General features: G+C 53.2%; 54 protein-coding genes and 2 pseudogenes (1 of these 56 running past the window's edge). 33 read left to right on the top strand and 23 right to left on the bottom strand.

The genetic code is table 11. The features are described from left to right. From rpoB to L5220_RS06045, 12 genes are all read left to right on the top strand, one after another. Window positions 1–2553: the 3' portion of a DNA-directed RNA polymerase subunit beta gene (gene rpoB / locus L5220_RS06100; protein WP_099798848.1), read on the top strand. 780 nt of this gene lie to the left of the window's left edge; the window shows 2553 of its 3333 coding nt (coding positions 781–3333); the start codon falls outside the window, past its left edge; the stop codon is at window positions 2551–2553. Window positions 2554–2624: 71 nt separating this feature from the next. After that, entirely contained in the window at window positions 2625–4493 is a 1869-nt protein-coding gene (locus L5220_RS06095) for a DNA-directed RNA polymerase subunit gamma (protein WP_099798849.1), read from the top strand. A 13-nt stretch (window positions 4494–4506) separates the two neighbouring features. Further along, complete coding sequence (locus tag L5220_RS06090) at window positions 4507–8505, top strand: DNA-directed RNA polymerase subunit beta'' (RefSeq protein WP_499572504.1); 3999 nt, start codon at window positions 4507–4509, stop codon at window positions 8503–8505. 399 nt (window positions 8506–8904) lie between these two features. Continuing rightward, a complete protein-coding gene (locus L5220_RS06085) occupies window positions 8905–9486 on the top strand; it encodes a thioredoxin family protein (protein ID WP_448514104.1) in 582 nt (193 codons plus the stop codon). A 149-nt stretch (window positions 9487–9635) separates the two neighbouring features. After that, window positions 9636–11672: a BamA/TamA family outer membrane protein gene (locus tag L5220_RS06080; RefSeq protein WP_499572353.1), complete on the top strand. Its 2037-nt coding sequence runs from the start codon at window positions 9636–9638 to the stop codon at window positions 11670–11672. An 11-nt stretch (window positions 11673–11683) separates the two neighbouring features. Continuing rightward, entirely contained in the window at window positions 11684–12565 is an 882-nt protein-coding gene (gene lpxC, locus L5220_RS06075) for a UDP-3-O-acyl-N-acetylglucosamine deacetylase (protein WP_448527719.1), read from the top strand. Window positions 12566–12598: 33 nt separating this feature from the next. After that, a complete protein-coding gene (gene fabZ, locus L5220_RS06070) occupies window positions 12599–13063 on the top strand; it encodes a 3-hydroxyacyl-ACP dehydratase FabZ (protein WP_099798853.1) in 465 nt (154 codons plus the stop codon). 12 nt (window positions 13064–13075) lie between these two features. After that, a complete protein-coding gene (gene lpxA, locus L5220_RS06065; RefSeq protein WP_198406237.1) occupies window positions 13076–13882 on the top strand; it encodes an acyl-ACP--UDP-N-acetylglucosamine O-acyltransferase in 807 nt (268 codons plus the stop codon). A gap of 22 nt (window positions 13883–13904) precedes the next feature. Next, entirely contained in the window at window positions 13905–14399 is a 495-nt protein-coding gene (locus L5220_RS06060; protein WP_448514127.1) for a tRNA (cytidine(34)-2'-O)-methyltransferase, read from the top strand. Between the two features lie 33 nt (window positions 14400–14432). Then, window positions 14433–14588 (top strand): DUF3285 domain-containing protein, encoded by a 156-nt coding sequence (locus L5220_RS06055; protein ID WP_099798855.1) that lies wholly within the window; start codon window positions 14433–14435, stop codon window positions 14586–14588. 2 nt (window positions 14589–14590) lie between these two features. After that, entirely contained in the window at window positions 14591–15112 is a 522-nt protein-coding gene (ybeY, locus tag L5220_RS06050) for an rRNA maturation RNase YbeY (RefSeq protein ID WP_499572351.1), read from the top strand. Between the two features lie 200 nt (window positions 15113–15312). Continuing rightward, the gene (locus tag L5220_RS06045) at window positions 15313–15765 is read left to right on the top strand and encodes a diacylglycerol kinase family protein (protein ID WP_448527720.1); all 453 of its coding nucleotides are present in this window, start codon (window positions 15313–15315) and stop codon (window positions 15763–15765) included. A gap of 54 nt (window positions 15766–15819) precedes the next feature. Here L5220_RS06045 and L5220_RS06040 read toward each other — a convergent pair whose 3' ends face one another. From L5220_RS06040 to L5220_RS06030, 3 genes are read right to left on the bottom strand one after another with little or no spacing between them, the layout of a single operon-like run. Then, complete coding sequence (locus L5220_RS06040; RefSeq protein WP_499572349.1) at window positions 15820–16005, bottom strand: zinc ribbon domain-containing protein; 186 nt, start codon at window positions 16003–16005, stop codon at window positions 15820–15822. Beyond that, window positions 15965–16291 (bottom strand): RNA-guided endonuclease InsQ/TnpB family protein, encoded by a 327-nt coding sequence (locus L5220_RS06035; RefSeq protein WP_499572347.1) that lies wholly within the window; start codon window positions 16289–16291, stop codon window positions 15965–15967. Before L5220_RS06035 ends, L5220_RS06040 begins: the two co-directional genes overlap by 41 nt. After that, the gene (locus L5220_RS06030) at window positions 16275–16355 is read right to left on the bottom strand and encodes a hypothetical protein (RefSeq protein WP_499572502.1); all 81 of its coding nucleotides are present in this window, start codon (window positions 16353–16355) and stop codon (window positions 16275–16277) included. The genes L5220_RS06035 and L5220_RS06030 overlap by 17 nt, the downstream gene beginning before the upstream one ends. A gap of 224 nt (window positions 16356–16579) precedes the next feature. Here L5220_RS06030 and L5220_RS06025 point away from each other — a divergent pair, with 224 nt between their 5' ends. The 9 genes from L5220_RS06025 to L5220_RS05985 all read left to right on the top strand — a co-directional run bounded on the left by L5220_RS06025 (window position 16580) and on the right by L5220_RS05985 (window position 24268). Beyond that, on the top strand, window positions 16580–16732 hold the full coding sequence (locus L5220_RS06025; protein ID WP_499572345.1) for a CAB/ELIP/HLIP family chlorophyll-binding protein: 153 nt from the start codon (window positions 16580–16582) through the stop codon (window positions 16730–16732). A gap of 52 nt (window positions 16733–16784) precedes the next feature. Then, window positions 16785–17876: an ABC transporter ATP-binding protein gene (locus L5220_RS06020; RefSeq protein WP_448514336.1), complete on the top strand. Its 1092-nt coding sequence runs from the start codon at window positions 16785–16787 to the stop codon at window positions 17874–17876. 94 nt (window positions 17877–17970) lie between these two features. Continuing rightward, on the top strand, window positions 17971–18942 hold the full coding sequence (sds, locus tag L5220_RS06015; RefSeq protein ID WP_499572343.1) for a solanesyl diphosphate synthase: 972 nt from the start codon (window positions 17971–17973) through the stop codon (window positions 18940–18942). 94 nt (window positions 18943–19036) lie between these two features. Next, complete coding sequence (gene lepB, locus L5220_RS06010; protein ID WP_499572341.1) at window positions 19037–19600, top strand: signal peptidase I; 564 nt, start codon at window positions 19037–19039, stop codon at window positions 19598–19600. Window positions 19601–19680: 80 nt separating this feature from the next. Next, window positions 19681–20403: a DUF4079 domain-containing protein gene (locus tag L5220_RS06005; protein WP_499572339.1), complete on the top strand. Its 723-nt coding sequence runs from the start codon at window positions 19681–19683 to the stop codon at window positions 20401–20403. A gap of 64 nt (window positions 20404–20467) precedes the next feature. Further along, complete coding sequence (locus L5220_RS06000) at window positions 20468–21298, top strand: undecaprenyl-diphosphate phosphatase (protein WP_099798102.1); 831 nt, start codon at window positions 20468–20470, stop codon at window positions 21296–21298. A gap of 189 nt (window positions 21299–21487) precedes the next feature. Next, window positions 21488–22279: an RNA polymerase sigma factor SigF gene (locus L5220_RS05995; RefSeq protein ID WP_499572337.1), complete on the top strand. Its 792-nt coding sequence runs from the start codon at window positions 21488–21490 to the stop codon at window positions 22277–22279. 187 nt (window positions 22280–22466) lie between these two features. After that, window positions 22467–23630 carry an RNA-guided endonuclease InsQ/TnpB family protein gene (locus L5220_RS05990; protein ID WP_499572335.1) on the top strand — a complete coding sequence of 388 codons (1164 nt, stop codon included), beginning with the start codon at window positions 22467–22469 and terminating at the stop codon, window positions 23628–23630. A 515-nt stretch (window positions 23631–24145) separates the two neighbouring features. Then, window positions 24146–24268 (top strand): hypothetical protein, encoded by a 123-nt coding sequence (locus L5220_RS05985; RefSeq protein WP_448527268.1) that lies wholly within the window; start codon window positions 24146–24148, stop codon window positions 24266–24268. 1 nt (window position 24269) lies between these two features. On the opposite strand, the gene L5220_RS05980 is transcribed toward L5220_RS05985, so the two are convergent. From L5220_RS05980 to L5220_RS05970, 3 genes are all read right to left on the bottom strand, one after another. Next, window positions 24270–24614: a hypothetical protein gene (locus tag L5220_RS05980; protein WP_157768334.1), complete on the bottom strand. Its 345-nt coding sequence runs from the start codon at window positions 24612–24614 to the stop codon at window positions 24270–24272. A 434-nt stretch (window positions 24615–25048) separates the two neighbouring features. Further along, window positions 25049–26284 (bottom strand): acetate/propionate family kinase, encoded by a 1236-nt coding sequence (locus tag L5220_RS05975; protein WP_499572332.1) that lies wholly within the window; start codon window positions 26282–26284, stop codon window positions 25049–25051. Between the two features lie 14 nt (window positions 26285–26298). After that, the gene (locus L5220_RS05970) at window positions 26299–26472 is read right to left on the bottom strand and encodes a hypothetical protein (protein WP_099798877.1); all 174 of its coding nucleotides are present in this window, start codon (window positions 26470–26472) and stop codon (window positions 26299–26301) included. Between the two features lie 284 nt (window positions 26473–26756). Here L5220_RS05970 and L5220_RS05965 point away from each other — a divergent pair, with 284 nt between their 5' ends. From L5220_RS05965 to L5220_RS05925, 9 genes and pseudogenes are all read left to right on the top strand, one after another. Further along, window positions 26757–27062, top strand: a complete 306-nt coding sequence (locus tag L5220_RS05965) for a DUF3155 domain-containing protein (RefSeq protein WP_499572330.1) — start codon at window positions 26757–26759, stop codon at window positions 27060–27062. Window positions 27063–27416: 354 nt separating this feature from the next. After that, the gene (gene rbp / locus L5220_RS05960) at window positions 27417–27662 is read left to right on the top strand and encodes an RNA-binding regulator (RefSeq protein ID WP_099798879.1); all 246 of its coding nucleotides are present in this window, start codon (window positions 27417–27419) and stop codon (window positions 27660–27662) included. 71 nt (window positions 27663–27733) lie between these two features. Next, window positions 27734–28285 (top strand): DUF3172 domain-containing protein, encoded by a 552-nt coding sequence (locus tag L5220_RS05955; protein WP_099798880.1) that lies wholly within the window; start codon window positions 27734–27736, stop codon window positions 28283–28285. Window positions 28286–28294: 9 nt separating this feature from the next. After that, window positions 28295–29086 (top strand): MlaE family lipid ABC transporter permease subunit, encoded by a 792-nt coding sequence (locus tag L5220_RS05950; RefSeq protein WP_448513819.1) that lies wholly within the window; start codon window positions 28295–28297, stop codon window positions 29084–29086. A gap of 1 nt (window position 29087) precedes the next feature. After that, window positions 29088–29477, top strand: coding sequence for a DUF1818 family protein (locus tag L5220_RS05945; protein WP_448513820.1), 390 nt, complete (start codon window positions 29088–29090; stop codon window positions 29475–29477). 34 nt (window positions 29478–29511) lie between these two features. Next, on the top strand, window positions 29512–32403 hold the full coding sequence (locus L5220_RS05940; RefSeq protein WP_499572327.1) for a GAF domain-containing protein: 2892 nt from the start codon (window positions 29512–29514) through the stop codon (window positions 32401–32403). Then, window positions 32400–34190 (top strand): ferrous iron transport protein B, encoded by a 1791-nt coding sequence (feoB, locus tag L5220_RS05935; RefSeq protein WP_448515461.1) that lies wholly within the window; start codon window positions 32400–32402, stop codon window positions 34188–34190. Before L5220_RS05940 ends, feoB begins: the two co-directional genes overlap by 4 nt. After that, window positions 34190–34936, top strand: a complete 747-nt coding sequence (locus L5220_RS05930; protein ID WP_448515460.1) for a precorrin-2 C(20)-methyltransferase — start codon at window positions 34190–34192, stop codon at window positions 34934–34936. Before feoB ends, L5220_RS05930 begins: the two co-directional genes overlap by 1 nt. 48 nt (window positions 34937–34984) lie before the next feature. Next, window positions 34985–35405, top strand: a pseudogene (locus L5220_RS05925) (IS1 family transposase); the annotation flags it as partial. A 192-nt stretch (window positions 35406–35597) separates the two neighbouring features. On the opposite strand, the gene ribH reads toward L5220_RS05925, so the two are convergent. From ribH to tnpA, 4 genes are all read right to left on the bottom strand, one after another. Beyond that, the gene (gene ribH, locus L5220_RS05920; protein WP_499572324.1) at window positions 35598–36161 is read right to left on the bottom strand and encodes a 6,7-dimethyl-8-ribityllumazine synthase; all 564 of its coding nucleotides are present in this window, start codon (window positions 36159–36161) and stop codon (window positions 35598–35600) included. Between the two features lie 102 nt (window positions 36162–36263). Beyond that, window positions 36264–37502: an endo-1,4-beta-xylanase gene (locus L5220_RS05915; protein WP_499572322.1), complete on the bottom strand. Its 1239-nt coding sequence runs from the start codon at window positions 37500–37502 to the stop codon at window positions 36264–36266. A 227-nt stretch (window positions 37503–37729) separates the two neighbouring features. Then, on the bottom strand, window positions 37730–40354 hold the full coding sequence (clpB, locus tag L5220_RS05910; RefSeq protein ID WP_499572320.1) for an ATP-dependent chaperone ClpB: 2625 nt from the start codon (window positions 40352–40354) through the stop codon (window positions 37730–37732). Between the two features lie 228 nt (window positions 40355–40582). Further along, window positions 40583–40990 carry an IS200/IS605 family transposase gene (gene tnpA, locus L5220_RS05905; RefSeq protein ID WP_499572318.1) on the bottom strand — a complete coding sequence of 136 codons (408 nt, stop codon included), beginning with the start codon at window positions 40988–40990 and terminating at the stop codon, window positions 40583–40585. A 79-nt stretch (window positions 40991–41069) separates the two neighbouring features. Here tnpA and L5220_RS05900 point away from each other — a divergent pair, with 79 nt between their 5' ends. Further along, window positions 41070–42212: an RNA-guided endonuclease InsQ/TnpB family protein gene (locus tag L5220_RS05900; RefSeq protein ID WP_499572314.1), complete on the top strand. Its 1143-nt coding sequence runs from the start codon at window positions 41070–41072 to the stop codon at window positions 42210–42212. A gap of 192 nt (window positions 42213–42404) precedes the next feature. Continuing rightward, window positions 42405–45872: an EAL domain-containing protein gene (locus L5220_RS05895; RefSeq protein WP_499572312.1), complete on the top strand. Its 3468-nt coding sequence runs from the start codon at window positions 42405–42407 to the stop codon at window positions 45870–45872. Here L5220_RS05895 and L5220_RS05890 read toward each other — a convergent pair. From L5220_RS05890 to L5220_RS05860, 7 genes are all read right to left on the bottom strand, one after another. Beyond that, on the bottom strand, window positions 45760–46290 hold the full coding sequence (locus L5220_RS05890) for a hypothetical protein (protein ID WP_499572310.1): 531 nt from the start codon (window positions 46288–46290) through the stop codon (window positions 45760–45762). The genes L5220_RS05895 and L5220_RS05890 overlap by 113 nt on opposite strands. 170 nt (window positions 46291–46460) lie before the next feature. Then, complete coding sequence (locus L5220_RS05885) at window positions 46461–47483, bottom strand: LysR family transcriptional regulator (protein WP_499572308.1); 1023 nt, start codon at window positions 47481–47483, stop codon at window positions 46461–46463. A gap of 225 nt (window positions 47484–47708) precedes the next feature. Further along, window positions 47709–48770, bottom strand: coding sequence for an S-methyl-5-thioribose-1-phosphate isomerase (gene mtnA, locus L5220_RS05880; protein WP_099798889.1), 1062 nt, complete (start codon window positions 48768–48770; stop codon window positions 47709–47711). Between the two features lie 237 nt (window positions 48771–49007). Then, a complete protein-coding gene (locus L5220_RS05875) occupies window positions 49008–49406 on the bottom strand; it encodes an SH3 domain-containing protein (RefSeq protein WP_448526651.1) in 399 nt (132 codons plus the stop codon). A 3-nt stretch (window positions 49407–49409) separates the two neighbouring features. Then, on the bottom strand, window positions 49410–50909 hold the full coding sequence (locus tag L5220_RS05870) for a Ycf46 family AAA ATPase (protein WP_499572306.1): 1500 nt from the start codon (window positions 50907–50909) through the stop codon (window positions 49410–49412). Continuing rightward, the gene (locus L5220_RS05865) at window positions 50906–51412 is read right to left on the bottom strand and encodes a YceD family protein (RefSeq protein WP_448526093.1); all 507 of its coding nucleotides are present in this window, start codon (window positions 51410–51412) and stop codon (window positions 50906–50908) included. Before L5220_RS05865 ends, L5220_RS05870 begins: the two co-directional genes overlap by 4 nt. A gap of 1 nt (window position 51413) precedes the next feature. Next, the gene (locus L5220_RS05860) at window positions 51414–51845 is read right to left on the bottom strand and encodes a BLUF domain-containing protein (RefSeq protein ID WP_448526648.1); all 432 of its coding nucleotides are present in this window, start codon (window positions 51843–51845) and stop codon (window positions 51414–51416) included. Between the two features lie 455 nt (window positions 51846–52300). Here L5220_RS05860 and L5220_RS05855 point away from each other — a divergent pair, with 455 nt between their 5' ends. Beyond that, the gene (locus L5220_RS05855) at window positions 52301–53341 is read left to right on the top strand and encodes a SpoIID/LytB domain-containing protein (RefSeq protein WP_499572304.1); all 1041 of its coding nucleotides are present in this window, start codon (window positions 52301–52303) and stop codon (window positions 53339–53341) included. Here L5220_RS05855 and L5220_RS05850 read toward each other — a convergent pair. From L5220_RS05850 to L5220_RS05825, 6 genes and pseudogenes are all read right to left on the bottom strand, one after another. After that, window positions 53318–54109: a uroporphyrinogen-III synthase gene (locus L5220_RS05850; protein ID WP_499572500.1), complete on the bottom strand. Its 792-nt coding sequence runs from the start codon at window positions 54107–54109 to the stop codon at window positions 53318–53320. The two genes, L5220_RS05855 and L5220_RS05850, sit on opposite strands and share 24 nt — an antisense overlap. A 60-nt stretch (window positions 54110–54169) precedes the next feature. After that, window positions 54170–54835: pseudogene (gene cobA, locus L5220_RS05845) on the bottom strand (uroporphyrinogen-III C-methyltransferase); the annotation flags it as partial. Between the two features lie 392 nt (window positions 54836–55227). Beyond that, entirely contained in the window at window positions 55228–55623 is a 396-nt protein-coding gene (locus L5220_RS05840; RefSeq protein ID WP_499572302.1) for a hypothetical protein, read from the bottom strand. Between the two features lie 29 nt (window positions 55624–55652). Then, window positions 55653–56621: a hypothetical protein gene (locus L5220_RS05835; RefSeq protein WP_499572300.1), complete on the bottom strand. Its 969-nt coding sequence runs from the start codon at window positions 56619–56621 to the stop codon at window positions 55653–55655. Between the two features lie 117 nt (window positions 56622–56738). After that, window positions 56739–56876, bottom strand: a complete 138-nt coding sequence (locus L5220_RS05830; RefSeq protein WP_499572298.1) for a hypothetical protein — start codon at window positions 56874–56876, stop codon at window positions 56739–56741. Continuing rightward, window positions 56869–57432: an ISL3 family transposase gene (locus L5220_RS05825; RefSeq protein ID WP_499572498.1), complete on the bottom strand. Its 564-nt coding sequence runs from the start codon at window positions 57430–57432 to the stop codon at window positions 56869–56871. The genes L5220_RS05830 and L5220_RS05825 overlap by 8 nt, the downstream gene beginning before the upstream one ends. Window positions 57433–57671 lie beyond the last annotated feature (239 nt).

Below are 57671 nucleotides of genomic sequence, written 5' to 3'. Positions count from 1 at the left end.
CGCTATAAGCTCAACCGCAAGCTGCAACTGAATATCCCTGACTCGGTGCGGATTCTCACCCCAGAGGATATTTTGGCGGCCATTGACTATCTCATTAACTTGGAATTTGACCTTGGTAGTATTGACGACATTGACCACTTAGGGAACCGTCGGGTTCGCTCGGTGGGAGAACTGCTCCAGAACCAAGTGCGAGTGGGCTTGAACCGCCTTGAGCGGATTATTCGCGAACGGATGACGGTTTCCGATACCGATTCCTTGACCCCTGCTTCGTTGGTGAATCCCAAGCCCCTAGTGGCGGCAATTAAGGAGTTCTTTGGCTCCAGTCAACTGTCGCAGTTCATGGATCAAACCAATCCCCTAGCAGAGCTAACCCACAAACGGCGCTTGAGTGCCCTAGGTCCAGGTGGGCTGACACGGGAGCGCGCTGGTTTTGCGGTACGGGATATTCACCCCAGCCACTATGGTCGCATCTGCCCGATCGAAACCCCGGAAGGCCCTAACGCCGGTCTAATTGGCTCCTTGGCCACCCATGCCCGGGTCAATGAGTACGGGTTTATTGAAACGCCCTTCTATCCGGTGAAAGAGGGACGAGTCCTCAAAGATCAGCCCCCCATTTACATGACGGCAGACGAAGAGGATGATAAGCGGGTGGCACCCGGAGATGTCTCCACCGACGAAAACGGCTACATCCTTGGGGATGTGGTACCTGTGCGCTATCGCCAAGACTTTACCACCACCACTCCCGATCAGGTGGACTATGTGGCAGTCTCGCCAGTGCAAATTATTTCGGTGGCCACTTCCCTGATTCCCTTCCTTGAGCACGATGACGCCAACCGCGCTCTGATGGGGTCTAACATGCAGCGGCAAGCGGTTCCCCTGCTGCGATCGCACCGTCCCTTGGTGGGTACCGGCTTGGAAGCGCAAGCTGCCCGTGACTCGGGGATGGTCATCCTCAGTCAAACGGATGGGGTCGTGACCTATGTGGATGCCAACCAAATCCGCATCAAAACCGACAACGGCGGCGAGCTAACCTACACCTTGCAAAAATACCAACGCTCCAACCAAGACACCTGCTTGAATCAACGCCCCATTGTCTTCATGGGCGATCGCGTCCGTGCAGGTCAAGTCATTGCCGATGGATCAGCCACCGAGGGAGGCGAGCTGGCCTTGGGGCAAAACATTCTTGTGGCCTACATGCCATGGGAAGGCTACAACTACGAAGATGCCATCCTCATCAGCGAGCGGTTGGTGCAGGAGGATGTCTATACCTCCATTCACATTGAAAAATACGAAATCGAGGCGCGGCAAACCAAACTTGGCCCCGAAGAAATTACCCGCGAAGTTCCCAATGTCTCAGAAGATGCCCTGCGGCAACTGGACGAAAACGGCATTATCCGCGTCGGCGCGTTTGTTGAAGCGGGGGATATTCTGGTGGGCAAAGTTACCCCCAAAGGCGAGTCGGATCAACCACCGGAGGAAAAACTGCTGCGAGCCATTTTTGGTGAAAAAGCACGGGATGTCCGGGATAACTCCCTACGGGTACCCAACGGTGAAAAAGGCCGTGTCGTTGATGTGCGCGTCTTTACCCGCGAGCAGGGAGATGAACTGCCCCCGGGCGCCAATATGGTGGTGCGGGTCTATGTGGCTCAAAAACGCAAAATCCAAGTCGGCGATAAGATGGCGGGTCGCCACGGTAACAAAGGGATTATTTCTCGAATTCTACCGGTGCAAGATATGCCCTTTTTACCAGATGGTCGCCCGGTAGATATTGTCCTCAATCCCTTGGGGGTGCCCTCGCGGATGAACGTCGGCCAAGTTTATGAGTGCTTGCTGGGCTGGGCGGGTGAATGTTTAGGGCGGCGCTTTAAGATCACCCCCTTTGACGAAATGCACGGCAAGGAAAAATCTCGCGAAACCGTGCATGCCAAACTGCAAGAAGCCAAAGAAAAAGTAGGTCAAGATTGGGTCTTTAATCCTGCGGATCCGGGCAAAATGGTGGTCTATGATGGCCGCACCGGTGAACCCTTCGATCGCCCCGTCACGGTGGGGATGGCCTACATGCTCAAGCTAGTGCACTTAGTCGATGACAAGATTCATGCCCGCTCAACTGGCCCCTACTCCCTCGTGACCCAGCAACCCCTTGGTGGCAAAGCACAGCAGGGAGGGCAACGCTTTGGCGAAATGGAAGTATGGGCACTGGAAGCCTACGGCGCCGCCTATATTCTGCAAGAACTGCTCACCGTTAAATCTGACGATATGCAGGGGCGCAATGAAGCCCTCAACGCCATTGTCAAAGGTCAATCCATTCCGCGACCGGGCACCCCAGAGTCCTTTAAGGTGCTGATGCGGGAGTTGCAATCCCTGTGTCTGGATATTTCTGTGCGTAAGTCCAGTATTCCCAGCTTTGATGACGATGGCGAGACCAAGCCAGACCCCGAAGTGGATCTGATGGTGGATGTCAGTCCACGGCGTACCCCTGTGCGTCCCACAATCGAATTTGAGTCCTTGCAAGGGGATGACTTTGAAGAAAAAGACAGTGTCACCACTCCCTAGATCAACAGCTACGTGGGGGGAGTTTTTGCCTCTCCCTTTAACCTATTTATTGCCAGAGGATTCGTGAGTTTATGCCCAGAATCGAGCAACGCTTTGACTATGTAAAAGTGTCTCTCGCCTCACCGGAACGCATTATCCAGTGGGGAGAGCGCACCTTGCCCAACGGTCAAGTCGTGGGTGAAGTCACAAAGCCAGAAACCATTAACTACCGCACCCTCAAGCCAGAAATGGACGGTCTCTTTTGTGAGCGCATTTTTGGCCCAGCAAAAGATTGGGAGTGTCACTGCGGTAAATACAAGCGCGTGCGGCATCGCGGCATTGTCTGCGAACGCTGTGGTGTGGAAGTCACGGAATCTCGGGTACGGCGGCACCGCATGGGCTACATTAAGCTGGCCGCCCCTGTGACCCATGTTTGGTATCTCAAGGGAATTCCCAGTTACATGGCCATTCTCCTTGACATTCCGCTGCGGGATGTAGAGCAAATTGTTTATTTCAACTCCTATGTGGTGCTTAACCCCGGCAATCATCCCAACTTGACCTATAAGCAACTGCTCAGCGAAGACCAGTGGCAAGAGATCGAAGAGCAGATCTACAGCGAAGATTCCGAACTTGAAGATATTGAGGTCGGTATTGGTGCTGAGGCCATTCAACGTCTTTTACAGGATTTGGATCTGCCCGCAGAAGCAGAGCAATTGCGGGAAGAAATTCTTAACTGTAAAGGCCAGAAACGCGCCAAGCTCATTAAGCGCCTGCGGGTGATTGACAACTTTATTGCCACAGGAGCTAAGCCGGAGTGGATGGTGCTCACGGTCATTCCAGTGATTCCGCCGGATTTGCGCCCCATGGTGCAGTTAGATGGTGGACGCTTTGCCACCTCTGACCTCAATGATCTCTATCGGCGCGTGATTAACCGTAATAATCGCCTTGCCCGCTTGCAAGAAATTCTGGCACCGGAAATTATTGTCCGGAACGAAAAGCGGATGCTGCAAGAAGCCGTGGATGCGCTGATTGACAATGGCCGCCGGGGTCGCACGGTGGTGGGTGCCAATAATCGCCCCCTCAAGTCCCTCTCCGATATTATTGAGGGCAAACAGGGACGCTTCCGTCAAAACCTGCTTGGAAAACGGGTGGACTACTCCGGTCGCTCGGTGATTGTGGTGGGGCCAAATCTGCAAATGCACCAGTGTGGCTTGCCCCGGGAAATGGCCATTGAATTATTCCAGCCCTTCGTGATTCATCGGCTGATTCGCCAGCAGATTGTCAATAACATTAAGGCCGCCAAGCGCATGATCCAGCGCAATGATCCGGTGATTTGGGATGTGCTCGAAGAAGTCATTGATGGGCATCCGGTGCTGCTGAACCGCGCCCCAACACTTCACCGCTTAGGGATTCAAGCCTTTGAGCCGATTCTGGTGGAGGGTCGGGCGATTCAACTGCATCCACTGGTGTGTCCGGCCTTTAACGCTGACTTTGACGGCGACCAGATGGCGGTTCACGTTCCCCTCTCTATTGAAGCCCAAGCGGAAGCACGGATGCTGATGTTGGCGTCTAACAATATCCTCTCGCCAGCAACGGGTAAGCCCATTATTACGCCTAGCCAAGATATGGTGCTCGGCTGCTATTACCTGACGGCGGAAAATCCAAAGCTACCGGACTATGGCGATCGCTACTATGCCAACTTTCAAGACGTTGTCATGGCCTACGAACAAGGCAAGTTACCGCTACACGCCTTTGTCTGGGTTCGCTACGACGGCGCTGTGGATGATGGCGATACCAGTGAGCCAACGGTGACCACCCACAGTGACGGCTCACGATTACTGGAGTATGCCCTGCGGCGGGTCAAGGAAGATGCCAATGGTCAACTCATTTCTCAGTACATCCGCACCACCCCCGGTCGTATTATCTACAACCAAACCATTCAAGAAGCCCTAGCCAGTTAATTTGGGAGACCCCATCACCATGACTGAGACGACCCCTGTTTTCTTTAACCGCATCATTGACAAAAAAGGATTGCGGAATTTAATTTCGTGGTCTTTCAGCCACTTTGGCACTGCCCGCACAGCGGAAATGGCCGACAAGGTCAAGGATTTGGGTTTTCGCTATGCCACCCGCGCAGGTGTCTCCATCAGCGTTGATGACCTCTTGGTGCCGCCGAAAAAACAAGAGTTGCTCCAAGCTGCCGAAAAAGAAATCAAAACCGCTCAGGATCGCTACTCTCGCGGGGAAATTACCGAAGTAGAGCGCTTCCAAAAGGTCATTGACACTTGGAATACCACCAATGAAGAACTCAAAAACGAGGTGGTGCGTCACTTCCGGAATACAGATGTGCTCAATTCCGTCTATATGATGGCCTTTTCGGGAGCACGGGGAAATCTTTCCCAAGTCCGGCAGTTGGTGGGGATGCGTGGTCTAATGGCTAACCCCCAAGGGGAAATCATTGACTTGCCGATTAAAACGAACTTTCGAGAAGGGTTGACGGTTACGGAGTACATTATCTCCTCCTACGGTGCCCGTAAGGGGCTGGTGGATACGGCTCTGCGCACGGCAGACTCAGGTTACCTGACGCGGCGACTGGTGGATGTTTCTCAGGATGTCATTATCCGTGAAGAGGACTGCGAGACTGAGCGCGGTATTACCCTGCGCAGTATGACTGTAGGCGACAAGGTGCTGGCTCTTGAAGATCGCTTGCTGGGGCGAGTGGCTCTTAAGGATGTGTGCCATCCAGAAACCGGTGAGGTTCTTGTAGCTAAAAATCAACCCATTTCTGCTGAATTAGCCAAAATTATTGTCAAAGCAGGCATTGAAGAGGTTGCGGTGCGATCGCCCCTGACCTGTGAAGCCACCGGCTCCGTCTGCCGTCTGTGCTACGGTTGGAGCCTCGCCCACGCGCAACTGGTGGATATGGGGGAAGCCGTCGGGATTATTGCCGCTCAGTCGATTGGGGAGCCTGGCACGCAGTTAACGATGCGCACGTTCCACACCGGCGGTGTATTTACTGGCGAAGTGGCGCGGCAAGAGCGATCTCCCTTTGCCGGAACGGTAGAGTATGGCAAAAAACTCCGCGTGCGTCCCTTCCGCACCCGCCATGGAGAGGATGCCTTCTTAGTGGAAACCTCCGGCAAGTTGAGTGTCAAAGCTGGACAGCGCAGCCAAGAGTTTGACCTTTCCCAAGGGTCAGTTCTCTTAGTCAAAGATGGCGAACAGGTGACAGCGGGGCAATTGCTAGCGGAAGTTGCCCAGACCTCCCGCAGTGTGCGCAAGTCCACCGAAAAAGTCACCAAGGACGTGGCCTCTGACCTCGCAGGTCAAGTGAAGTTTGTCAATCTTGAGGCAGAAGAGAAGCGCGATCGCCAAGGCACCACCACCCGGGTTGCCCCCAAAGGAGGATTAATCTGGGTATTGTCCGGCGAAGTGTATAACCTGCCTCCCGGAGCCGAGCCTGTGGTAAAAAATGGCGACTCTATTCAGGCGGGGGCGGTGCTTGCGGAAACTACTGTTAAAACTGAACACGGTGGGGTTGTCCGCCTACCGGAACAGCAGGAAAGTAAAAGTGGCCGTGAAGTTGAAATTATTACCGCCTCGGTGATGCTGGACAAAGCCAAAGTGCTTAAAGAAACGCATCAAGGCCGCGAGCACTACATCATTGAAACGGCTGCGGGTCAACGCTTTTCCTTAAAGGCAGCTCCGGGCACAAAGGTGGCCAATGGCCAAGTTGTCGCGGAACTCATTGACGATCGCTACCATACGCCGACTGGCGGTATTCTCAAGTACGCCGACATTGAAGTGGCGAAAAAAGGGAAAGCCAAACAAGGCTACGAAGTGCTCAAGGGCGGCACACTCCTGTGGGTGCCCGAGGAAACCCATGAAGTGAACAAGGATATTTCCCTGCTGTTGGTGGAGGACAGCCAGTACGTGGAAGCGGGCACCGAAGTCGTCAAGGACATCTTCTGCCAAAACAGCGGCGTTGTAGAAGTCATCCAAAAAAATGACATTTTACGGGAAATTGTCATTAAGCCTGGAGACCTCCACTTAGTGGATGATCCTGAAGCAGCACGACTGAAGCACGGCACCCTCGCCTATCCGGGAACTGAAATTTTGCCGGGGTTGGTCGCCGAGTCCCTCTGTCAAGTGGACTACCTTGAAGATAGCCCTGAAGGACCGGCAGTGCTCCTGCGCCCTGTGCAAGAGTTTAGCGTGCCTGATGAGCCATCGGTGCCCAGCCAAGATTCCAGTGATGCCTCTGGTCAATCTATTCGCCTGCGGGCAGTCCAACGCCTTCCCTATAAGCATGATGAGCGGGTCAAATCCGTGGATGGGGTCGATCTGCTGCGGACACAACTCGTCCTTGAAATTGGCAGCGAAGCACCACAGTTGGCGGCAGACATTGAAATTGTTGCTGACGAGTCCGACACCGAGGCGCAACGGCTACAACTGGTTATTTTGGAATCCTTGGTGATTCGGCGGGATGTCTCTGCTGACCAAACCCAAGGGAGCACCCTCACCTCCCTGCTAGTAAAAGACGGCGATCATATCGAGCCGGGGGCTGTCATTGCCCGTACGGCCATCAACGCCAAGCAGGCGGGGCAGGTACAGGGAATTCTCCGCAGTGGTGAATCAGTCCGCCGTATTTTAGTCATTACCGAGGACGATCTCCTCCGCATCGATACCAACGGGAACCCAGCCAGCGTGCAGGTTGGCGATCTCTTACGTCCGGGGGACGAAATTGCCAAAGGGGTTGAGTGTCCTGAAACCGCTGCCGTCATGGAGGTTGCCAGCGATCACGTTGTGCTGCGGTTAGCACGCCCTTACCTTGTTTCACCGGGGGCAGTCTTGCAGATCGAAGACGGTGACTTGGTCCAGCGGGGAGATAACCTTGCCCTCTTGGTCTTTGAGCGGGCGAAAACCGGCGATATTATCCAGGGTCTGCCACGGATTGAGGAACTGTTGGAGGCTCGCCATCCCAAGGAAAAATGCATTCTAGCCATCCGCCCAGGCACCTGCCAAGTGACCTACAGCAACGATGACACCGTTGATCTCAAGGTTATCGAAGAAGATGGTGCTATCCAAGAGTACCCGATGCTGCCGGGGCAAAACCCAATTGTCGTGGATGGGCAAAAAGTCAATGTTGGCGATCCGCTCACCGATGGCCCAATTGATCCCCATGACATCCTCTCTATTTACTTCGAATACTACAAACCCGAAGGCCTATTGAAAGCAGCCCAAATTAGCTTGGAAAAAGTTCAAGCCTTCTTAGTCAACGAGGTGCAGTCGGTGTACCTTACCCAAGGGATTGAAATTTCCGACAAACACATCGAAGTGGTGGTGCGGCAAATGACCGCCAAGGTGCGCATCGATGATGCCGGAGATACCATCCTCATTGCTGGGGAAATGATGAGCCTGCGTCAAGCCGAGCAGGCCAATGAACCCATGGCGCTAACCGGCGGTGCCCCTGCCCAATACACCCCTGTTCTATTGGGCATTACCAAAGCCTCGCTGAATACCGATAGCTTCATTTCCGCCGCCAGTTTCCAAGAAACAACGCGGGTACTGACTGAAGCTGCCATTGAGGGTAAATCGGATTGGCTACGGGGTCTCAAGGAAAATGTGATTATTGGTCGTCTTATTCCGGCTGGCACGGGCTTCAATAGCTATGAAGACACTGCCAATGGCGAGGAAGAAGGTTTTGAGGAGAGTGAAGATCGCTCTGGTCGCACCCACATCGTAACCTTTGAGCCTGAGCCTGAACCAGTGCCGCCCCCTACTGCAGACTTGAGCGAAGATGTGTTAATCGACGATGAAACGGCATCTCACGTTGTCCAGCAATTTACTGGCTCCCGTTCCAGTCGTGCCGCATCTAGCTACGACCTCGATGATGAGGATGAGTTGATAGGGGATGACCTCGATGACGATGACTTTGAGGATGATTATGAGGATGACGAAGACGACGATTGATGCTCATTGAGCCAAGCGCCGACACGTCCTATCGGATTGGGAAGCAATTCACGTGCGATCATTGGGGCTGGCAGGGTGGCGCTGATTCTAACGGTGCAAAAAACGCCCAAGCAGTGGCAGCGCTTGTAAACTGCCCTAGTGGTTCTTGCTTGTTCAAGTCATGGAGACTCCTTGCGGTGCAGGGAGTCTCAACATATTAGTAACTTCCCTAGCCGAGAGTTATAAACGAGAGTTCGGGACAAGGACGCGCAGGTAGGCTAGCCCTGCGTTGCTCAAACTGGCAATCAACACCCCCTGATTGCAACCACAAAAGAGTACACTAGGGACGATATTACTAATTTGTAAAATTTTATAATTTGTCACGCTTTCGCCATTGACAGGCGATCTTCAGGAGGTTCTATGGCACGAACAGAATCCACAATGCTGGCCTTGGGTACCCCAGCACCCGACTTTCAACTCCCCGATGTGGTGACCGGACAAACCATTTCCCTGAGTACCTTTGCCGAGAAAAAGGCGCTCTTGGTGATGTTTATCTGCCGCCATTGCCCCTACGTCAAACATGTCGAAAAGGAACTGGCTCAACTGGGACAGGACTATAAAGACAGTGACTTGGGTATTGTGGCCATCAGCGCCAATGATGCAGCCGCTTACCCAGATGATGCCCCCGATTCCCTGAAAGCGATGGCAACGGAATTGGGGTTTACCTTTCCTCTGTGCTACGACGAGAGTCAAGAAACTGCTAAGGCCTATACCGCGGCGTGCACCCCAGACTTCTTCCTCTTCGATGGCGATCGCAAACTGGTTTACCGTGGGCAATTAGACGATAGCCGCCCCCGCAACGATGTACCAGTGACCGGCAAAGACCTACGGCAGGCGATTGATACTGTTTTAAGCGGTGGCACCCCCAGCGAAGATCAAAAACCAAGCCTGGGCTGTAATATCAAGTGGAAACCGGGGAACGAACCGGCCTACTACGGTTAACACTGGCGCTAGTCGATAAATGCTGGTTTGGGCATGATGAAATAGACAACAGTGGCACTTTTACACCAGCTTGTCAGTCATTGCCCTACTGGTATTATCAATGCCAAGGGTTCCGCTGTGTTGACGCGACTAATTTTTGGGTGTGTGTAGTGAAAAAGCAACCTTCTCCCCTTTTGCCAATGCTGCCTGTGGCGGCTGCTCTCAAAACCGTGACCATGGCCATCACGGCGGGGGCAATTGCCCTTGGCACCGTTGGTCTAGCGGCTGTACACGCCCAAGATACGCCTGCAGTGGATAGCGCGCCACCAGCAGTCACCACACCACCTGAGCCAACCCCTGCTCCAGAATCAGAGCCTCCCGCCACTACGTCCACACCGGCAGTGCCACCGCCCTCTGTGAGCCAACCTGCCGCTGACGAACCCCAAGTTCTGATTGCTGAAGTGGTGGTGGAAGGGGCAACCCCAGACCTCGAACAACTGGTCTATCAGGTGATCACCACCCGTCCGGGAGGCACTGCCACTCGCAGTCAACTCCAGCAGGACACCAACGCCATTTTTGCAACCGGTTTCTTTGCGGATGTCAATGCTCAGCCCAGCGACACACCTCTTGGGGTACGCATTACATTTGTGGTGCGCCCCTATCCTATTTTGCGTGCTGTTCAGGTGGCCGGGAACCAAGTCCTCAGCCAAGAGCGCGTCAGTGAAATTTTTGCCCCCCAAGTGGGTCGCAATATTAACCTGAAGCAATTGCAAGAAGGCATTGAGCAAATTAATGCCTTTTACAAAGACAATGGCTACATTTTGGGTCAGGTCGTGGGTACCCCCCAAGTGGATCCCGATGGCGTCGTCACGCTACAGGTGGCCGAAGGGGTGATCGAAGCAGTAACCTACCGCTTTCTGAATAAAGATGGCGAACCCACACGCCAGCACACCCGAGATTTTGTCATCAGCCGCGAAATGGACACCCAGCCCGGTGTGGTTTTGAACCAAAATGTTGTCCAAGGGGATTTGCGCCGTTTATTTGAACTCGGCTTATTTGAAGATGTACAGGTTGCTCTCGAGCCTGGTCAAGACCCGCGCAAAGTTAATCTGATCCTCAACTTCAAAGAACGCAACACCGGTAGCATTTCTGCTGGGGCAGGCTATAGTTCAGCAGCAGGGCTGTTTGGTACCGTAGCGTTCCAGCAAAATAACCTCTTTGGCCGCAACTGGAAGTTTGGTGTTGAGGCACAGGGGGGTACCGAAGGGGAATTCCTGTTTGATGTGAATTTTACCGATCCTTGGATTAAAGGGGATCCCTATCGCACCTCCTATACCGTGAGTGCCTTCAACCGCTTAAACGTTCCCTATACCTTTAGTAATGGCCCAATTAATGTCCCTCTGCCCAACGGTGACCTTCCCCGAATTAACCGTTTGGGGTCAGCGATCTTCTTTACACGCCCCTTTACTAAAGATCGGGATTTAGTGCGCACCGCTTGGACTGGCTCGGTGGGGCTACAGTACCAGCGGGTCACCTCGATGGATGGGGGCTTCGTTCGCTTTGACACAGATAAGTTGGGAAATTGCTTAACCTTTCCGGATAATGGGGTTTGCCGCGGCTTTAACGACCTCTTTACAGTGCAAGCAGCCATTTTGCGAGATTTACGCAATGACGTGCTGCGACCCACCAGTGGCCAAGTCATTCGCTTGGGGGTAGATCAGTCGCTGCCGCTGGGGGCAGGCAATATTTTGATGAGCCGTGTCCGTGGTAGCTACAGCTTTTATATTCCTGTGAATTTCTTGAGAATTGAGGGGCCGCAAACCCTCGCATTTAACATCCAAGCAGGGAATATCTTCGGTGATTTACCCCCCTACGAGTCCTTTACGATTGGTGGGGCAAACTCGGTGCGTGGTTGGGAAGAGGGAGCCATTGGATCGGGGCGTGCCTTTGTGCAGGGCACCGTGGAGTATCGCTTTCCCATTTTCAATATTGTGGGTGGTGCCCTATTTTTTGATGGTGCCAGTTTGCTAGGCACCCAGTCCAGTGTGCCCGGTCAACCCGGCATTGTGCGGGGCAAACCCGGTGAAGGCTTAGGCTATGGTGCAGGTCTGCGGGTCAACACTCCCTTAGGGAATGTGCGGGTGGACTTCGGCTGGAACAATGAAGGGGGAAATGCCTTTAGTTTTGGCATTGGTGAACGCTTCTAGGAGGAATGAAGATGCACACTGCACCATTGCCAACTGCGGTTGACTCGTCGTGCCAACACACCTTGGCGGCACCCCAGCACTGGTCAGGGGTTGGCTTGCACTCTGGGTGTGAGGTTAGCGTCACCCTGCAGCCAGCCCCAGCCAACAGCGGTCGCTGCTTTGTACGGGTAGATTTACCTCAGCACCCCAAGATTCCTGCCCGGATTGACCACGTACAATCGACACAATTGGCCACAGAGCTGGTAGGCGCTGGCGCAAGTGTTCGCACGGTGGAGCACTTACTCGCAGCACTGGCGATCGCCGGTGTGGACAACGTCGTCATTGAAGTGTCAGGGGCGGAAGTTCCTGTCCTCGATGGCTCAGCGCAACCATGGCTGGATGGCATACTCGCTGTGGGGCTGGCGGCACAGGAGGCACAGCGTCCCTGTGGTGCGCTCAGAGAACCCATTACCCTTTACGAGGGCGACGCCTTTGTCAGTGCTGTGCCTGCTCCCGCAACCCGGGTAAGCTACGGGATTGACTTTGCCTATGCAGCCATTGGTCGTCAGTGGTGTAGCTTTAGCCCTGCCGAGCTAGCAACAGAGATTGCCCCCGCGCGTACCTTTGGCTTTGCTGAGCAGGTGGAGTATTTGCGTGCCCAAGGCTTGATTCAAGGCGGGAGTTTAGACAATGCCCTTGTGTGCAGTGCAACAGGATGGCTCAATCCACCACTACGGTTTGCCGATGAACCAGTGCGTCACAAGCTACTAGACTTCTGGGGCGATTTGGCTCTTTTGGGGGTTCCCCCCACTGCCCATTACGTGGCCTACAAAGCCAGCCATCACCTGCATACTCAACTGGCAAGGGCGATCGCCCCCCGTCTGTCCCCAGCTAGCACCCATTCTCGCCTATGATTTGTTTATCCCTCATTGCCAATCCGACTGTCTATGGCCACCTTGACCGAATTGCCTCCCACCTCGCCCGTCCTGAGTGTTACCGACCTGCAACAGTTACTCCCCCACCGTTATCCCTTTCTCCTTGTGGATCGGGTGATTGACTATGTCCCCCAAAAGTATGCCGTGGGGCTGAAGAACGTAACCATCAACGAACCATTTTTTCAGGGGCATTTTCCGGGTCGCCCTATTATGCCGGGGGTGTTAATTGTCGAAGCCCTTGCCCAAGTGGGGGGGGTGGTGCTGATGCAAATGGACTGGGCGAAAGATAAGCTCTCAGTCTTCGCGGGGATTGATAAGGTGCGTTTTCGGCGACCGGTTGTGCCGGGGGATCAGTTAATTCTGCGCGCAGACTTGCTCGTGGTGAAGCAGCAGCGTATCGGCAAAATGCAAGGCCGTGCTGAAGTCAATGGCCAATTGGTATGTGAAGGCGAGATGATGTTCTCCCTTGTGGACTAGTCAGAACAAATGATGCAAACGCTGATCCATCCTACTGCCGTTATTCACCCCAACGCTGAACTGGATCCTACCGTCCAAGTGGGTCCCTATGCGGTTATTGGCGAGCAGGTGCGAGTGGGGGCGCATACGCAAATTGGCGCGCACGTGATTATTGAAGGCCCAACGGATGTAGGGGTGGGAAACCGCATCTTTCCGGGGGCAGTGATTGGCACTATCTCGCAGGATCAAAAATATACTGGCGCAAACAGTGCCCTGCGGATTGGGGATTACAACACGATTCGCGAGTATGTGACCATTAACCGTGCCAATGGCGAGGGGGATGCAACGATCATTGGCAATCATAACTTGCTGTTGGCCTACGTTCATGTCGCCCACGACTGCGTCATTGAAGATCAGGTCGTGATTACCAACGCAGCCTCTATCGCTGGTCACGTCTGCATTGAATCCAAAGCCCGCATTGGTGGCATGGTGGGGATTCATCAGTTTGTCCACATTGGCCGGTTGGCGATGGTGGGAGCAATGGCACGGGTAGATCGGGATGTCCCCCCCTATATGCTTGTGGAGGGTCACCCTGCCCGGGTGCGTGCCCTCAACCAAGTGGGACTGCGGCGGTCTGGGGTGAGTGACAGTGAGATGCGAGATCTCAAAGAGGCGTTTCGTATTCTTTACCGTCGGGATTTACCCTTGACAGAGGCGATCGCCCAGTTAGGGATGCTCCCACCCTCTGAACACTTAGATCATTTGCAGCGGTTTTTAACCTATGCCCGCGAAGAAGGGCGGCGCGGCTTAACCCCCAGTGGGCGCTCCACCCTAGACTAGCTGGATGCTGTTTGCTGATCCCATGCCCGCTGTTGTCCTTGTCCATCCGCAAATTCCACCAAATACAGGTAATATTGCCCGCACCTGCGCAGCGACTCAGACCCCCTTGCACCTGATTGAGCCGTTGGGGTTTGAACTGAGCGATCGCTACCTCAAGCGTGCCGGTCTCGACTATTGGCCCTACGTGGAACTCTATTGCCACACGGGTTGGGACACCTTTTTGCAAACACATCAATCCTCCATGGGCGGGCGACTCATCGCCTTTGAACCGGCGGCGGAAACCCTCTACTGGGATTTTCGGTTTGCCCCCACCGATTGGCTGGTGTTTGGCAGCGAACCCGATGGCATTCCTGAAGCCGTCTTGCAGACCTGCGATGCCTATCTCACGATTCCCATGTGGCAATCTGCCGTGCGGAGCTTAAACCTCTCTGCCTCGGTGGCGATCGCCTTGATGGAAGCCTACCGCCAACTCCATCAGCACCACGCAGGGAATTTCCCCCCCAAGTCGCTACACTAATCCTTGAGTCCTCATATCTATAGAAAATACCCCATGACCAACTCTCCTACCCCAGATGCCAAGCCGAGCTACGTTAAATTAGCCATGCGCAATATGGTACGCAAGGGCGGTAAATCTCTGACCCACTTTGCCCTTACGAGCTTGGGGTTACTGGCAGTGCTCGTCAGCTTATCCTATCTCACCCGCTAAGCATGAGCGTAACCGTCTATGTAGAAGTGCATCAGCCCCTGCCGGGGATTGATCTGGCGGCATTGCCTTGGCAGCAGTGGCTACAGATATGGCTACACATGGTGGAACCCGCGAGTGCCCGCAGCTATGAACTAACACTGCGCTTTACATCGGATCAAGCAATTCAACGCCTCAACCACCAGTTTCGCCATCGCGACCAACCCACCGATGTTCTGGCCTTTGCCACAAGGGATGAGGGGGTATCCCTCGCCCCTGGGGAACCTGAGTACCTCGGAGATGTCATTATTTCTGTGGAGACTGCTATGCAACAGGCTCAGGTAGGTCAGCACCCGCCACTTAGCGAAGTGGCATGGTTGGCCTCTCATGGTTTGTTACACCTCTTAGGCTGGGATCACCCAGATGCAACACAGTTAGCAGCCATGCTGGCACAACAAGCGCAGTGCTTGCAGGCAGTGGGTTTAGCGCCTCCACCCTTGATCTTCTCTGGCGATTACGTGCATGATGATCAAACGAAAGGGGGATGAGTGTGCTTAAATAGTTAGCGTTTACATAGCAGGTTTTTAACTTTTTTTTGTTAGGGTGTGTGAACTATGGCCTGTTTCCCTGTTGTCCTAGAGAGCATCCTAGAGTGAGAGGGGTATGGTGAGTACCTCTGTTAGCTTCTGTTCTTGCTGCCATAGGCTGTGGGGTTGGTTTCTTTAGCACCGGTGTGATGGATAAGGGTATGACACAAAAATTACTTGCGGCCTACGCAGAAAAAACGAGTGGAACACTACACCTGCGACAGCGCTCCTATCGGGTGGCTACGTCTTTAATGAGTAGTTTCCGCTATGCGTGGGCAGGGGTGCAGTATGCATTCCAAACTCAGCGGAATTTCCGGATTCACACCGCTATTGCCGTGACGGCGATCGCCCTTGGTAGCCTTCTAAGGTTGTCACCGGTGGAACTGGCAGTCATTACCCTCACAATTGCCGTTGTGATGGGCTTAGAACTCATCAATACCGCCCTAGAGGCAGTGGTAGATCTCACGGTTGGCAAGGAGTACCATGACCTCGCCCGTATTGCCAAAGACTGTGCTGCAGGTGCTGTCCTTGTGGGCGCTACCGCCGCACTAGCGGTTGCCGCCGCCCTAATTTTACCGCCCTTGGTCTATCCTGTTTTGGGAACGCTGTTTTAGGGTTGAACTCTCGTTCACATCCTCCCCGCCACAAGCAGCGGGGATTCCCAAGCCTCACGACTTAGGTTTCTGCTTCTTTCCATTGCTGGACTTGCGCAACTGCCCTTGGAGCGTGTGCTCATCAGGTCTTACGTTAGCTCCACAGACTGACACCGTGTGTCCCACGGCCAACATGTTTATCGCTGCATTCATATCTCGGTCATGGTGGACTCCACACTTGGGACAATACCACTCCCGCACAGGCAACGGCAATCGTTTGGTTTTCACGGATGAGCCGCGTCGTTACCCTGTGCAGATGGTCTTGTCTGGCGTTGGCAATCTGTTGGTGGATTCGAGCAAGGTTAAGTCGTGCTTTTTCTCGATTGCGAGACCCCTTTTGCTTGCGACTCAATGCCTTTTGTGCCCGTCGCAGTTGTTTGTCTCGCTGGTCAAGATGCTTGGGATTGGCAACCTTTTCGCCTGTACTCAGGGTGATGAGGCTGCTAATCCCTGCATCCAAGCCTACAGCGTTAGTGGAAGGTGGCAAGGTCAAATCGCTCTTGTCGTTCATACCAAGCTTCAGTCCTTGCCGCTAGCGCACGGTTATACACCAAGCGCACACAACCCAACGTTCGACGCAGGAGCGATTCCTATTCGGCAGTGGGATAGAAGCGGTAGCTGTAAGCTTTTTCCATGTCCTACATTATATTGTAAAATATTGTAAATTCTGTGAGACTAGTACCCCTGTACGGCAACTTCGGAGGCGTCGAGCCTCCCTCAGTTGCTGCTCCTGTCCCTCCCTGCCCTAAAACGGCAGGGTTTCTTGGAGGTAGTGATGAACGAGCCTGAGGAATTGTCCCCCCAGTTTGGTTGGTCTCGCTACGCAGAGCGAATGAACGGACGCTTTGCTATGGTAGGGTTTATGGCACTATTAGTGCTGGAACTGCTGACACGCCAAGATTTTTTTACGTGGTTAGGCCTGCGTTAGATCAGGTGAGCCGCTGCTTGCCATTGGCCATGGGAAACTGCTGGAGGAGGGCATGACGGCAACGCTGCGCTTAAGTGAGGTCTGCCGGCGATTTCACCCATCCGGAGGTATTGGGCCTATTTCCTTAACCGTTCCTGCGGGGGAACTATGGGTGATTGTGGGTCCCTCTGGCTGTGGTAAGTCCACTCTTTTGCGCCTAATTGCGGGTCTTGAGCAGCCCACCAGTGGTCAGATCTATATTGGCGATCGCTGCGTGAATGACCTCAGTGGTCGCGATCGCGATGTGGCGATGGTGTTCCAGAACTATGCGCTTTATCCCCACATGAGCGTCGCTGAAAACCTTGGCTTTGGCCTAAAGATGCGGGGCGCAGACGCAACGACGCGGCAGCAGCGGGTGCAGCAGGTGGCCACAATGCTGGGCATTGACTCACTCTTGCAGCGCAAACCCCGTCAACTTTCCGGCGGCCAACAACAGCGGGTCGCTTTAGGTCGAGCGCTGGCGCGATCGCCCCAAATTTTTTTACTGGATGAACCGCTTTCTAATCTTGATGCCCAACTGCGGGAGGACACCCGCGCTGAGTTAAAGCAGTTGCACCAGCGGCTGGGGATTACCACCCTGTACGTCACCCATGACCAAGTGGAAGCCATGACCTTGGGGGATCAGCTAGTTGTCCTAGATCGCGGACAGATACAGCAGATTGGCACTGCCGCCAGCCTGTACGAACAACCCGCCAATACGATGGTGGCGCGGTTCTTGGGCAGTCCACCCATGAATTTGTTGTCGGCGCGTTGGCATGACCAAACCCTGTGGGTTAAGGATCAACAATTGCCGTGCCCCGCCCTCTATAAACCACTGCTTCAGCCCGACCAAGCCCTTGTGGTTGGCCTACGCCCAGAGCACTTGCAGCCTCAGCCCTTTGAGCACAAAGAAGGTCTAGGGGCGATCGCCACCCTTGTTGAACCCTTAGGACGAGAAGCAATTGTTCGCTGCCAACTGCTAGAAAGCGAGTTGGAGCTACTGTGGCTTGCCCCTAGGGGGTGGATTCCCCAACTGGGCGATCGCCTGCGCTTTACGGTTGCCGACCCCCACCTATACCTCTTTGATGCCACCACTGGTAGGTCACTCAATCGGACAACTCCCTGAAAATTGAGCCTGACCCTTACCCAAGATTGGACGGTTCGCTTAGAATACAACTAGGATTCTGTAAAATTTCGTAACTTATGCGGCCACCCCGTCCATGACTTCGGTAACTTCTCTTTTTTCGCCCGTTGAAGCAGACCTCTGTGTACTGACACAGAACCTCAAAGCACTTATTGGGGCGCAACACGCTGTACTGTCCGCCGCCGCCGAACACCTCCTTGCTGCCAATGGGAAGCGAATCCGTCCTGCCATTGTCTTTTTGGTTTCGCGCGCCACCCTACCGGATCACACCATTACGGCGCGTCACTGCCGCCTTGCGGAAATTACAGAAATGATCCACACCGCCAGCCTATTTCATGACGATGTTGTCGATCAGGCACAACTGCGGCGAGGGGTACCCACGGTCAACAGTGTCTTTGGCAATCGGGTTGCCATTCAAGCCGGAGACTTCCTCTTTGCCCAAGCCTCATGGTACCTTGCTGACCTCGATAACCTAGAAGTTGTGAAACTGCTGTCACAAGTGATCAAAGACTTTGCTGAAGGGGAAATTCGCCAAGGGTTTAACCGTTTTGATACGAGCCTCACCTTTGACGACTATCTTCTAAAGACCTACTACAAAACCGCCTCCCTCATTGCCAACAGTGCCAAAGCAGCAGCCGTACTGAGTGAAGCACCCGCTGCCACCATCGAAGCCATGTACACCTACGGCAAAAACTTGGGATTAGCCTTCCAAATTGTGGATGACATTCTTGACTTTACCCGCTCCACCACAGAGCTGGGGAAACCCGCTGGCTCCGATTTGCGGGACGGTAACTTGACAGCACCCGTTTTATTTGCCCTGCCGCGGGCACCTTACCTACACACCCTCATTGAGCGCGAATTTAGTGAAGAGGGGGATCTCGATACCGCCCTTACCCTAGTGCGCCAAAGTGGTGCCATTGAAGAAGCTCGCGACCTCGCCAAACAGTATGCTAAGGCTGCCCTGCCTGCCCTTGAGGTGCTGCCCCCGTCTGAACCGCGTCACGCCCTTAGTCAGTTAACCGACTATGTGCTGGAGCGGTTGTACTAAGGTTGCAGGGATCTAGAGCTAGCCAAGGCCTGTTTTCAGGGCAGGGGCGAAAGCTAATCCGATACAATAGGGAGTGCCCTCTCACCGTTAGCCCATGGGTTCCTCCATCACTGAACCATCCCCCCCATCTCGTTGGCAGTCCCTAAAGGCCAATATTCTGATCATTGTGATGGCTGTACTGCTGACCCTACTGGTGCGTTTTTTTGTGGCGGAGTCGCGGTTTATTCCCTCGGAGTCAATGGAGCCAACCCTCTGGCCAGGCGATCGCATTGTGGTTGAAAAAATTACTTACCGCCACCGACCGCCCCAGATAGGGGATATTGTTGTCTTTTATGCGCCACCTTTATTGCAAACTATGGGCTACAGTCGCGATCAAGCCCTCATTAAGCGAGTTATTGCCACGGCGGGGGATACAGTCGCGGTAGAGAATGGTCAAGTATGGGTGAACCATCAGCCCCTGCAAGAACCCTACATCGCAGAGCCGCCCGTTTATACCATGCCCCCCCTCACTGTGCCAGCCAACACCCTCTTCGTCATGGGTGATAATCGCAATCATAGTAATGACTCGCACATCTGGGGGGTTTTACCTGTCAAGAATGTCATTGGTCGGGCGATCGCCTGCTACTGGCCGTTCAACCACGCGGGAGCCCTGTCCTAGCGCAGCGCTCCAACGCCACCATCGAGCGGCAACAGTGATGCTACCGATTTGTTTGTTGCACACTCAACGGCTTCAGGACAATGTTTCTCAACCTCAAAGATATTATTCTGCTGCTGCACCCCATCCTTGCCTGCACCTTTGTCTTTCCGGTGATTGGCATCACCACCTTCTTTGCCTTGCAAACGCGTGAGCGGCGGCTGGCCACGAAATCAACAATTCCACCGACCGTGGGGTCGCTCCACGTTCAGTTGGGCAATCTGTTGGCGGCTGGAGTTGTCGGGATCACCCTCGTGGCTCTAGCCTACTCGGTGATCTTTGGCTTTCAGGGCTTTTTGATGCAAGCAGAAACTAATACCCTGCAGCCCCTCTCAGTCATCTTAGTCGCCTTAATGTTTATCGTCACCATTGGGGCAACGGCGCTGCTGTACCGGGCGCAGTCGCCGCTATGGCGGGGTGTGTTTGCCACCCTTTCCGGCATGGGGGKGGTGGTTCTAGCCTTTCAGCCCGGGGTGTTCCGGCGGGATGATGAGTGGTGGGCATCCCACTTTTACTTTGGTTTAGTGGCCGTCATGCTAATGATTTTTTCGGTGGCGATTGTCCGTGACATTTATCAAGATAGAACCCTAACGTGGCGACGCATTCACATGGGCCTGAATACCGTTGCCTTAGCGTTGTTTCTTTTGCAAGGCATTACCGGCACTCGCGATCTGCTGGAAATTCCCTTAAGCTGGCAAGCGCCAGTGGTGTATCAGTGTAATTTTGATGTCAATTCACCGGACTTTAAGACCTGTCCGTCCCCCTAATGCCGATACAATACTACGGGTTGGCATCCTCCCGCTGTCTAAAAGGGGATGACCGGAGGTATGGATGGCAGATTGGGTAACATGGCTGCAAGCAATTGTTTTGGGACTGGTTCAGGGCATCACGGAGTTTTTGCCCATCAGCAGTACCGCTCATTTAATTCTGTTTAGTGATGTATTGGGCTGGAAGGGCGTTTGGCACAAGACAGCACTGGATGCCATGCAGTTTGGTAGTGTCATTGCTGTGTTCTGGTACTTTTGGCCTGACCTTCGCCAAATTGTCATGGGTGCGTGGCAGGCATGGCAGCAAAAGGACTGGCAGCGGGATGAGTGGAAGCTCTTGATCGGCATTACTGTTGGTACGCTCCCTGCCTTAGGGGTGGGATTTATTTTGAAGCAAGCGAAGGTGGTGCTGGATACTCCAGAGATTATTGCCACCATGGCGATCACCATGGCAGTTCTGCTGGGGTTAGCCGAAAAATTCGGATCTCGCAAGCGCGCCTATCAGGACATTGGCATTTGGGATGGCATTCTGGTGGGCTGTGGCCAAGTCATCGCCCTGTTGCCGGGGGCATCGCGATCGGGGTCAACCTTAACGACGGCGCTCTTTTTGGGGCTGAATCGGGAAACGGCGGCTCGTTTTTCTTTTTTACTGGGCATTCCCACCTTGACGATCGCGACGTTGGTACAGGCCAAAGATGTGTTTGAGGAGGGCACCTTGTTTATTCCCCTACTGGTGGCCATTGTATCAAGCATGGTGTTTTCCTATTTAGCGATTGCTTGGCTCTTAAAATTTTTGCAGCGGCACTCAACGTGGGTGTTTATCTGGTACCGCATTGGGTTGGGGGTGGCCCTCTGGGGGGCGATCGCCCTCGGATCGCTACAGGCTGCCACTTAGGAGGGGTTAATAAAAATTTAATTTAGCCTGTGGTCAAGATCACAGCAGAATCACGGATGTGTACTCATACTAAGGTATGGGATCGTGGAGTATGGACTTAATATGCTGAGAGGCAGCGATCGGGTGTGCCATTTACCTCAGCACTGCTGGGGTTGTTAACTGTAAGATTACCAAGAGATTGTGTAGCCTATGCCACTGCATACCCTCAACAGCGATAATGCCGAGTTAAAAACTTCGACCCTATCCTTACTACAGACCTATCAAGCAACACCAACACTAGAACTGCGCAATCAACTGGTGCAGCTTAACCTAGGGTTAGTCCGCAAAGAAGCCTATCGCTGGGTGCAGTTCTCTCAGGAGAGCTTTGAGGACTTAATGCAAATTGGCTGTATGGGCTTAATTCGGGCGATCGAGCGCTTTGACCCCAGTAAAGGGGTAGCTTTTAGCTCGTTTGCCATGCCCTATATCCGCGGTGAAATCCAGCACTACCTGCGGGATAAAAGCCCACAAATTCGTGTACCACGGCGATGGTACACCTTGCAGTACCAAGCCAAGCGCGTTAGCCAAGACCTGCGGCAACAACTCAACCGCTGTCCTACCGACAGTGAAATTGCCCATGCCCTTGAGGTACCCCTTGAAGAATGGGAAGCTGCCAAGTTAGCTACCTACCATGCCACCCCTATCAGCTTGGATGCTCCCACGGTTGAAGGCGAGGACGAAGGAGCGTCCCTTGGCGATATTGTCCCTGACCAACGGTACCAAAGCTTTCAGTTAGCCCAAGAAGATCGGTTGCGTTTGCAGCAGTGCCTCCAGAAACTCGAAAGCCGCACCTGTCAGATTTTAGAGTTTGTCTTTCTCCACGATTTAAGCCAGAAAGAAACTGCTGAGCTACTCGGTTTAAGTGCCGTAACCGTATCTCGGCAAATTAAAAAAGGCCTGCGTGCGCTCCAGCAAATGATGGCAGCAGATGATAAAGAGTGATGCCAGTTAACCTCGATGGATTTTATTTTTTATAAAAGATAAAAGTGCGTCACAGAAAACCTCCGAGAAGCCCCGCACCTTCAGGTCGGGGAGGGACAGGAGCGGCAATTGAGAGGGGGTCAATACCCCCGAAATTGCCAGGTTTAGTACGCTTGTTTTTCATAGTTACATGTGGAAATATAAGAGGATGAAACAAACTCTGACACTAGTTTGCAAACTTGCAACCACACCTGAACAAAATGCCAAGATTGAGGCAGTGCTTCAGGCGTTTGCTGCTGCTTGCAACTATGCCAATGAGCGAGTCAAACCCAAAACAACCAGCAAAACAACGATTCAGTCGTTGTCGTTGGTCTATAACGACCTGCGAGAACAGTTTGGGTTGAGTGCTAATCAGGCAGTCAGGGTTTGTGCCAGGGTTGGGGCGAATCGAAAAACAGCCAAAGTGAAGGGCAAACCGGTCAAAGCGTTTCGTCCAACTTCGGCAGACTATGATGCCCGAATCTTCTCTTTTCGGGAGACGGATTGGACAGTCAGCCTGACCCTGCTGGGATGTAGAGAACACATCAAACTGGACATAGGACACTACCAGCGCGGCAAGCTGAAGGGGTGTCAACCCACGTCGGCTCAACTGTGCAAGCACAGAGATGGACGATACTACATCCACATTCAACTGAGCGACGACGCTCCTGAACCCATTCGGTCGGACAAGGCGATTGGCGTTGATTTCGGTCGGCGTGAAATTGCTAAAACTAGTACCGATAACGGTTGGGATGCTCAGCAGTTGAATCAAGTCCGAGATCATTTCGCCAAAGTGAGAGCATCGCTCCAGCAAAAAGCCTCGAAGGGCACACGGTCGAGTCGGCGTCGATGCCGACAAGTCCTGCAACGGCTGTCGGGGAGGGAGAGACGTTTTCAGCGATGGCTCAATCATTCCATCAGTGCATCCATCATTCGTGAAGCAAAACACCTCCATGCCATTGTTGCTATCGAGGATTTGACCGGCATTCGCGATAGAATCAACCAGCAACCGAGAAACACGACCGAGCGGAGACGGTCGAACAGTTGGGCGTTCTATCAGTTGCGACAATTCCTGGAATACAAGGGTATCAAGGAAGGAGTTGAGGTGGTTGCTGTACCCCCTGCCTATACCAGTCAAACCTGCCATTGTTGCTTGCATATTGGGTTGAGAACTGAAAAAAAGTTCAGGTGTGGGCATTGCGGATGGATTGGTGATGCAGACCTAAATGGAGCAATCAATATTGCGCTTTTGGGGCAGTCCGTAACGCTGCCTGGAGGCTCCTGGCTGGCTTGCGAGATAGCCGGAGGGCTACAGAAAGCCTCGCCCTTCTAGGGCGGGGAAGTTTACCCTCGTACAAGAAAACACGGCGCTCCCGTAACCGCAGGACAATCTTACGCTCTAAGGCGGGTAAAAAATTAGCAGCATCCCCCAGAGGAGGTAATGCCATTGTGGGGGGAGCAATCGTCAATGGTAAATACGGCTCTGTGTCAGGGGCACGACTCAGGGTTGCCTCAGCAGGGACAGCACCAGCACTGCTGTAGCCAGTAGCGATCGCCCCGATAGCGCCTATCAACAAACCCCAAAAATGTGTTTTTCCCCACCGTGACATGACGACGACTCCTGGCTTAATCTTTTTTGTCAATATGGGGTTACTTATGAGCTTGACTACCACTGAAGCTATGCCCTTGTACCCCACATTGTGCATTTGCTAAATAGCAAAAAGCGGCGTTGCCGAATGGAAGTATGATGTTCGGGTGTGAGTCTTTTGCCGCCCTCACCCTAGCCCTTTCCCAAAGGAGAGGGAACAAGACTCTTAGCGCCCTTCTCCCCAAGGAGAAGGGTTGGGGATGAGGGCAGCCACACTCAGCAACACCCAAAAAGCTACCGTTGGTTACGCGCCTAGTACAGAATCCGAGCAGGCGGTGGCGGTGGAGCAGCAGCAGGGATGCGAGCTGGAGGTGGCGCGGTGACTTAGGGGACTTGAATCGGGGTGACGGCTACGTAGGGAGGGGCAGGCACAATAGCGGCACAAATGATTTTGGCCGTTGGGACGCTGGCCTTAGGCTTGAGAATCACGGCAATATCCATACCCTCAACAATTTCAGCCCGAAAAGGGCGCTGGCGATGTTTGCGATCAAACACCACCACAATTTCTTCTCCCCACGGCTGGCGTAGAGTGACATTATCGCCATCAATATTGGTAACAATTCCCCGCACAGCCTTGACCTCACGGGCTTCGGCGGGAGCTAACATCACAGTTGCACAAGTTGCTGTTGCAGCAAGGGCAACCACAGCGGCACGACGCATATTAAACACAGCTTTACTCCTGTTTAATCAATCCAAACCACGGTATTTAGGCGTGTTGAACAATTTCTTGACGCCCCACAAAAAAAGCAATCCCAGTCATTCAAACCAAGTGTCCTTAGAACGAACTCAGGATTCTAGAACTTGAATACTGAAAATTGCATGAACGAGAAGTGAATAATTACCCGCATTGTACGAACGAGTTCCCGATAGCGTCAAGGTTTATCGATGAATCTTGATACTTCCTTAAGGACATCAACATTGACCTATTGCTGTCCTAGGACAGTCGTCCATGCCATCAATGGGCGGTGCTACCGCTCAGCAGACTGGTTGCTGGCGTAGCTGACAACGTGCCTAGGGGTGTATAACGATAGGCTGCCCAACCTCAAGCACTCAATAGACAGGTGTTTGCTGGTTACGGCATACGTGACCCGCTAAAGGTGTCGTTAAGCGGCTAAGACTTTTAGGCAGGCACGGGCGATCGCCCAATCTTCCTGGGTCTGTAGGACAAGCACTCGAACCCTAGAGGTAGCGCTGGCAATGTCGCGATCGCCATGGTGTTGTTCATTCGCCACAGGGTTGAGGTGCACCCCTAGCCACCCCAGACCGTGGCACACATCAGCCCGCACCGATGGCGCGTTTTCACCAATTCCCGCTGTAAACACCAGTGCATCCACCCCTCCCAAAGGCGGGATTAAGCTAGCAATGCCCCGCTGTAGCGAATAGATAAAGCAATCGTAGGCAAGCTGTGCTGCTGCTACTCCCTGATCGATGGCTGCCAAAATTTGACGTAAATCATTACTAATGCCGGAAACCCCCAACAGTCCCGACTGCCGATTGACCAGTTGATCTAACTGATCCACGCTGTAGCCACGGCGCAGCAAATACAGCAAAATCCCCGGATCAATATCACCACAGCGAGTGCCCATCATCACCCCCGCAGCAGGAGTAAAGCCCATGGTCGTCTCAACACACTGGCCTCCTTTAACCGCCGCCAACGAGCAGCCATTGCCCAAGTGACAGGTAATTAACCGTAATACTGTCGGGGGCAGCTCTAGCAGTGGAGCGGCACGTTCACTGACGTACTGATGGCTAATGCCATGGAAACCATAACGCTGAATACCTGCTGCGCTCAATTCTTGGGGGATAGGATAGGTTCGCGCCACCCTTGGCAGGTGAGCATGGAACGCTGTATCGAACACGGCCACTTGCGGAATCTGTGGGCAGAGTTGCTCCATCACCTCGATGCCTGCCAGATTTGCGGGATTGTGCAAAGGAGCATACTCACTAAATTCAGCGATCGCCGCTTTAACAGCAGCATCAACCTGTACAGGGGCCTGATAGCGCGAACCGCCATGTACCACTCGATGCCCAATCATGCAAATATCATCTAGGGTCTGCACAACAGCGGTCTGTCCCTCGGTGAGAGTCGCTAGGAGAGCCTTTACCCAAGTGGGCAACCCAGCGATCGCCCCTTGAGGATGGGTGAGGATGCTCTGGTACTGTTGGTGCGAAGTCTTGACCTTGAGCTTTGCTGTTGTTGGGTCTTCTCCCCAATCCAACAGAGCGTGCCAACAGGGCGGGGGCACAGTGTCTGGCTCGGCCTCCAGTTGATACAAGCAAACCTTCAGGCTACTGGAGCCAGCATTTAGTACCAGTATCGTCGTTGGAAAACGTGTCACCGGAGGTGCCTTAATTACTGCTGCGTTTGAATTTGCTGGTTATCGAGGGCATCCAACAGCTCAGCTAAGGCAATGATATCCTCACCATCGTATTCCCGCTTCCAGAGCAGTTGGGAAATTTGGTTTTCAATAGCTGAGGTCAACACCTGTGTTTCCAGCACACGGCGGACTAACCGTTGAATCATCATAGGCTTCGAACTCTTAGGGCACGTGCTCAGTTGCCTTCTAGGTTAGCCTACCGGATTGGCAGACAACGACCTGTAGCCACTTTGTGAAGTGTCACAATTTCCTATACTTCAGGGAGTGGGATCATAAAGTCTGGTGACCCTAGCATAGGGGATCATCGTATTTAAAGTAAATCGTGTTTCGATAAATTAAGGAAAGTTGAAATTCTAAAATATACCGGATATACTGAAGGGCGACTTTTGTAAACCCGGCAACAGTCCTTATAGCAAAAAGGAGGTAGGGCAACTTGGCCAGAAGACGGAAGCGGAAGAGTCGGCGTCGTCTTGAAGGGCGCAGGATCCTTGAGTGCGTACCTCAATATAGCATTGAGAGTGGCGAAGATAAACCAGTGACCGCGGCTCGGAAATTCATTCAGGCTAAGGGGATCGCGCCACCTGCCTTACTCCTTGTCAAGCGTAATGAGCATACAACCGATCGCTATTTCTGGGCAGAAAAAGGGTTGTTTGGTGCGCAGTACGTTGAAGAGAATCATTTTTTATTTCCCAGCTTGCGGGAATTAGCTGAAGAAAAAATGGCAACCACAGCACGCTAGCGGCTGTGGTTTTTAACAAAAGATTATTTCTGAGAACAACGAGCTAGGGCACCTCTCTGGCTCGCTCTTTTTTAAGGGATTCCCAACCGCGTTCAGCAGGCAATGTTCAACGTAGTTTTTTTAAGTCGGGGGATCGGCCAACGTGTTCATAGCGTCAGCGGTGGCAGGCGATCGCAACCCCCACGCTCCCTAGGTACTGACGCCGCTAGGTATTAATTTCTTTTTAACCTTTTTGATTCCTAGGGCAACCATCGTTAACTTTCGTTGCAATTCATAGGATTCTGTAGCGTGGATCGCATGGATAAATGGAGTCTAAAGGCTATGATGAACTCAAATTGCTTCTGAGTTCGGGTTATGACACTGTACATTGGCAACCTCTCCTATGACGCGACCGAGGAAAATCTGCGCGAAGTGTTTGAAAAGTATGGCGAAATTCGCCGGATTGTGTTGCCGGTGGATCGTGAAACAGGCAAACGTCGTGGTTTTGCCTTCGTAGAGCTAGTGGATGAAAGTCAGGAAACGGCAGCAATTGATGATCTCGATGGCGCAACATGGCTAGGACGCGTGCTCAAAGTGAATAAGGCGAAGCCAAAGCAGTAAGACGCCATCCAAATCTCTCATCCTAAGGGCATACTGGTAGGGAAGTGCTGTTGAGTTTCGCTTGTTTTGCTATGCCCCGACGTTCTCCCCCGCCGCGATCGCCCTCCCGTGCTCGCCCTCAGCCCAGTCGAGTATCGGAAACGGAGTCCAAATTTAACTCCCGTACCCTCGCGGTCTTGGGAGGAGTGTTTATTATTGGTGTTGGTGTTGGTGTCACCTTTAGTAAAACCACCACCCTCAACCCCGATAATGTAGCCTCTACCCAGTTTATTGATCAGGCAGCACCTAACCCCGATATTTGCGTTCAGTTTGGCGCGAGTGCCATTGCCGTTGACACCCGTATTTTTGTTACCTTTAACCCCTTCTCTGTGTTTGTGTCCCAGCCTCTGATGCAGCCGGGCTGCGTGATCCGAGCCAACAACGTTGCACTGCTGGAGCAACGCAAACTCATTACGGGCGAGCAGTTACGCACCTGTCGGCAGCGACTCAATACCTTTGGCTATGTCGGTAACCTCGAAGGTAACCCCGACATTAGCTGTGTCTATCAAAGTAATACCGATAAGAATCTCTTCTTGAAATTATCGGGGCTCAGTAGTGGCTCAGCAGACACCAATAATTTTTAGAGGAGAGGTATGCGGAAACGGCCTCGCTGGCGGCTTAATCAGGGGACTCAACGCTTTGGCTCTGCTTTTATGTTGGCGGGGAAAGTTACCTTCCATCTGCTGAAAGGTCGCATTTCCTTTCGTAATTGCATGAATCAAATGGCGTTGGTGGGGCCAGAATCGGTGGGGGTTGCCCTCATTACCGCAGCCTTTGTGGGGATGGTGTTCACCATTCAGGTGGCGCGGGAGTTTATTACCTTTGGTGCTACCTCAGCGGTTGGCGGGGTACTGGCGATCGCCCTCACCCGCGAACTGGGCCCCGTATTAACAGCGGTTGTGTTGGCGGGTCGCGTAGGGTCTGCCTTTGCTGCGGAAATTGGCACCATGAAGGTGACGGAGCAAATCGATGCCCTCCATATGCTGGGCACGGATCCGGTGGACTACCTCGTGGTTCCGCGTTTTATTGCCTGCCTGCTGATGTTGCCGATTTTGAATATTCTTTCCTTGGTAACTGGCCTATGGGGCGGGATGATCATTGCCGATTATCTCTACGGCATTCCCCGCAGCGTTTACATCGAGTCTATTCAAAACTTTCTACAATCATGGGATATTTGGAGTTCTATTATTAAATCTGGAATTTTTGGCGCTGTTGTGGCCATCATTGGCTGTAACTGGGGGCTGACCACGACAGGGGGGGCAAAAGGGGTGGGACAATCCACCACCGCAGCAGTGGTGATGTCATTGCTCGCGATCTTTATCCTAAATTTCTTTCTCTCGTGGGCACTATTTGGCGGAGAGAGTAATTTGATTCCGGCTGTCTAGGATGGCACAAGACTTACGGACGGGTCAGGGGTGGCGTGTTGGCTGGCGCAGCGAGTCTAATGCATTCCCAGCGCTGGTGGGGAGTAACCACTGGGCGGTTGAACTTACCGCCGCCGAATTCCAAGCCTTTACTGCGCTACTGGCTCAACTGACGCAGCAGTTACAGGGGATGAGCAGTGAACTGATGCCCGATGAGGCGATCGCCCTCACCGCTAGCAATGACCAGATCTACCTAGAGCTTGACGGCTACCCCCATGCCTACGGCTTACACCTGATTGTGCTTCAGGGGCGGCGGGCTGAAGGGGAATGGCCTGCGCCGGTATCAGCGGATTTCCTGCTGGCGTGCGCTGAGTTGGCTGCAACCCTCAAGTGCCCCAACGCTCAAAGCTAGAATAAAATCAATTGTTTTAGTTGCTGTCGCCCCTATGACCTCTGCCAAGCCTCCCAAGGTGACACCTGCCCTTGCTGCGTTGGTGAACACCACAAAGCAACTGCAACAGCAGGAGCAACTGGTGGGACTATTGCCCCCCCTCATTAGCTATAGCACTGACGCTCTGGGGATGGCCTTTGTCTGGTTGGCGATCTACAACGACCGTGGCAAACAATTGATTGGACAGGGGGGCATCACCCCTGTGGGCGAGGTAGGGCTGCTCAAGCAAAAAATACCGCTAGTCCCGGGTAGCCTTTTAGACCAAGTCCTCATGCAACGTAAGCCCATTAGCTTACCCAGCCTCAAAGAGGAACCCCGCCTTGGCGAGTGGCGCGATGCGGCAGTGCGGCTGGGGATTCAAGGTGCTGTGATTTATCCGATTGTGCGGCATCGCCACCCCCTTGGGGTGCTGATGCTAGGCTCAACTACGTGGGGCGAAACGCTACGGGGAGATGACCTTGCCCACATGACTCTCTTGATGAGCGTCCTTGGGGCTGAAGTTGAACGGCTAACGGCCACCAAGCCCAGCAGTGACCCCCCTCAGGCCAGCGTACCCGTAGTGGGTCACGATGACCCCATCCACCATTTACTACAGGAGGCCAGCCGTGCCAACACCCTTGGCCAGCGTATTGAAGCACTGCTGTTGGCCTTGCATCAGTTCTGCCAACCCCAGCGCACGAGTTTGTTTTGGCGTGACTTAGAGCAGCCCCTCTACCGTCGCCGCAGTTACACCCTCGGTAAGCCTATGGGGCGCGAGAGCCAGCGTCAACCCTTGGCGATTACCCAGCAAGAATTGGGGGGATGTTATGCTGCCTTGGCGGGGGGGCAAACCGTAAGTGTCAGTGACATGCAAAGCGTGGTCAGCAGTACGGCTCCGCTGCGCCTGATGCAGATGCTGAACTGCCGTGCCTTAGTGGCTACTCCCATTCTCATGGGCACCGAGGTGATGGGGTTCCTGACCCTTGAGAAAGCGGAACCCTATCCATGGAATGACAACGAAAGGAGACTATTGCGAGTCGCAGCAGATCTATTGGCCTTGGCCGCCCCCGTAGAGCGTGCCGAGCAGATGCTGGGGCAAACGCAGCAAGCGCAAAGCCTACTGAGCGATCTCACCCAAGCAATCTGTGATGAACAGGACTGGAAACGAGTGCTACAACAGGCGGGGGAGAGGCTGGCAGCAGAATTTGCAGCCCAGTGGGTATTTTTGCTCAGCTACAATTCCCTCAGTCAAACCTTTGATGTGCTGCTTCAGCATCCGGCACCGCGAGGGCGCGATCGCCATCCACCCTTGCCACCCCTGCAAAAAATGGATTGGCAATTACTGGAAACCGCAACCACCGCGATCGCCCTCGAGGACTATACCAACGAACTGCGATTGTTCTCGTGGAAAGATGCCCTCAGCAAACTGAATATCAAATCCTTGATGGTGGCCACCACCACACCGGGGCATTCCCTAGAAGCCGTGCTCTTGGTGGGTCGCAGCGAGCCAACCCTATGGGGGCGATCGCAACAAACCCTTTTGCAAGACGTTGCCCGTGCCCTTGGCCTCCTCAGTCATCAATGGCAACTGCAAACAACCAACAGCCAGCAAGAGCAGGTGCGCTCGGCAATGTTGGCAGGACTAGCGGCACTACAGCGCACCCAAAATCTGGAGCGTGCAGAATTAGCGGGTCTGCAACACATCATGAACTTAATGCAGGTGCCCCTAGTGGCCTTGGTTACGTGGCCTCCGGGTCAGACAACTGGCTGGATTGTTGCGCCACCTCCGGGTCACCCGAAGTTTGCCATCCGGAATGAGGCGGAAGTTGCCATCTACGAAGACCCCCTCATCCACAGCGCCCTCATGGCCTCCCAAGCCGATCTGAGTACCAATCCCCACGCGTGGTTAATTCAAACCACCGCAGCAGCACTTGACCCCCGTACCCGCGAATGGCTTTGTGGGCCAGATATTGGCCAAGTGTTGGCGATCGCCCTGCGAACAGATCCTGAGTACGAGCCTTCAGGAGTATTAATCATTGCCGATCGCCCCCAGCGTCTCTGGTCAACCCTACACCTAGAGTCATTGATTACCCTAGTAAACCACATGGCTTGGGCACACCGCAGCATTTGCTTAGTGCAGGTGCTCACCCAGGGTTGGCAAACCCTAGAAAACCTAAACTGGTACAAACATCGGCGAGTCGAGCACGCCTACGGCCAACTGGCCAGTACCTGCAACCAATTTAACCAGTGGTTGCAACAACACCCCGAGCAGGCAGATCCGCAGCTGCGCCGCCTCGGGAGTTTACTCCAGAGTCAACTGGAATCCCTGCATCCCCTACTGACGAAGGAAATATGGCAACTTGAAAAGTCCGTTGACAGTGCTGGTTTGGCAGTTATTCTCAAGCGCACCCTCGACCGCATTGAACACTGGAAACAAAAGAAAGACCTCTGGATTCAGGTGCACAACCAACCTGTGCTCACCCTCAGCGGCGATATTAGCAAGCTAGAGCTAATCCTTTACGAGTTACTTTTATTTGCCTGCCAGCGATCGCCCTCCCAAGGACGGGTGGATCTCTGGTGTCAGCAACTCGAAGGAATAGGGCAGGGAGGCAAAGCCCTTGCATGGCTCGAGCTGTCGATTACCGATAATGGCGACATCGACCCACGCTTGCTCATTGATCTGCACCACCTCGATCATTTAGATTGGCTGGCACCGTCCAGCTTAGATCACCCCCCCGGTCGCCACCTCAAAGTCTGCTTTGCCCTCTGCCAGCGACTCGGCTATACCCTCGATATGTACAAACTAGAGGATGGCCGTGTCCTCAGCCGCTTAGTGATTCCCCTCAACAATGGCGATAGTGGCACCTTTGAACTGCAACAATTGTCCCAACCGCGCTCCCCCCAATGACCCCCAGCACCATTGCCTTACTGGGGCTACCCAATACCGGTAAATCCACCTTCTTTAACCGCATTGCTGCTGCCCGTGCCCGGGTGGGCAACTGGCCGGGCATCACCGTGGATATGGCTCAGGCCACCGTGACCCTCAACGGCGAAAGCGTCACCCTCGTGGATTTACCCGGCATCTACGATCTGGCGGGAACCGCTGCCGATGAAACTATTGTGCGGCAGTTTCTTGCCCAAGTGCCGGTGCGGTTAATTCTGGTGATTCTCAATGCCAGCCAAATTCAGCATCAGTTACGGTTGGTGCTGCAAGTCAAAGCGTGGAGAATTCCAACGGTCGTTTTGTTGAATATGGTGGATGAAGCGCGACGATTGGGAATTGAGATAAACACCCAAGCCTTGGGCGATCGCCTCGGTGTACCCGTGGTTGCCCTGAGTGCCAAGTATGGCGGTGGCTATCTAGAGGCCTACCACACCCTCAGCCATGCCCTGCAGCACGCCCCCATCCCCTCACAGCCTCTGCAAGAGCCTGTGCTACCCGATATTCCCCCTGAGGCAGTCGCACCGTTCCTCAAAGGAGCTGTCACCTGGCCCAGTTTGCCCCAACAAACCCTGACGCAGCGGCTCGATCGCTGGCTGTTGCACCCCCTGTGGGGGCTGCCCCTGTTTTTCGTGGGACTGTACCTTGTCTTTCAAGGGGTGTGGAGTCTTGGGCTAGGGGTACAGGGTTGGCTCAGCGATGGTTTTGAGCAGTTGCAAGCCACCGTGCTCAGCCCCCTCGTAGCGCCGTGGCCACCCTTGTGGCAGAGCATGGTGGTCGAGGGGCTGTATGGGGGCATCACCACCGTTGCGTCCTTTGTGCCTTTAGTAACAATTTTTTTTATTGCCATGGCCATCATTGAGGACAGTGGCTACCTAGCGCGAGCCGCGTACTTAATGGATGGTCTCATGGCGCGATTAGGACTAGATGGCCGCAGTTTTGTGCTCAGCCTCATGGGGTTTGGCTGCAACGTCCCCGCCTTGATGGCCACGCGCGTCATCCGCTCACCAGGGCTGCGGCTGCTGACCATGCTGGTGATTCCCTTCTCCCTGTGCTCGGCACGGCTGCAGGTGTTTGTCTTTCTCATTGCCTGTTTATTTCCCCCCCAGTGGGGAGCGGTAGTGCTCCTGTCTCTGTACGGTTGGAGTGTGGTGGTTGCCCTGCTCACCGCCCTGTGCGCCCAAGGGTATTTTCCCAATACGGATCCCTTTCTTTTGGAGTTGCCCCCCTATCGTTGGCCAACCCTGGCCCAAGTGGGGTGGCGGGCATGGGGGGAGGTGCGGCATTTCTTGGCGCGCGCCAGTGGATTTATTATGGCGGGAGTACTGGTGGTGTGGGCACTCACCCATTTGCCCCTCAGTGCTGCCCCGGCCAGTGCCGAAACTTGGGCAGGTCAATTGGGTCTGGCTCTACAGCCGCTACTAGCTCCCGTGGGTATTACGCCACCGTTGACCATTGCCTTGATCGTGGGGTTCGTGGCCAAGGAGATTGTCATTGGTGCGTTGGCCGTCATTTACCAGTTACCTGGCAGTGAGCTACAGCAGGCGATCGCCCGAGATCTCACGCCCCTACAGGCCTATAGTTTTATGGTGTTTACGTTGCTTTATACCCCCTGCTTAAGTACGCTGGCGACCCTGTGGAGCGAGTCGAAGCAGTGGCAATTTACTGTGTTTGCGACCGTCTATGCCCTTGGCATCGCGTGGCTGGTCAGCGGTAGTGTGTATCAACTGGGACATTGGTGGGGGTGGGGATAGTGGCCACCCTGTGGGGCGTTGGTGTCGGCCCTGGCGATCCGGAGTTAATTACCCTCAAAGGCTGGCGGCGGCTGCAAGCAGCACCGGTGGTGGCCTTTCCGGCAGGGGTGCAAGGGCGTATGGGGGTGGCAGAGCAGATTATTGCCCCCCATCTGAAGCCACAGCAGGTACGGCTCCCCCTTGAGTTTCCCTACGTCTTGGACGAGAACCTGTTGCAGCAAGCGTGGCACATTGCGGCTGAGTGTGTCTATGACTACCTGCAGCAAGGACTGGATGTGGTGTTTGCCTCGGAAGGGGATGTGAGCTTCTATAGTACCTTCACCTACCTTGGCAGCGCTGTCCAGCAGCTTGACCCCACGGTACCCCTAGGAATTATTCCGGGAATTTGCTCGCCCTTAGCGGCAGCGGCGGTCTTGGGGCTGCCCTTGACCTGCGGCGGCGATCGCCTCGCTATTTTACCTGCTATGTACCATGCAGATGAACTCACCCAAGCATGGGGATGGGCCGATGTTCTTGTCTTAATGAAAGTACGGGCGGTCTATCCCCAAGTGTGGCAGTGGTTGCAGACCCATAATCTGCTGGCGCAAGCGGCGGTGGTGATCTGGGCAACAACGCCCCAGCAACAGGTGTATTACCCTCTGACTCGCTGGCCTGCCTTAGAGCTACCCTACTTTTCGCTGCTGCTGGTGTGGAAATATGCCTCCCCATTTCGGTCTGACCAAAAAATGGGGCATTGCATAATATAGATATGAATTTAGAGATATGAATTTAGATATGAATTAGAGAAGTAACGAATGCAGTGTCCCAAATGTCAATCGACCCACATCCGTAAGAATGGACGGAACAGACAAGGGAAACAAAATCATATTTGCGTCACCTGTGGACGGCAGTTCATTCAAAACTATGACAGACCAAACGGCTATGATGAACAGACAAAACAGGAATGCCTGACCGCTTAGGTGAACGGAATGGGATTTAGAGCGATAGAGCGATTAAAGGGAGTCCATCACACAACTATCATTCATTGGGTAAAATCTGTGGGAACACGGTTGCCGAATGCTAATGACCCTGAACAAAGTCCTGAGGTAGCAGAACTTGATGAATTGGAAATGTTTGTCGGCTCAAAAAAACAAAATCTGGCAGTGGAGAGCCGTTGACCACTTTAGAAAAGGAATTTTAGGCTGGGCCATAGGCGATCGTCGTCATGAAACATTCTGGGCATTACTGAATAGACGTATGATTTTTGAGTTTGAATCTTTTGCCGCCCTCACCCAAAGGAGAGGGAACAAGACTCTTAGCTCCCTTCTCCCTAGGGAGAAGGGTTGGGGATGAGGGTAATTCATAGCTTCATTCAGCAATGCCGTTTCATCTTTGGGGGCGGCTCAAATCTATCTTGTAGTAATGAAGTTATAAGGTCGTGCTGGGCGGTGACCACGACTCCTCGGTAATTATGGTAGCACTGGGGCGCAACTGGGCTGACTCCATGCTGCCATGGACTTGTAATGCTTGGATAAGGTTAGCCATTTCTAGGGCATTGAGGGCATACTCCCACCCTTTGTTGCTTTTAATGCCTGCTCGCTCTAGCGCCTGCTGCATCGTATCGGTCGTGAGGATGCCATAGACAATGGGAACGCCGGTTTGCATCGCAGCCGTGGCAATCCCTTTAGTAACTTCGGCGGCCACATAGTCAAAGTGCGGGGTTTGACCACGAATGACCGCACCGAGGCAGATTACAGCCGCATAACGACGGCTCGCCGCCATTTGGGCAGCCACAAGGGGAATTTCAAAGCTGCCGGGTACCCAAGCATAGTCCACTTGAACTCCCTTGGGGTTTGGATCAACCCCATGGCGACGTAAGCAATCTTGGCAGCCGTCCAACAGCTTGGTAGTAATTAAGTCATTAAACCGGGAAATGACAATGGCAAACCGTGGTGAGCCAAGAACTTGATAGGTGCCTTCAAAAACAGCCATAGGGGAGGTTGCAGCCAATAAAGCATTAGGGCGGTTGCCTCTCCTCAGTATAACGTGCCCTTGGGCGCTCCTAGATGGCAATCTTCAACTGAGGGAGTCAGCTTATAACCGAAGGGAAAGTGTTGTTCCCCCCTCTGGTAAGACGAACTCTTGGCTAGCGGTTTTGCCTTTGGCGGTTACTGTTAAGCGATAGCGCCCGAGGTATCCTCGCCCTTGCCAGTGTCCTGCTTGGTTGGTTTTACCGCTGAGCGTTGTCCACCAGTCCTGAAAGAGGAGTTGGCGGTAGGTACGGGCAGCGCTTTTGGGCGAAAAATCACGGCGGTAGAGTGCGGCTTGGGGTCGCCAATGGTTGCCTTCCCAAAACCCCCAGAGCAGAATTTCTTTGACGGCAGGGTGGGCAAAGGCAATACGATAGATCTGCCGTAGGGTCTGTGCCTGCTGCTCCTCATCCGCAAGGCTAACGCTAACTTCGGTAATTTTTAGGGGTAAGTTAAATTGCGCTAAGGTATCGAGGGCACGCTGCATTTTAGCCGCATCGAGCGGGTATTCTAAATGGGCTTGAATGCCAATGCCACCAATGGGTACCCCTTGGTTAAGTAGTGTACGAATCTGCTGAACATAATCGTCGAGGCGATCGCCTTCGATAATGCCGTAGTCGTTCACGTAGAGCACGGCTTTGGGGTTGCCTTCGTGGCACCACTCAAACATCTCCTTAACGATGCCATCTCCTAAGCGGCTGCGGAAAAAATTACCGTGAAGCATTTCGTTATTAACATCAAACTCATTGATGCGCCCACGGTAGTGACGACAAACAGCGATGGCATGGGCCTTGACTGCGGAGCGCAATTGCTCGGGAGTTAGGGTTTTGAGCCATGCTGGATTGAACTGTTCTACTTCCCAAAAGAGGGTGTGCCCCCGCATGGGCCAACCTTGCGCCTCACTCCAAGCTAGGATGCGATCGGCCATCGTAAAGTCTAGCTTGCCCTGCTCTGGCTCAAGGTCATACCACTTCAGGGCATTTTCATGAACAGCGGCATTAAAATTCTGACGGGCGGTATCTCGGTACCAGTTGGCTGCTGCAGGTGGCGATGGTGCAAACATCGCTGTATCTAAGGCAACACCAAAGGGAAAGGTGTGGGTTTGCTGACTCAGCATGATACTGGCATTGGCAATCCCCCGTCCTTGAGCATCTTCCACAACCACGGTGAGGGGAGCTTGCCGGATTTGTTCGATGCGTGCCGTTAGAGCATCGGTGGCAGAGGTGGCTGATTGCCGGGCACAGGCCAGCACCAATCCAGCACTCAAGCACAGCAACAGCAGATAGCGCAGGAGCTTTAACATTGCTGCTCGAAAAAACGTTTCCCTTCAACGGTAGCAATTTCCATGGGAAAAGAGCTATGAGCAGCACGGACGGATGATCCTGTATAGACAACTCCTTCAATGGGTTCCGCTTTTTTCAGGGGGGCATCGCCCTGTAGCGTTGCTCAAACTCTCTGGGGGTCAAGCGATCGCCATAGCCTAGCAGGGAACCTGAAGGAGTTGATCTTAACAGCCGCTTACCGGGGGACTTACGATGTGGCTAAGGCAGCCGTAGCATCGTGGCGTTGGAAGATAAGTCGCTCGTTATCCCCCACCTCAACGGTCACTGTATCCCCATCATAGAAATCGCCACGGAGAATGCCTTTGGCTATAGGGGTTTCCAGTTGTTTTTGCACTGCCCGCTTCAGCGGACGGGCACCATAGACGGGATCGTAGCCCACTTCGACTAGGAAGTCGATAGCTTTGTCCGAGAGGGCGAGGGTAATGTGGCGATCGCTCAGGCGATCTTGCAGCCGCTGCACTTGCAGTTTCACAATCTGCCGCAACTGCTCTTTGCGGAGGCTATGGAAGATAATAAACTCATCCACGCGGTTGAGAAATTCCGGGCGGAAGTGGTTGCGCATGGCCTCCATAACGCGGTTGTACATTTCACTGTAGCGGCTGTCATCCCCGGCCACATCCAGAATGTATTGCGAGCCGATATTGCTGGTCATGATAATGATCGTGTTTTTGAAATCGACGGTGCGCCCTTGGGCATCGGTGACCCGCCCATCATCAAGAATTTGCAGGAAAACATTAAACACATCGGGATGGGCTTTTTCAATTTCATCAAAGAGAACAACAGCGTAGGGACGACGGCGAATGGCCTCGGTCAGTTGCCCACCTTCGTCATAGCCGATATAGCCCGGAGGCGCACCAATGAGGCGAGATACGGCGTGTTTTTCCATGTACTCGGACATGTCAATGCGTACCATGGCCTCTTCGGTGTCAAACATGAAGGCCGCCAACGTCTTAGCGAGTTCGGTTTTGCCCACGCCCGTTGGGCCGAGGAAAATAAAGCTAGCAATGGGACGGTTGGGGTCGGCTAAACCCGCCCGGGAGCGTTGAATGGCTTCAGCCACAGCGGTAACGGCCTCGTCTTGGCCAATGACTCGCTTGTGGAGTTCGTCTTCTAGGTGCAGCAGTTTTTGCGCTTCTGATTCCACCAGCTTGCTGATGGGAATGCCGGTCCACTTGGAGATGATTTCAGCAATGTCTGCCTCGGTGACTTCATCCCGCAGCAGCGATCGCCCACCGACTTGGGTCTGCTGTAGCTTGGCTTCGGTATCGGCCAGTTGTTTTTGCAGATCCGTGAGTTTGCCGTACTTCAGCTCTGCAGCGCGGTTGAGGTCATAGTTGCGCTCGGCCTGCTGAATCTCAATGTTGACTTTTTCAATATCTTCCTTAATGGCTTGCAGTCGATCAATGACTTCTTTTTCCGCTTGCCACTGGGCATTGAGGCGACTTTGCTCTTCCTTGAGATCGGCAAGTTCTTTCTCCAGTTTTTCGAGGCGATCGCGAGAAGCGGCAGAGGTTTCTTTTTGCAGCGAGAGCCGCTCCATTTCTAGCTGCAAAATTTTGCGGTCAATTTCATCCAGCTCCTCAGGTTTAGAGGTAATCTCCATTTTCAGCTTGGCGGCTGCCTCATCCACAAGGTCGATGGCCTTGTCCGGCAAGAAGCGATCGCTAATGTAGCGGGTTGACAGTGTGGCCGCAGCCACCAGAGCCGTATCGGAAATTTTCACCCCATGGTGAATTTCGTAGCGCTCTTTCAGACCCCGCAAAATCGAGATCGTATCTTCAACGCTGGGCTGATCCACATAGACCTGTTGAAAGCGCCGCTCTAAGGCTGCATCTTTCTCGATATATTTGCGGTATTCATCAAGGGTGGTGGCACCAATACAGCGCAGTTCCCCCCGCGCCAGCATCGGCTTGAGCAGGTTGCCCGCATCCATCGCCCCTTGGGTTGCCCCTGCTCCCACAACGGTATGGATTTCATCAATAAAAAGAATAATCTGGCCGTTGGACTCGGTTACCTCTTTGAGCACTGCTTTGAGGCGCTCTTCAAACTCACCGCGGTACTTGGCACCGGCAATCAGCGCCCCCATATCCAAGGCAATGAGTTGGCGATCGCGCAGGGAATCGGGAACATCCCCTGCCACAATACGCTGAGCCAAGCCCTCGGCAATGGCAGTTTTACCCACCCCCGGCTCGCCAATTAAAACCGGATTATTTTTAGTCCGCCGCGAGAGAATTTGAATCACCCGCCGAATTTCATCATCACGCCCAATCACCGGATCCAGCTTGCCTTGGCGGGCAAGGAGCGTCAGATCACGGCCATACTTTTCAAGGGAGGCGTATTTTCCTTCTGGGTTTTGATCCGTCACTTTTTGAGTACCGCGAATTTGCTGAATGGTTTCTCGTAGCCCTCGTTCTGTGAGGCCAACATCCTGGTAGAGCTTTTTGCCGAAGCGATCGTCGTGAGTAAACCCCAAGACTAAATGCTCAATCGAGATAAAGTCATCCCCAAATTGTTTACGCACCTCGTCAGCGCGATCTAGGAGCTTATCCAGACTTTGCCCCAAATAGACGCCACTGGGATTCGCAATCTTGGGCTGACGATTGATAAACTCATCGGTGAGATCCCGCAGCCGCTGTACAGAGCAACCAGCTTTCTGAAAAATTTGCGTTGCCAAGCCATCCTGCTCCAGCAAGGATTTCATCAAGTGCTCACTTTCAATATTTTGCTGTTGAGCCTGTTTGGCTAAATCTGGTGTGCGGGCGATCGCCGCCCATGCCTTCTCGGTAAATAGATTTGGATTGGATGGTTGCATGGCTAGACCCCCTGACCCGTGCTGGTCTGGTAATGTTTTTAACTATTTGTATTGTAGATGTGACCAAGCTACAGACAGTTTCGGACTTCCCTACTGCCAAGGTAGGATTAACGCCCACCTTCAAGGGTAGTTTATAGAAAATGGAGGGCACGGGAACCAGATAAACCCCCTTCCTTCAGGTCGGGGATACAGAATGGTTCCCGCGCCGCTGCAAAGCGGCAGAGTTGATCAACCCTGGCACTCCTCGATATAGCGCTTAACGGTTTGAGCCGACACATTGCCACAGGTTCCCCAATAAAACGACCTGGCCCAAAGCGGATCTTTCTGGTAGAGCTGCTTCAGCCAGGGAAACTCCATCCTAAGATGCCGTGAACTGTAGCCTTTCAGGATGTTTACGACTTGAGACGCTGACATTCTAGGCGGGAATGATGCAAAAACGTGAACGTGGTCTATCAGGGTGCGGTCAATCTCAATGTCATTGTTCGCCGCCGCCTCTCGGATATACCGCTTCGTGGCCTCAATGATCGCCTCATCTCGAAAGATTTTGCGCCGCTTAAAGGGTATCCAGACAAAGTGGTGCCCTGATTGATACTTGGCGTGGTGCGTTGACTTGACCTGTATATCATCTTGCCTCATAGCGGTTAAACCCTTGCCCTGCATATTGCCAGTAACTGCACACCTATAGTATAGTTTTTAGGACGGACGCACTACAGTCATGCTGATTAACAAAGCCTACAAATTTCGCATCTACCCGAATCAGGAACAGGAGCAATGCTTTGCTCACCACTTTGGCTGTGTGCGGTTTGTCTACAACCGGATGTTGGCGCTGTTCAAGGAAACGCGCCAGTTCAATAAGAATCAGTACAAGGTGATGCTGCCCGACTTGAAGCGGCAATTTGCGTGGCTGACATACCCCAATTCACAGTCACTCCAAAGCGCCGTAGATAATCTGGCCTCGGCTATTGCTCGATGGGGCAAAGGGCTTGGCGGGTTTCCGGTGTTCAAAAAGAAGCACCTTAAAAACAGCTTTGAGGTGCCCCAGAACTGGTTTGTAGACGAAGCGGGAAAGCTCCACATTCCGAAACTGGCCAGCGGCATCAAGGTGGTGTGGCACAGGCCCCTAGGGCAGCACGACAAACAGTGCTATCCCTATAAGGTCAACTACATCGTGATTTCGCGCAGTCCGTCCGGGAAGTACTGGGCTTCGTTCTCCTGTGTGGTGGACGTCCCCGACCCGGTGATCGACCCCGCCCTAGACAGGGTGGGGGTTGATAGCGGCCTGAAGGATTTAGTAGTTGGCGTCAACCAGAAAGGGTTCGTCAAGTACCAGGTCACGGCACCCCGCTACTTTCGCAAGGCGGAGGCACGGATTTCGCGGTTACAACAGGTTTTGGCGGCTAAGCAAAAAGGGAGTAACAACTGGCGGAAGGTAAAGAAAAAGCTGGCCATCGCCTATGAGCGGGTGGCCTTTAAGCGGGCTGACCTAGCCCACAAAATCAGTTACCAACTCACCCAGGAAAACCAACTGGTGGGGCTGGAAACGCTGAATATTCAAGGCATATTGAGGAATCACTGCCTGGCCAAGTCTGTTTCGGATGCTGCTATCCGAGCGCTGCACGTTTACATCACCTATAAGGGCAAGTGGTACGGAGCTGCCGTTCAATTCATTGAGCGCTGGTTCCCGTCCACCAAGCTTTGCTGGGATTGCGGGTCACTGAACGACAATTTGACGCTCAGTGACCGAGAGTGGAGGTGCCCATCGTGCGGCAGGCAGCATGTTCGCGATGTGACCGCTGCATGGAATATCCTGCAAGAGGCGGTTCGTCTTTTACCGGGGAACCCGGAATTAAGCCCCTAACCGGGGTAGAAGCCTCGCCCTTCTAGGGCGGGGTTCAGTTCACCACCTCAAGCCTTAGAGGCATCACGCAGCTGCTGCTGGAACCGGGCAAGACTCTCAGAACTGAAACCGCAGAGCATTGAGCGTCCCGACTAGACTAAAAGCAGGAAATTTGATTTAGGCGTTAGCTACCACTTGCGGCTGTAATGATCTATGCCCAATGCAAAACTATTGACGGTCGTGGCGCTGGGAAGCCTTGGTGTGGGAACCGCTGTTTTGGTGGATCTCCTGCTTGCACTCTATGAGAACCGCTTACCCTCGTTATCTATTTCTGATGGTTTGAGTGCTGTCGCTGTTTGGCTGATCGGACTCAATATTCTTTTAGTCGTGTGGTGGCCACCACTGCTGCAGCCGAACCGACTACAACTGGTGCAGCGGTCAACGGGGCTGGTGTTACTAGTGATAACACTACTGGCTAGCCTACATGTCGTGTCACTCTGGCCGCAGCCTTGGCTGGTGGAACTCCGGATGCTCCAAGTCAATACACCTATCTTGCGCCCTTTGGCCTTGTTGGGGTTGGGTCTGAGTGTGTGGGGGCTGGGGGGAACGCCGCAATGGCAAATTATCTTAAGCCAAGGGGGGGCGATCGCTGGCGGCAGCCTACTGCTGCTGGAACTGTTGGACGTCACCTATCGCTTGCCTCAAGAGGTCGGTACCTTAGGCTCCCTGATTAGTGGGAGTTTGCTGTGGCTCCTCAGTGTTCACTTGCTCCAGTTACGCCCCCATCGCGGCTTAATGCGCTACCTGATGTCACCAACGGCGGGTGGCATCCTCCTGCGCCAATTTTTACCATGGGTCATTGTGGGGCCTATTATCATTGGTTGGACGGTGGAGTACCTCCACCATGATTCGCAGCTTATTAATGGCACCGTTGCGCAAGACATCCAAGTTCTGAGTACGATCCTGTTTTTCATTAGCTTGTTGGCAGTGGGTGCCCACCGCCTCAACCAGCTAGAGCAAGAACGGCAGTCCTTTTACCGTGCCTATACAGAAATTGAGCAGATCTTCCGCAGCAGCATTTTTCTGTCTCCCTTTCCCATGGCGCTGGTGGCCGAGGATGGGCAACTGTGGTTAGTGAACCGCGCTTGGCAAGAGGAAACTGGCTATAGCCCAAGTGAGATTACGACATGGCAGCAGTGGCTGAGTGTCACGTTCCCACAGCCAGAGGTACATCGCTGGGCTGACGCAGAATTTCGTCGCCCTTTTGTCACGGCAGAGCGGGTGGAGCATGGGGATGTTCAGGTTCACACCAACTGGCGAGAGGTGCGGATATGGAATATGGTGTCTATTCCGCTGAAGCTCAGCACCAGCAATCAACTATTGGCACTGATCACAGCGGTCGATGTCACCGAGAATCGCCAAATGACCCAAGAGCTAGAAACTCATAAATCGGAACTGGAAGCCCAAGTGGCTGCCCGTACGCTTGATTTGGTGGCGGTGAATGCCGAACTGCAAGCCTCTGAAGAAAAGCTTAATCAATTGCTAGACCGAGCCGATGCCTTTGTGAGTCAGATTTCTATTGCGGCGGATGGCTCATGGCAATATGAGTATCTCTCTCAAGGGCACCTGCGCATTTTGGGCTATAGTCCCCACGAGTTTCAGCAAAATAAAGACCTGTGGCGATCGCGCATTCCCGACGATGACTGGGAAGCGTATCACCGTCCTTTTCATGAAACACTGCTTGCCCATGGTAGCGCCCATACGGAGTACCGCTTCCGTCACCGCGAGGGGCACATTATCTGGATCTCGCTGAACGCTAGTAGTGATCCCCAAGCAGATGGCAGCCATTTGATCACCTACGTTGGCGTTGACATTAGCCAGCGCAAAAAAGCCATTCTAGCCTTGGCGGAAAGTGAGGCCCGCTTTCGGCAGATGGCAGATTCCTCAACCTTAATGATTTGGCTCTCGGATGAATCGGGCAACATCACCTTTGCCAATCAGACAATTCTTAGTTTTTTGCAGGTGTCCTTTGAGAGCGTAGAGGGTTGGCAATGGCTTGACTTTGTGCATCCCGATGACCAACAGCGGGTTGAAGTCGCTATCCGGGACGCAATGCAACAGCAGCACAGCTATGAAATAGAGTATCGGGTGCACTCTCCTAAGGAGGGGTATCGCTGGATTTTGGAGCAGGCTAAGCCTCGCTATGACGATGATGGCAACTTTATTGGCTATGTTGGCTCGGCGATTGACATTACAACTCTAAAGCTGGGAGAAGCTAAGCTCCGCAGTGCGGCATGGCAAGATAGCTTGACGGGACTACCCAACCGAACCTTTCTCACGGATAAAATTGAGGGTTTGTTGGAGGCCTATCATCGGGGAGCCATCCCACCGTTTGCGGTCATGTTTCTTGATCTCGATCGCTTTAAGGTGGTGAACGACAGTTTAGGCCACGCAGCGGGGGATGAACTACTGCTAGAAATTGCCCATCGCTTACGCTCAGTGTTACGCCAGCAGGATACCCTAGGGCGACTGGGGGGCGATGAATTTATTGCTATTATTGAAAACATTGAAGGCGTAGACGAGCTTTACGAGTGTGGCGATCGCCTGCGGTTTCGGGTCAGCGAGCCTTACCTCCTCAAGCATACGGAGGTGAGTGTCGGGGTCAGTATTGGCATTGCCATTGTTACTCCCAGCTACCATAGTGCTGGTGAACTCTTGCGGGATGCGGATATTGCCATGTATGCCGCCAAGAGTCGGGGACGTAACTGTATGCAATTATTTCAACCCGATCGCCACCAGATGGCCCATACCCTACTTCAACGGGAACAGGAATTTCGGCGGGCACTGCAACAGAATCAACTGGAGGTGTTTTATCAGCCGATTGTCGAGCTAGCCACTCAAAAACTACTCGGGTTTGAGGTACTGCTGCGTTGGCGCCACCCAGAAGCGGGGTGGATCACACCCGCAGAGTTTTTACCCCTAGCAACAGCCTTGGGCTTGGCTCAGAAGGTAGATGAATGGGTATTACTAAAAGCAGTAGCAACATTACATCAATGGCACAAAGAATTGGGGGCGGCTGCAACAAGCCTAACCTTGAGTATCAACATCTCCGATGCTTTTTTTGCCTCTGGTCAGATGGCAGACCGCCTCAAGCAGCTACTGCAGACCTACGGTATCTGTGGCCACCAAATTATCCTTGAAATTACTGAGCAAGTCATTATGGAGAATGCTGACTTTGCGCGACGGCAACTCGAAGACCTCAGCGCCATTCAGGTTCGCTGTAGCATTGATGATTTTGGGACTGGTTATTCCTCCCTGAGTCGCCTCAGCCAGCTCCCGCTCTATGCCCTCAAAATTGATCAATCCTTTGTGCGGGCAATGAGTGCTGGCTCACAACATCTGGAGATTATTCGTGCCATCCTCAGTTTGGCTCAGGCCATTGACATTGAAGTCATTGCCGAAGGTATTGAGCACCACGAGCAAAAAGAGCAGCTATTGCAGTTGGGCTGCCGCCGTGGGCAAGGATTTCTCTTTAGCCCGCCGGTCACTGCTCAAATGGCTCAGAGCTTCATAAGCCGTAAATACTGCGCACCTGAGGTGTCGGTAAATACCACTGACGCTCGACCGGCCATGTATTGGGATCAAAGCGGCTCTGTTGACCACGACGATACGCTGCAGTAAGACGTTGCTCCAACGCTGTTGCCGAGAGCAGGTTAAGCTGACGAATGCGCCGACAGGCTTGCCGCTTGAGCAAGGCATTGAGGGGCGTGAAGCCAATCCCCAAAAGAAAGGCTTGCAACTCGGCTTCACCCACTAAGTCGGTGCCATAGCCCGTTAAGACATGGCTAGCATCGTGGAGTTGCTTGCGGCGGGGGCCAGTGGTGAAGGGGGTCAGTCCTTCGTGCTGGTAAAAGGTGGCAAGGTTATGGCCAAAGGTATGCTCGGGCAACGACTGCAAGAAATCGAGGTGAATTATTTGGGCTTCGCTCATACCGAACCACGTGCCCAAGGTATCAATCACCCCTAGGAAGGCATCAAATCGCTGTTGGTTAATGGCTGGTTCAGCAGTTATCATCGAGGCGTCATCACGTTTAGGCATAGTCGTTCCCGCCAGATTGACACTCATGGAAAAACGGTGGAATGCATCTGAAGACATGGCAGAGGGGCTACCAAGACAGAACACTATCAATCGTGGCTGAGGAAGATGACAGCGACTTGACAACGGTATGAAACTGCTGCAACAACAACTCGAACCAATTCCCTGCGCTGCTATTCGCTGGTTTCGGTGGGGGCGATCGCCAACAGTTCCTTAAGGGGTTTTTCGCTATCGGAGAGCGGATTTTTTAGAGGTTCCAACTCATTGCCTAGGGTAAACGTGGCAAACTGGGTGAGAATTTCGCGGCAGAAGACCTCCGCTGCTCGCGATCGATAACGGTTTGGGTTGGTAATGAGGGATAGCGTGCGCTTCACCACCACATTCTCGATTTTGACCCGCTGTAAACTACCCAGTTGTAGTTCCTTCTCAATGGCGGAAACAGACACAAACGCAGCCCCCAAACCAGATTGGACAGCGTTTTTTATCGCTTCAATAGAGTTCAGCTCCATTTCCACCTTGAGGCGGCGCGGATCAATGTTGGCTCGTTGCAGCACTTGGTCAATGACCTTGCGAATGGTGGATTGGGCATCCAGGGTAATAAAACTTAGTTTGTAGAGATCCTCCTTGGAGAGCATGTCGATTGCCGACAGCGGATGCTCTACGGGCAATACTAAGGCAAGTTCATCTTCGGCGTAGGGGGTAACGGTAATTTGCTCGCTCAGTTCCGAGGGCACTTCCCCACCAATAATCGCCAGATCAATCTGACCGTTGACAAGGCTCCAACAGGTGCGGCGGGTGGAGTGGACATGGAGTTGCACGGCCACCTCTGGATATTTGCTGCGAAACAAACCAATCATCCGGGGCATGAGGTAGGTGCCGGTGGTTTGGCTGGCCCCAATAATCAGGGTGCCCCCTTGGAGCTGTTGCAGATCTTCAATGGCACGGCAGGCTTCCTGACATAGGGAAAGAATTTGATCGCCGTAGGAGAGCAAAAGCTGTCCTGCTTCGGTGAGTTGGGCGCGCCGCCCGCCCCGATCAAACAGCGGTACGTTCAGTTGGCGCTCAAGGTTCTGAACCTGTAAGCTAACGGCAGGCTGCGAGACGTAAAGACTATCGGCGGCTCGCTTAAAGCTCCCTTCGAGGGCGATCGCCTTGAGAATCCGTAATTGATCAAGGGAAAATGGCAGATCCGACATGGGCGTTAAGCCATAACGAGGCTGATAAGAGGCGTTCTTCTGAACTTATCAGGAATCCTAACCAATTGGTACGGGTCAAGACGCTTGCAGGCTAGCCCTTCGGCACCTCAACCCCGCAATATGCCTCCCAGAATTGATTCTACAGGGTTGGATATTTCTCAAATGATAGTTACATTTTGCAACATACATTTTGCAATATATTGCCACAGGGGTAGCAAGGGCGAGTTAGGCAGCACCAATCCCCCGCGCAAGATCCGCAGGCGCAAACACCCCCAGTTCAGTAATAATGCCGGTAATGAGGTGGGCTGGGGTGACATCAAAGGCGGGGTTATAGAAATCAACGCCAGCGGGTGCAATACGAGTAAACCCCACTTGGTAAATTTCTTGGGGATGGCGCTCTTCAATGGGGATCTCTGCACCAGTATGAATCTTGGTATCAATCGTGGAGAGAGGGGCAGCCACAAAAAAGGGAATGTCATGGGCTTGGGCCGCCAGCGCCACGCTGTAGGTACCAATTTTATTGGCGGTATCACCGTTCAGAGCGATGCGATCGGCACCGACCACAACGGCATCAATCATGCCGCGCTGCATACAGTGGGCAGCCATCGTATCTGCTAAGAGGGTCACCGGAATCCCTTCTTGCACACATTCCCATGCTGTGAGCTTAGCACCTTGGAGGCGCGGGCGGGTTTCATCGGCATAGACCCGCTCTAGACGGTTGGCACGCCAAGCAGATCGCACAACACCGAGAGCCGTACCATAGCCTGCTGTAGCCAATGCTCCCGCATTGCAATGGGTCAGCAGCCGCAGTTTTTCAGGGGTGCTGGGTAGGGCAGCCAACCCATGCTGACCAATGGCTTGACAGGTGGCCACATCCTCGCTGGCAATGGCTTGGGCGGTTGCCAATAAATGGTCTTTTAGCGCCTCGATGGTGGCAGTTTCAGCCTGAGCTGCACTCAGCATGCGATCAATTGCCCAAAACAGATTCACCGCGGTGGGACGGGTTTGCCGGAGGTCAGTAGCCACTGCTTCCAAATGTGCCAAAAAGCTAGCGCGATCGCTACCGCTATACTCCTGCGCTCCCAATACCATGCCGAAGGCAGCAGCCACTCCAATGGCCGGGGCACCGCGAACAATCATGGTGCGAATAGCCGTCGCCATCTCGGCAGACGTCCTGATCTCTTTCAATTCATAGGCGGCGGGTAAGCGGGTCTGATCAATTAAATGGACGCGATCGCCGTGCCAAATGACCGGAAAAATAGCCCCCATACTCTCAGAACCCGCCACGACTGTCTCCTTACCTCTGCCTGTACTTGCAGCACCTAAACAACTTGTTATCATAGCCCAGCCCATCCACAAAATCGCCTCAAAAGGTAGGTGTGCCCCTCCCGGCGATTGACAATTTTGAGCCGGTGGCTGCCATCAAGAGTCCACAGGTCACACAAACAAGCCCAGCTCCTAGGCAAAGTCTAGGTCTTTTGCTAGAACGTTCTTCTTAGGGATTGCCTAGCAATGCACAGGTGGCTATTGTTCCTGAATGCCAAAGGCCAATACCCAGCCCTCTAGGTCATTTTGGGTGCGTACTTTGACCCACTCGCCATCGCTACTGCGCTCAAGGATGGTAACAACTTCTTCAAAGTCGATGCTTCCTAGGGCTTCGGCCTCGCGATCAGGGCGATCGCGCACCCGTAATCCTTCGGCATAGGTTACTCGTCCTTGTTTGACTGGTGCTGGGGAGGGAGTGGGGGGAGAGGTCTCGGTCTGAGCAGTGGGTAGCGGTTGCTCTACTTCGACGTTGGGGCGTGGGGGTGCCCACAGTAAGCCAAAAATTAATGGTGTAATAATGACTGCCACAGTAGTGGCAATGAGTCCTAGCCCCAGCAGGGTACCCAACAACCATTGCAGTAAGCGCAGGGGTTTCATGGGTTAACGGCTATTGGGGGAAGGCAGCAGGCGAGACGCAAACCGTGCCCGACCCGAGGCGGCCCACTCTTGCAGTTGGTGAACCTGTTCGCGAGCGGTGCGCGCCAAGGGAATGATTTCACTGGCAGCGTGGAGTAAATCTTCGGTGGTGAAGTCGCGATCTTGACTAAAGGCAAGATGCATGGCTTCAATAATACACTGCTCAATTTCAGCACCAGAAAAGTCAATGGTTTCGTAGGCGAGCCGATCCAAATCATAATGCCCGAGGCGATCGCCCCGTACCCGGCTGAGGTGCACTTCAAAAATTGCCCGCCGCTCATCGACGCTGGGTAAGCCCACAAAAAAGATTTCATCAAAGCGGCCTTTGCGCAATAGCTCTGGCGGCAATACTTGGATATTATTGGCAGTGGCAACGACAAAGACGGCGGAGGTTTTCTCTGCAAGCCATGTAATAATTGTGCCAAAGACACGGCTACTGGCTCCGCCATCACCGCGGCTATCAATGCCTGCAAAGGCTTTGTCCAGTTCATCAATCCAGAGCACGCAGGGGGCAAGCGCCTCAGTAATTTGGATCATGTCGCGGGTGCGGGCTTCGGATTCGCCAACAATGCCGCCAAATAACCGCCCTACATCTAGCCGCAGTAAAGGCAAGTGCCATTGGTGGGCGATCGCCTTCGCGGTTAGGGATTTACCGGTTCCCTGAATCCCTGCTAAGAGCACGCCCCGCGGATAGGGCAAGCCATAGCGACGGGCACGCTCTGAAAAGGCACCTCCCCGGCGCAGCAACCATTCTTTGAGGTTGTCGAGGCCACCAATATCCGCAATGGTTTCCTGAGCGGGATAAAAGTCAAGAATTTGGGTTTGCCGCAGGATTTGACGCTTTTCTTCAAGGACTAAATCGACATGGCTGGCGTCAAGGGTACCATTGAGGGCGATCGCCCGGCCAATGACCCGGCGAATGCGATCAAGGCTTAGCCCCTGACAGGCGCGAATCAACTGATCCAGCACTGCTTCTGAGGGAGTTGTCCCTAAACTTTGGCATAGCTTCAGTAATTCGGCATGAATGTCATCGCGACGGGGCAGCGGAAACTCCACCACCGTAACCACATCGCGGAGTTCAGGGGGTAACTGTACCGTTGGTGCTAGCAAAATCAGGTTCTTGGGTTGGGACTTTAACAGCCGTGCTAAATTCCGCAGCTTCCGGGAAATTGCGATATCGTCAAGAAACCGATGAAAATCCCGCAGCAAAATAATCGCTGCGGCAGGGGCAGGCAATTTTTCAATGAACTCTAACGCTTGCAGAGGATTCCGCTTAGCGGTACCAGTATCGTTGGCGGTTCCCTGATACCCCTCTACAAAGTCCCAGATGTAGAGAGGACGCTGGTTAAACCGCTGGCTAATGCTGTGCAGTACCGCCTCCAGACGCTCTTCTTCTGTTGTGGGGATATACAACAGCGGGTAGCGGGCACGCAGTAGCAGTTCCAGATCGGAATGGGCACTCACGATGGTGGGTCAGAACGCTCTAAGGCAGATTGCAGTTGCGCTAAGGCCGCCCAGCGATGATCCGTGATCGCCTCTCCCGTTGCGGGTGGCATAATCCCACCACACTGAGGATCACAGTACTGTGGGTGGGGCAGGGCTAAGCATAACTGCTGATACAACCAATCTACTAAATCGATACGCCCTGTGGCGGGCAGGCTTTCCACAAGGTCATCCACAACATTTGCATCAGGCACAGCCGCAGTGTCCGCCAGCCAGATCAGTTCCGTTGTCGTGCACACGAGCCGATGATTGTAGTACTGTAAACAGCGATCGCAACAGAGGGTCATAATCGTGCCCACATTTGCGGACACCTCCAGATAGGTCTGGCGATGACTCACACTGACAACACCCTGCACTGGGGTTAAGGTAGCGAACTCCGGCCATTGCGCACTGACCTGCCATTCGTAGGTGTGATCTGGCAACCTGAGAAGATCAGGGATAGAGAGCCAGTGATGCTCGGCCACGCTAGGTTCCTTGGGTCATCCGATAAAGCTCTTGCAGGAAGCTAAAACACTGCTGGGCATTCATGGAGGCAGGCTGAAAAGTAACTGCAGGGGAGTATTTTAGGCGCAGCAACCGGATGGTGTCGCTGTCCATATCTCCCAATTGCACCAGCCGCATTGACCAATTAATAAAGGTGCGCTCATCAATTTCCTTAAATTCAATGATTTCGGCACTGTGGTGGCGGGGGTCTTTGAGAATGCGAGCGTAGGTTTCGCTAACTTTGCGGCGATCGCCCTCAAGAGTCTGCAAAAACATCCCATTGCCAAAGCAGAGCATCCCCGTAATCCCATCGCGGACATTGTTCACTTCTGACTTAGCCATGATGTCTCGCAAATCGGGGTAGGCTAGGCCATCAGTCGCCGAACTGAGGTAGAGGAGGCGGTGAAGTCTCATCAGCAATCCGTTGCAAATCCAACACAATTCCACTATGCCATGAAAGGGATCATCCTCAGACCCTCTGAAAGACCCCTCCCTATAAGGCAGCTACTGTGTATGCACATCTTGGACATGAGCTAGAATCCAGCCTTGAATMCCCTGCCACTAGTACGAGTGCGGCACAACACAAAAGAAAACACAACACAAAGGAAAATAATTTGCGCCTTATATCCCCATCGCTAAAGCTAGGGACTTTACGGCGTTCTTCGGTCACGTCCGATGCACTAGCAGGAGTTACTGAGAACCCCGCCCTCTATGCGCCAACATGAATACCGGGGGTAGGTCACCTGTTGAGTACCGTACCAATTGTTTGAGCGCTACTGTGGCTGACAGTTGCTCGGTCAAACCACGGCTCTCCCTGTTTGAGGCAAGGGAGTGTCAGAATAAACAAGGTGAATGAGGAGGCAGTATCAATGGGCTGGGTTCTGCTCCAACCAACGCGGCGACGGCGATCGCCCCTAGTGATGTCCTTCGGTTTGGCCACACTCCTCAGTGGTGGCCTGACGCTGTGGCTGCTCCGTACTTTACTGCCCTCAACCGCAGCTTTGCCTGAACCACTCGCCGCCCGCCAGCGTCCATTGCCTCGCCCCCTTCTTGATGGTCGCAGTCCTCTACTTGGGACACCAAACATACCCAATAAAGCGCCGACAACAGCCCCTCCAGCAACCCCACACGCGAAAACCATTGTACCGGCGGTTCCACCGGTTGCCCTCCAGCCCGTGCCCCCCAGCCAAGACCCAGCACCGCAAGTGCGCGTGGCGATCGCTCGGGATCACGCCCACCTGACCGTGGGTACTGCCGTTGCCACCCCTGTCACGAACGATCAACAGCAGGTTCTGACGCAATTGCCCCCCTCCCAAGGGGCAACAGTGACCGCTCGCGAGGGGATTTTATTCTGGAATGGCCAACCCCTTGCTGCCTCGCTGTGGATTCGCCCCAGTAATCAACTCACCTTTGTGGGCAGTAAATGGTATCGCGGGGTTGTGCGCCTCATTGCCCAAGGCAATACCGTCACCGCAGTGAATCAGGTGGATCTAGAGCAATACCTTGTCAGTGTTGTGGGGTCGGAAGTGTATCCTGACTGGCCGATGGCAACCCTGAAAGCGCAGGCGATCGCTGCTCGTTCCTACGCCTTGGCACAGATGTTTCAGCCCGCCAGTCGCTTTTTTGACCTCGGCAACGATGAGCGCTGGCAAGTCTATCGCGGTATTGAAACAGAGTGGACAACAGGGCACGCCGCCGTTCAAGCTACCCGGGGGATTGTCCTTACCAAGAGTGGTCGGGTGATGGTGTCGATGTATGCTGCAACCGATGACATTGTGCGGGAGGTCTTTGGCGGACGGGGCATGAGCCAAACCGGCGCCTACGAACTGGGCAAACGCGGCTATAACCACCTGCAAATTTTGGGCACTTACTATCCGGGGGCGGGTCTATCGCAAATTCAAACCCAGTGAGCGTGATATTAAGGCACTCAGTAACCCTTGCACACTATGGTCTTGAGCCTCGCAGTCCACTCGCCCGAGCAACTGGCGGCAGGTCTCAGAGGTTTGCGGACCAATGCTGGCAATCTGTACCGATGCAAGAAGCGTTGCCGCCTGAGCGCCAACCAATTGACAAAAGTGCTTAACGGTCTTGGAACTGGTAAAGGTTACCGTAGTTACCCGTCCCTCTTGCAACGCAGCTAGGATGGTGGGGTCAGCCTGCTGAGGGCAGCGCGATTCGTAGGCGGGCACTTCACTCACCGTCGCACCAGCGGCAGTAAATGCATCGGCTAAAAGGGGACGGCCACCGCTTTCAACCCGTGGAAACAGGAGACGCAGCCCAGCCACAGGCACTGGGAACTCAGCCACCAGCGCATCGGCCACAAATTCACTGGGGATAAAATCTGCCACAAGACCGTAGGTTTGCAGCGTCTGAGCCGTTTTTTCACCGACAACTGCAATCTTGAGGGTGGCTAAGGCACGGCTATCGTTGCCCTGCTGTTGCAGCCGCTGCATAAAAAAGTTCACGGCATTGTGGGACGTGAGAATCAGCCAGTCAAACTGGGGCAGTTGACTTAAGGCTGTATCGAGAGGCTGCCAAGAGCTAGGGGGAACAATTTCTAGGGTGGGCAATTCCAGAACCGTTGCCCCTGCAGCCCTTAACTGTTGGCTAAAGGGACTGGCTTGGCCAGCAGCACGGGTCACAAGAACGGTTTGACCAGATAAGGGGAGATCGAGCATGGGCGATGTTAAGGCGGGCAGTGCTAGATCTAGCCTAGCGAAAGGGTACCGCTTTTGCGCAACGGCACCGATCACCACAACGGCGGGAGCCATATCGGGGTGGTCGGCTATGTTTAGGTACTCCTCAAGGGTGCCAAACCACTCTTGCTGCTGGGGTTGTCCCGCCCATTGCACAATAGCTAGGCCATCGTGGGGCGATCGCCCCACAGCAATCAGTTGCTCTAGGATATAGCGCAGCGAGCGAGTGGCCATCAGGAGGATTAGGGTTTCGATTTGCACAAGGCTCGACCACGGCAGGGTTTCAGGGGCATGGCCCGACACAATGGCCACAGATTGGCTCACGTCCTTGGCTGTCACACACAAGCCTGCCAGTAAAGGGGCAGCGAGGGCGGAGGTCACCCCCGGCACCACTTCTATTGCCAGCCCCGCACTTAAGACGGCCTCTACCTCCTGCTGGAGGCGGCCAAACAGTCCGGGGTCACCACTTTTGAGCCGTACTACGCGACGATAGCGGTGGCCGTAGTCACACAGAAGCTGGTTGATCGCTGCTTGGGGTAGGGCTGCCCCACCCGCGCGTTTGCCGACAGGAACCCTGAGGCAATGGGCAGGAGCTAAATCTAGCAAGGAGGGGTGGATCAGCGCATCGTAGAGGATGACCTCCGCTTCTTTCAGACAAGCGATCGCCCGTAGCGTCAGATCAGCCACCGTTCCTAACCCAGCACCCACAAAAAAAATAGTCACTGAATTCTATCCTTAGGAAATATAGTGTTTGGCTAGGTTTACCACGGCCACCAAGGGTTAATTCTCTGCCAGTAAACGCATAAGGAAAAGTGGGTAGGCAGACCGTAAAACGACACAGAGGAGAGCTTGGTAACCCTGTACTTGAGTGTGGGGCGGAAAAGCCTAAAGCGACTTTAGTCGCTCAACCTTGGTGAAAACCCAACCGGCGATATAACCAGCTAGAAAAGTAAGCAGAACCTTGGGGCTTTGCCTTGAGGAACTGTGTAGGGGCGGCTTGACAACGCCTTTACGAGTCCGTTTGTGGGCTGCGTAAGAATCTCCCAACTTTAGTCAGCGGGAGTGTCCGCTGCACCCGAATTGTTAGATGTCCTGTCACGCTATAACTCCCACACATGATCTGGATCATCAAGTGCTGCTTTCACAGTAGACAGATCAGCAAGATCTTTGAAAGGGTTAGACTTAGCTAACTCTACGATTGCGTGTAGTGCTAATCCAAGCTGTTGGTTATCGCCAGATAACATCGCTTGATCGACTGTTTGAAAAAGTGACTGAAAGTTTTTAGCACGCTCATCAAATGAATGCTCAAGATACCCAACTAAAAAATCACGCTTTGCCTTAATTTCAGCAAGAGTGACCTTCTCCCAAGCCTCAATGTCACGGCGTTTAGTTTTTTCCTCTTCAGCGACTTTTAAGTATTCAGTCCACGCTTGAACAACCTCATCCAAACATTGGGCAGGACTAGCGAATGCTTCAACACCTCGTACAAAATCCACAGGAGGCTTTCTACTTGCCATATTTTCCTCTAAATAGTACGGTACTTTGCCTTTAGTGTAGCTGTAGCCTGATTTAGATTTCCCTCAGCATCTAGAACTGGAGTTTTCATGATTTCGGCTAGAGCCTTAATTAAAAGTGCGACTTGTTGAAACTTCCCTGCATCTCGTTCACGGTTAAAAGGTTTTGCTTCCAACTCTGCTAAACCCTCAATAGCTCTATCATTTAAGGTCTTTACAAGATCTTTTAGCTCCGTAATCCGTCGTTGTACTTGTCCAAGAAAGTCCTCAAAAGCATCAAGCTTCGCAATTTCAGTATTTGCTTTCGCCTCATAGCAACGAGCCTCAGTCAATGCTTTTTCTCCTTGTCCTCCTAAGACAAAACCACCAATCATTAAAGCTGGTCCTACTGCAATCCCACCTAGTACCAGAGTACCTAATGCCATGCCACCACCACCTGCCGCTAGGGAACCTCCACCAAGCCATGCAAGAGTAGCATTCCAAGCAGCAGCACCACTAAGCCCACCGATCGCCGCTCCAGTGCTGGCTGTGCCAAAAAGTCCCACAAGGGCTACTGTACCTTGACCTGCTGCATAAGCGGCTCCAACGGCTGTGAAAACTCCGGTTGCAAAACGCTCTGCTTCTAATGCTGCTGTTTTATATTCCTGGATTTGCTGCGGAGAAACTCCTTCTAACCCCTCTAAAAATTCCATATCGCTCTGCGAAGCCTGCTGACCAATTCGCTCAATAAAAGCAACTAAGCGCCCAATGGTTTGAAGCTTGACTTGAATTTGAAGCTGACCATATTCTTCAGCCAGAGCTTGGGTTGCTTGTAAGGTATTCTCTACGGATTTGCGCTTCCCTTCATACCGCTTCTGAGCCGCCTTCCCAAGCTTTTTTGCTTCCTCCATTTTGGAAACGCCATCTACTCCTACTGCAACTCCAACACCAGCAGTAATCAAAGCAGCAGCACCGAGAATAATTGGAATAATGAAAATCATGAGGAATCTCCTAACTGTAAGGAATACGCTTCTCCAAGCACAGGAATGCAGTAAACTTCAGGCAATTTCTACCAACATAGCAATAGAAAACGTAATACACCCTCAGTAGTCACCCCGTTATTCTAGGACATCTAACGGCAAAATGCAGCGGTTGCAGATCACCTCAAACACCACACCGATCGCACTCGACAATCCGCTGCCATGACGTGTTAGCTGGCGATCGCTGGCTCTATCGTCCGAGTTATGCTTAATCAATAGCTAAATGCCAGCAAATTAAGCAACGTAACTGAAAATTGTCAAAGTTCCTGAACCCATAACCTGACCGCTTGATCAGCTTCAATTTATTGTTAATACCTTCAACAACACCACTATTTGTGTGATTATCAAAATAGGCGGTGACTTCACCAAACCACTGACAAATTGTTCTTACGCTCTCTTGAAAAGAATCCTGAGCTTGAGCTAACCAATCGAGCAATTGAAAGGTTCCATCTTTCCAATCTTTTGCTGGCTCAAAGATGGCTCTAAACGATTCCTTCTCCTGATGCATTCGAGCCAGACTTGGCACTACTTCTCGAATGTCTTCCAGTTTTGCTTTTTGCTTCTGAGTTAGATTTTCCTCCGGCTTGAGTAACGCATATTTACTTTGTTTGAGCGCGGCTGCAATCCGGGCTTTCTGGACTTCATTTACCGTCTGCTCATTCGCTTTACAAATACTTTGTCGAGCCTTATCCAATTCCTGATTCACAATTTTTATAACATGAAATCGGTCGGCAACCACCGTAGCATTAGGTAGAAGTTTATGARGGTCTATCGGACTTGGTATGCTAATGTAACATGCTATACGAAATCTAAGATATGCAGCTACTTCTAACTGATCTACTAAACCTACCTGGAATTGAGGTTTTAGATTAATTATGGATCGAGAAAAAGGAAAATTAAGATTTGTTTTTGATCCTTCTCAAGCTGATAAATCAGACACAAAAATTCGTGATTGGCTAAAATCAATAGAAAGTAAAAATTGGCTTGCAAGGAATCAATCCTGAGCCATAC

Source organism: Synechococcus sp. PCC 6716, from assembly GCF_022570815.1.
Lineage (GTDB): Bacteria > Cyanobacteriota > Cyanobacteriia > Thermosynechococcales > Thermosynechococcaceae > Thermosynechococcus > Thermosynechococcus lividus.
Note: the sequence above shows the minus strand (reverse complement) of the source record. Positions and strands in the feature narration are given on the sequence as shown.

Bases quoted from the DNA above. Each gene is read 5' to 3' on its own strand.
- L5220_RS06095 (WP_099798849.1), top strand. From the start codon at position 2,625: ATGCCCAGAATCGAGCAACGCTTTGACTATGTAAAAGTGTCTCTCGCC.
- L5220_RS06085 (WP_448514104.1), top strand. From the start codon at position 8,905: ATGGCACGAACAGAATCCACAATGCTGGCCTTGGGTACCCCAGCACCC.
- lpxC (WP_448527719.1), top strand. From the start codon at position 11,684: ATGCACACTGCACCATTGCCAACTGCGGTTGACTCGTCGTGCCAACAC.
- fabZ (WP_099798853.1), top strand. From the start codon at position 12,599: ATGGCCACCTTGACCGAATTGCCTCCCACCTCGCCCGTCCTGAGTGTT.
- lpxA (WP_198406237.1), top strand. From the start codon at position 13,076: ATGCAAACGCTGATCCATCCTACTGCCGTTATTCACCCCAACGCTGAA.
- L5220_RS06060 (WP_448514127.1), top strand. From the start codon at position 13,905: ATGCCCGCTGTTGTCCTTGTCCATCCGCAAATTCCACCAAATACAGGT.
- L5220_RS06055 (WP_099798855.1), top strand. From the start codon at position 14,433: ATGACCAACTCTCCTACCCCAGATGCCAAGCCGAGCTACGTTAAATTA.
- ybeY (WP_499572351.1), top strand. From the start codon at position 14,591: ATGAGCGTAACCGTCTATGTAGAAGTGCATCAGCCCCTGCCGGGGATT.
- L5220_RS06045 (WP_448527720.1), top strand. From the start codon at position 15,313: ATGACACAAAAATTACTTGCGGCCTACGCAGAAAAAACGAGTGGAACA.
- L5220_RS06025 (WP_499572345.1), top strand. From the start codon at position 16,580: ATGAACGAGCCTGAGGAATTGTCCCCCCAGTTTGGTTGGTCTCGCTAC.
- L5220_RS06020 (WP_448514336.1), top strand. From the start codon at position 16,785: ATGACGGCAACGCTGCGCTTAAGTGAGGTCTGCCGGCGATTTCACCCA.
- sds (WP_499572343.1), top strand. From the start codon at position 17,971: ATGACTTCGGTAACTTCTCTTTTTTCGCCCGTTGAAGCAGACCTCTGT.
- lepB (WP_499572341.1), top strand. From the start codon at position 19,037: ATGGGTTCCTCCATCACTGAACCATCCCCCCCATCTCGTTGGCAGTCC.
- L5220_RS06000 (WP_099798102.1), top strand. From the start codon at position 20,468: ATGGCAGATTGGGTAACATGGCTGCAAGCAATTGTTTTGGGACTGGTT.
- L5220_RS05995 (WP_499572337.1), top strand. From the start codon at position 21,488: ATGCCACTGCATACCCTCAACAGCGATAATGCCGAGTTAAAAACTTCG.
- L5220_RS05990 (WP_499572335.1), top strand. From the start codon at position 22,467: ATGAAACAAACTCTGACACTAGTTTGCAAACTTGCAACCACACCTGAA.
- L5220_RS05985 (WP_448527268.1), top strand. From the start codon at position 24,146: ATGAGGGCAGCCACACTCAGCAACACCCAAAAAGCTACCGTTGGTTAC.
- L5220_RS05970 (WP_099798877.1), bottom strand. From the start codon at position 26,472: ATGATGATTCAACGGTTAGTCCGCCGTGTGCTGGAAACACAGGTGTTG.
- rbp (WP_099798879.1), top strand. From the start codon at position 27,417: ATGACACTGTACATTGGCAACCTCTCCTATGACGCGACCGAGGAAAAT.
- L5220_RS05955 (WP_099798880.1), top strand. From the start codon at position 27,734: ATGCCCCGACGTTCTCCCCCGCCGCGATCGCCCTCCCGTGCTCGCCCT.
- L5220_RS05950 (WP_448513819.1), top strand. From the start codon at position 28,295: ATGCGGAAACGGCCTCGCTGGCGGCTTAATCAGGGGACTCAACGCTTT.
- L5220_RS05945 (WP_448513820.1), top strand. From the start codon at position 29,088: ATGGCACAAGACTTACGGACGGGTCAGGGGTGGCGTGTTGGCTGGCGC.
- L5220_RS05940 (WP_499572327.1), top strand. From the start codon at position 29,512: ATGACCTCTGCCAAGCCTCCCAAGGTGACACCTGCCCTTGCTGCGTTG.
- feoB (WP_448515461.1), top strand. From the start codon at position 32,400: ATGACCCCCAGCACCATTGCCTTACTGGGGCTACCCAATACCGGTAAA.
- ribH (WP_499572324.1), bottom strand. From the start codon at position 36,161: ATGGCTGTTTTTGAAGGCACCTATCAAGTTCTTGGCTCACCACGGTTT.
- L5220_RS05915 (WP_499572322.1), bottom strand. From the start codon at position 37,502: ATGTTAAAGCTCCTGCGCTATCTGCTGTTGCTGTGCTTGAGTGCTGGA.
- clpB (WP_499572320.1), bottom strand. From the start codon at position 40,354: ATGCAACCATCCAATCCAAATCTATTTACCGAGAAGGCATGGGCGGCG.
- tnpA (WP_499572318.1), bottom strand. From the start codon at position 40,990: ATGAGGCAAGATGATATACAGGTCAAGTCAACGCACCACGCCAAGTAT.
- L5220_RS05900 (WP_499572314.1), top strand. From the start codon at position 41,070: ATGCTGATTAACAAAGCCTACAAATTTCGCATCTACCCGAATCAGGAA.
- L5220_RS05895 (WP_499572312.1), top strand. From the start codon at position 42,405: ATGCCCAATGCAAAACTATTGACGGTCGTGGCGCTGGGAAGCCTTGGT.
- L5220_RS05890 (WP_499572310.1), bottom strand. From the start codon at position 46,290: ATGCCTAAACGTGATGACGCCTCGATGATAACTGCTGAACCAGCCATT.
- L5220_RS05885 (WP_499572308.1), bottom strand. From the start codon at position 47,483: ATGTCGGATCTGCCATTTTCCCTTGATCAATTACGGATTCTCAAGGCG.
- L5220_RS05875 (WP_448526651.1), bottom strand. From the start codon at position 49,406: ATGAAACCCCTGCGCTTACTGCAATGGTTGTTGGGTACCCTGCTGGGG.
- L5220_RS05860 (WP_448526648.1), bottom strand. From the start codon at position 51,845: ATGAGACTTCACCGCCTCCTCTACCTCAGTTCGGCGACTGATGGCCTA.
- L5220_RS05855 (WP_499572304.1), top strand. From the start codon at position 52,301: ATGGGCTGGGTTCTGCTCCAACCAACGCGGCGACGGCGATCGCCCCTA.
- L5220_RS05850 (WP_499572500.1), bottom strand. From the start codon at position 54,109: ATGCTCGATCTCCCCTTATCTGGTCAAACCGTTCTTGTGACCCGTGCT.
- L5220_RS05835 (WP_499572300.1), bottom strand. From the start codon at position 56,621: ATGATTTTCATTATTCCAATTATTCTCGGTGCTGCTGCTTTGATTACT.